The sequence below is a fragment of the Gordonia hydrophobica NBRC 16057 genome (assembly GCF_001592365.1).
Taxonomy (GTDB): Bacteria; Actinomycetota; Actinomycetes; order Mycobacteriales; family Mycobacteriaceae; genus Gordonia; species Gordonia hydrophobica.
This window is the reverse complement of the sequence record NZ_BCWU01000004.1, coordinates 171305-226953: the sequence shown is the minus strand read 5'-3', so window position 1 is coordinate 226953 and position 55649 is coordinate 171305. Positions and strand designations below refer to the sequence as shown.

Sequence of the window (55649 nt, the reverse complement as noted above, 5' to 3'; positions counted from 1 at the left end):
TGATCGCCGGTGGAGCGCCGCCGTCGCCCCTCACCGTGGCGACCGACCCCGGGATGAGCGTGCAGATCAGTAAGCTCTGAGCGATTATCAGACCCATCCCTTGAGTGCTGGCACTCTCGTGGGTAGAGTGCTAGTTGGCTCCGAATGCAGCGCCGCGGCACCCGCGACGACGTGGCAACGCGATCCGGTGCCGCGAACTTTCAATCAGTGACATGAAGGAAAAGGACTGACATCGTGGCGAGCGTGAACATCAAGCCGCTTGAGGACAAGATCCTCGTTCAGGCCGTCGAGGCTGAGACCACCACCGCTTCCGGCCTGGTCATCCCCGACACGGCCAAGGAGAAGCCGCAGGAGGGCAAGGTCATCGCCGTGGGCGAAGGCCGCGTCACCGATCAGGGCACCCGTATCCCGGTCGACGTCAAGGAAGGCGACGTCGTCATCTACAGCAAGTACGGTGGCACCGAGGTCAAGTACGCAGGCCAGGAATACCTGATCCTGTCGGCTCGCGACATCCTCGCAGTGGTCGGCTGAGACCAGCCCCAGACACGAATCAGCCCCGGTTGAGTCTCTCAACCGGGGCTGATTCATATGCTCGGGTCGGGCCGCGCTGTAAGTCAGCCGGCCAGTCGCCGCGGGTTGCGGCGGCGCATCAGGTTCCGCTCGGACTCGGTGAGTCCGCCCCAGATGCCGTACGGTTCGTCGACGCTCAGCGCATGTGAACGGCACTGCATCAGCACGGGGCAGTCGGCGCAGACCTGCTTGGCCTGACGCTCGCGCTGCATCCGTGCGCGGCCGCGTTCCCCCTCGGGGTGGAAGAAGACCGAAGATTCAAGGCCGCGGCATTTGCCTTGCATCTGCCAGTTCCAGAAATCGGAGTTCGGGCCGGGCAGTCGGTCGATTGTCGTGGTCAATCTAGCTCCTGGGTGTGAGGCGTTTGTACCTGACATCGCTCACGGTATGTGGGTCGAGAAAAGCGAGTCAAACCAGGATTTGAGCGCCTTTCGCGGTCATTCACACGGCGGACATGAACAACAGATTTCGTGATCAAGACCACCCGCTGCCTGCGGTAATGCATTCTGGTGGCACAGCCGGGCGGGTTGACCTGCGTGAATATGGCGGCGGTGAGAGTCGGCCACGGCCTCCCGCGGAGCCGGTGCGGACCGGGGGTGGTGAGCGGCACGCACACAAAGGTTACTGATGGGCTAACAACAGCTGTCGTGACGGGCAATTCGGCCTTGCATTGATCATCGTTTGTTAGTCGAAATGAAATGTTCACCGTGAGCACAGAAGACGAAAGAAAGTGGGATGACCGACAGATGAGCGTATGGCAGGCGGCATTCGGGGTGGAGCCGGCCGAACCAGCACCCGTCGGCGCCGACCGCTGGGCGCGCGCCGTGGACCTCGGTGCGCGCGGTCGGGCGGCGGCGGCGCGGGCGATCGTCGCCGATCTCCTGCGCGACCCGCGCGTGCCCGACGAGATCCGAGCGCTGGCGTGCGCGACGCGGGCGTCGTTGACCAGACAGGCGGGTGGGCACGCTCTCGCGCGCGCCGACGACGGTGCCGGTGTGCGCGCTGCGACGGGCCTGCACGGGCGCTGGGGCGTCGCCGCGCGGCTCGATGCGCTGATCGGCCTCGCCGCCGACGGTCTCGGCATCGGCGCCTTCTCCGCGTCCGCGACACTGCTGGACCGTGCGGCCGCCGAGATGGCGGACGCCCCCGCGGCCATCGCTCAGGACTGGCTCTGCGTCGGGCGCCCCCGTCTCCGCTTGGCGTGGGTGCGGACCGAACTCGCCCTGTATTCCGGTGCTCCCGGTGCCGATCGCTGTGCGGCCGAGGCGATGGAACTGGCCGCCGCGGCCCCGTCGTCGCGGCATCGCATCAAGACCGACCTGATCGCCGCTGCGGCGAGCGCCGCCGCCGGCGACGTCGCGCATGCGGCGACCGAGGCGGAACGCCTGAGCGATGCATGTCGGGCCGCAGGGCTGCTGCCGCTGGAATGGGCGGCGCACACCATGCTCGCGGGGCTGCGACCTGGTCCGACCGCGAGCTCGGTCGCAGATCGGCTGCGCGGGGACATGGTGACGCTCGGCATGGCCTTCGAGCCCCTGCCGGGAACGACCGCTACGGATCGGTACGCTTGATCAATGACTGAACCACGGGAGCCGAGCGTCGTTCCGCAGTCAGTTTTTTCTCGATTGAGTAACACTTGGGCACTGAAGCAGCGATGAAACTTACAGGTGATGCGTTGGGCCAGGCGGTCCGTGCGGCGTCCGATGGTGACCGCGCTGCGCTGAGCTCAGTTCTCGAAAGTGTCAGGGAGCCCGTCCTGCGCTACTGCCGAGGACGAATCGGTGCAGGAGAACGGCATCTGTTCTCCGCTGACGACGTGGCGCAGGAGGTGTTGATGGCGGTGATGACGGCTTTGCCCCGGTATGAGGACCAGGGTCGGCCCTTCATGGCTTTCGTCTACGGCATCGCTTCGCACAAGGTCGCCGACGCCATGCGTTCGGCCGCTCGGGTCAAATCCGACCCGGTGGACGACGTTCCCGACTCGGTGGACTTCGCGAATGGTCCCGAGCAGGCCGCGCTGGAATCTGACGCCTCGCGACAGATGCGCGATCTCCTCGCCATCCTGCCGGAGAAGCAGCGCGAGATCCTCGTGCTGCGGCTCGTGGTGGGCCTATCCGCAGAGGAGACGGCCGACATCGTCGGCAGCAGCCCGGGAGCAGTCCGCGTCGCGCAGCACCGCGCGCTGACCAAGCTTAAGAAGACAGTGAAAGCAGGAGGTGAACGTCGATGAGTGATGACGGTGTGACGTCCGGCCCCATCGACGTTGGCGCGGTACGCCGCGACGACGCATTTCTCGACGATCTCGCGGCCGGGCGTGCCGCGCAGGTCGCCGACAGCGCCGAGTACGAACTCGCAGGCATGATCGCGCAGTGGCGTGCGGACTCCATCTCGAGTCCGATTCCCACCACGCCGACGGTCGCCGACATCGAAGCGGCCATCACCCGAGCGAATCAGCGGGAACGCCGCGGGGGACTCTCGCGCCGACTACGCATCGTCTCGGGTGCGGCCGCGATTCTGGCCGTCGTGGGCGCGGGCCTGCTGGTGGTGAGCGAGGGCTCGCAGCCGGGCGACCCCCTGTGGAGCGTGAAGCAGGTGGTCTTCGCCGACCAAGCGAAGCAGACACAGGCGCGGGTGGACGTGGAGTCCAACATCGAAGCCGCCAAGGAGGCGCTGGCCACGGGCGATGTCGTCAAGGCGAACGATCTGATCAACCAGGCCGAGAAGGACATCGGCCCGATTCAAGACAAGGCCGAGGCCGCCGATCTGCGTGAGCTGATCGAAAGCATCCGCGAGCAGAACCCCGGCAAGCTGATTCCGACGCTGTCGTCGTTGCCCAGCATCCCGACGACCGTCCTGCCGACCGAGGAGACGCCGGATCCGACGGTCATGATGCAGTCGCCGACGCCGTCGACCAGCAAGCCCAGCAAGCCGTCGTCGTCGAGCCCGAGTTCCAGCGAGTCGAAGACGTCGTCAGAGACGCCGAAGCCGTCGAGCACCAGCCCGTCGCCGACCGCATCGGGATCATCGACCGCGGTGCCGCCGTCCACGTCTGCTGTGAACTGACCTGAATCGACGAGAGAGGCCGCGACCCATCGGGTCGCGGCCTCTCTCATGGCGTTCTGGAGGTGTCTGCGGCGGGATCGGCTCGCGGGTCAGTAGCGCTCGTGATACCGAAGTGACGCATCCGCGTAGCCGCGGCAGTAATCCCACGTCACGTAGTCGTCCGGTTGCGGATCGACCGCGGGCTCGTGCGGGCGGACCGTGCCGTCGACGAGCAGCTGGCGCAGATTCGACCTCAGCATGTCCCAGTCATGGAAGTGATCTTCGTGACAGTCCTCGCACATCACCACGAGGCCACGGACGCCGCGCGGTGAGAGGAGTCGTTCGTACACGTCGAGGTCGGCGAGATCTTCCTCCACGGCGGTCCGTTCTCCCTCGTCAAGAGGGATTCCCGGGTCGATCGCGTCCAGTGCTGACGCGGGGTCGTTCGGGTCGTCGGCGAACGGGTCCGGCGGGAGTCCTGCGAAAGGGTCATGCACGCCTTCCACCGTAGCCGATAACCCGCCTCGACGGCCCACTCGTTCCTCAGTCGATACGATGGATGGATGACGCAGGTTCGCACTGGTGGAGATGATCCAAACAAGGTCGCAATGCTCGGCCTCACCTTCGATGACGTTCTGTTGCTTCCCGCGGCTTCAGACGTCGTCCCGAATGCCGTGGACACCTCGTCCAAGTTGACTCGGGACATCACCCTGCGGGTTCCGCTCGTCAGTTCCGCGATGGACACGGTCACCGAGGCGCGCATGGCGATCGCCATGGCCCGCGCAGGCGGCATGGGCGTGCTTCATCGCAATCTGTCCATCGAGGCGCAGGCCTCGGCAGTCGAGACCGTCAAGCGGTCCGAGGCGGGCATGGTCACCAACCCGGTCACGTGTCTGCCGAGCAACACGCTCGCCGAGGTGGACGCGATGTGCGCGCGTTACCGGATCTCGGGTCTGCCCGTCGTCGACGAGAAGGGCGACCTCGTCGGCATCATCACCAATCGCGACATGCGGTTCGAGGCCGACGAGTCGCGGCCGGTCGCCGAAGTGATGACGCCTGCACCCCTGATCACCGCGTCGGAGGGCGTGTCCGCCGAGGCTGCGCTCGGCCTGCTGCGTCGCCACAAGATCGAGAAGCTGCCGATCGTCGACGGCAACGGCAAACTCACCGGACTCATCACGGTCAAGGACTTCGTTAAGACCGAACAGTTCCCGGACGCCACCAAGGACGCCGACGGCCGCCTGCTGGTGGGCGCCGCGGTCGGTGCGGGCGACGAAGCCTGGACCCGATCGATCACCCTCGCCGACGCGGGCGTCGACGTCCTCGTCGTCGACAGTGCGCACGGCCACTCCCGCGGCGTTCTGGAGATGATCGGCAAGCTGAAGGCCGAGATCGGCAGCCGAGTGCAGCTGATCGGCGGCAACGTCGCGACGCGCGAGGGCGCGCAGGCGCTCATCGACGCCGGCGTCGACGCGGTGAAGGTCGGCGTCGGTCCCGGGTCCATCTGCACCACGCGCGTCGTCGCGGGTGTCGGCGCACCCCAGATCACCGCCATCCTCGAGGCCGTCGCCGTCGCGAACGCGGCGGGTGTGCCGGTGGTCGCCGACGGCGGTCTGCAGTACTCGGGCGACGTCGCCAAGGCCCTGGCGGCCGGCGCATCGACCGCCATGCTCGGCTCGCTGCTGGCCGGTACCGCAGAATCGCCGGGCGAGCTGATCCTGGTGAACGGCAAGCAGTTCAAGAGCTACCGCGGCATGGGATCGCTCGGCGCCATGCAGGGCCGCGGACAGGGCAAGTCGTACTCCAAGGATCGCTACTTCCAGGACGACGTCCTGGCCGAGGACAAGCTGGTTCCGGAGGGCATTGAAGGCCGGGTGCCCTTCCGCGGTCCGCTGTCGCAGGTCATCCATCAGCTCACCGGCGGTCTCCGCGCGGCCATGGGCTACACCGGCTCGCGCAGCATCGCGGAACTGCAGAACGCACAGTTCGTTCAGATCACGGCTGCGGGCCTCAAGGAGTCGCACCCGCACGACATCACGCTCACCGCCGAGGCACCCAACTACTATGCTCGCTGAGCGGACCTGCGGCCACTGCGCCGTGCTCCCGACTCATCCGAGAGTTCACTAGAAAGGCGCAATGGTGCGTGACCACGTCGAGTTCGGCATGGGCAGGACAGCCCGTCGGACGTACGAGCTGGAAGACATCTCGATCATCCCGTCCCGTCGGACGCGGTCATCGAAGAATGTCTCGACCGCCTGGCAGATCGATGCCTACCGGTTCGAGTCGCCGATCCTGAACCACCCGACCGATGCGCTGGGATCTCCGGACTCGGTGATCGCGCTCGGCAAAGCGGGGGCACTGGGAGTGCTCAACGGCGAGGGCCTGTGGGCGCGCCACGAGCACGTGGAGGACAAACTCGCCGAGTTGGCGGAGATCGCCGAGAACAATCCGGACCCGTCGGCGGCCATCCGCCGCCTGCAGGAGCTGCACCGGGCGCCGATCAACATCGATCTGCTGGGGCAGGCCGTCGCGCACATCCGCGAGGCCGGAGTCACCACCGCCGTTCGAGTGAGCCCGCAGCACGCACCCGAGCTGACACCGGCGCTGATCAAGGCGGGCGCGGAACTCCTGGTGGTGCACGGCACCATCATCTCCGCCGAGCATGTGGTCCTGGTGGATCGCGGCGCCGACGACGGCTTGGCCGAGGAGCCGCTGAACCTGAAGACGTTCATCTCCGACCTCGACATCCCGGTGATCGCGGGCGGCGTCCACGACCACCGCACCGCGTTGCACCTGATGCGCACCGGCGCGGCAGGCGTCATCGTCGGCTACGGGTCCACCGCGGGCTCCACCACCACCGGTGAGGTGCTGGGCATCGGCGTCCCGATGGCGACCGCGATCGCCGACGCTGCGGCGGCGCGGCGCGAGTACCTGGACGAGACCGGTGGACGCTACGTGCACGTGATCGCCGACGGCGACATCCACACCTCGGGCGATCTCGCCAAGGCCATCGCCTGCGGCGCCGACGCCGCCGTCCTCGGCACCCCGCTGGCCGCCGCGGACACCGCGCCCGGCCACGGCTGGTTCTGGCCCTCGGCCGCGGCCCACCCGGACACCCCGCGCGGGGCACTGTTGCAGGTCGCCATCGACGAGGGACGCCCGTCGCTCGACACCGTTCTCAACGGCCCGTCCGACGACCCGGACGGTCTGCTGAACCTGGTCGGCGGTCTCCGTCGTTCCATGGCGAAGGCCGGCTACAGCGCACTCAAGGAGTTCCAGAAGGTGGGACTCTCGGTCCGCGCCTGACCGAGCGGCTTCCGCAGACCACGACAGCGGTGCGAGTCGAGCACTCTCGGCTCGCTCCGCTGTTTTCGTGCCTGCACCGTTGACAACATCGCAAAACTGTCTCATAGTCGGAACATGACTGAGACCATGTCTCCTGCCTTCACCCTTCGCTCCGGAGCGTCCTGGCGTGATCCCTTCGGGATGTACGCCCGGTTGCGCGACGGCGACCCGGTCCACCATGTGATCCCCGAGAGCCATCCGAACGCCGATTTCTACGTGTTGACCAGACACGCGGACGTGAAGGCTGCGGCCGACGACTGGGAGACGTTCTCCTCGGCGGCCGGACTGACCGTGACGTACGGAGAGCTGGAGGCGATCGGGCTCCAGGCCAATCCGCCGCTAGTGATGCAGGATCCGCCGGAGCACACCGACTTCCGTCGTCTGGTGGCGCGCGGATTCACGCCGCGGCAGGTGACGACGCTGGAACCGCTGGTACGCGCATTCGTCGTCGAGCGCGTCGAGCGGCTGCGTGCGTGCGGCGGCGGCGACATCGCTGCAGAGCTGTTCAAACCGTTGCCGAGCATGGTGGTCGCGCATTACCTCGGGGTGCCCGAGTCTGACCGCGGGCAGTTCGACGCCTGGACCGACGCGATCGTCGCCGCCAACCCGGGCGCAGACATGGCGTCGGCGGCGCGCTCGGCCTCGGATGCGGTCCTCGGTCTGATGGCCTACTTCACCGACCTCATCGAGCATCGACGCGTTCATCCCGGCGACGACACCGTCTCGCACCTCGTGGCTGCCGGGGTAGCCGACGATCCGCAGGCCGACCCCGCCGGACTGCTGTCGGTGCTGGCGTTCGCCTTCACCATGGTCGCGGGCGGCAACGATACGACCACCGGCATGCTCGGCGGCTCAGTGGCGCTGCTCACCGAGAACCGCGACCAGCGTCGGATCCTGCAGCGTGAGCCCGCGTTGCTGCCGACCGCAGTGAATGAGTTGCTCCGGCTCACCTCGCCCGTGCAGGGGCTCTGCCGGACCACCACGCGTGAGGTGGAGATCGAGGGCGTCCGCGTGCCCGCCGGACGGAAGGTGCTGCTCTGCTACGGCTCGGCCAATCGTGACGAGCGGCGGTACGGTCCCGACGCTGCGCACCTCGACGTTCGGCGCGATCCGCCGAACATCCTCACGTTCAGCCACGGATCGCATCACTGCCTGGGTGCGGCGGCGGCGCGGATGCAGGCGCGCGTGGCGTTGCAGGAATTGCTGACCCGGTGCCCGGACTTCTCGGTCGACGTCGACGGCATCGAATGGGCCGCGGGCAACTACGTGCGCCGACCGGTGTCGGTACCGTTCGCGGCATGAGCGAGTCGGCGACCGCGGGAGCGGACTGGATGCGGGGGACGCGCCGATCCGCGGTGCAGGACCGGATTCTCGAGATCGCTGGCGCCGTCTTCGGCGACCGCGGGCCCGACGCGTCGATGTCGCAGATCGCTGCGGCCGTCGGTTGTTCCCGTGCGACGCTCTACCGCTACTTCGACGGGCGCAGGCGATTGCAGGTGGCGTACGTCGATCGGGTCGCGCGTCGGATCAGTGCCGCGGTGGCCGCGGACGTCGTGGTCGAGGATCCGGGGGAGCGGTTCACCGAGTCGGTGCTGACCGCTCTCGAGCACGTTCGGGCCGAGCCCGCGCTGGCCGCGTGGTTCGTCCCGCGCGGGGCGGGAGTGGCGTCGGAACTCGCGTTGTCGTCGGAGCTGATCGAGCGCGCTGCGGTGGCCTTGCTCGGCGACGAGTCCTCGGCGCCGGCGGACGGCGACCGGTTGGACGCCGCGCGCTGGGTGGTTCGGGTGATCGTCTCGCTGCTCGCCGTGCCCGGCGGAACGCCCGCCCAGGAGCGTGCGACGATCGCGCGATTCGTCGCGCCGGTCGTGGTGGGACGACGCGGCCTCGCCGACACTCGCTAAGGGTCGACTTACTATCGGGATTGAGACAATGGTCATTAGTATGGTTCGTTATGGCGCAGTCTGATTTCGACGTTCTGATCATCGGCTCCGGCTTCGGCGGAAGCGTGAGTGCCCTTCGCCTCGTCGAGAAGGGATACCGGGTCGGAGTGATCGAGGCCGGTCGTCGCTTCGAGGACGACCAGTTCGCCAAGACCAGCTGGCGACTGCACAAGTTCGTGTGGGCGCCCAAGCTCGGGCTCATGGGCATCCAGCGCGTCCACATGCTCAAAGACGTGATGGTGCTGGCGGGCGCCGGTGTTGGCGGCGGGTCGCTCAACTACGCGAACACGCTGTACAAGCCGCCGACGCCGTTCTTCACCGATCCGCAGTGGAACCACATCACCGACTGGGAGGCGGAACTGACACCGCACTACGAGCAGGCGCGCCGCATGCTCGGAGTCGTCACCAACCCCACCGTCACCCACTCCGATCGCATCATGAAGGAGGTCGCCGACGAGATGGGTGCGGGCGACACCTTCACCGCCACGCCGGTCGGTGTCTTCTTCGGCGCCAAGACCGGCGGCGAGGGCGCGCCGGGCCAACGAGTGGCCGACCCGTACTTCGGCGGCGCCGGACCGGAGCGCACCGCCTGCACCGAGTGTGGCGCCTGCATGACCGGCTGCCGCGTCGGCGCCAAGAACACGCTGCTGAAGAACTACCTCGGTCTCGCCGAGCGCAACGGCGCCCAGATCATCGATCGCACCACCGTCGACCGGCTGGAGCAGCAGTCCGACGGATCATGGATCGTGTCGACGCACGGCTCGTCGTCGTGGGGACCGTTCGGCGCCCGACGACGGCAGTTCACCGCCGATCAGGTGATCGTGGCCGCGGGCACGTTCAACACGCAGAAGATCATGCACCGCGCCAAGGGCACCACATTGCCTGCGGTGTCGGACGCGATGGGCGTCCTGACCCGCACCAACTCCGAGTCGATTCTGGGAGCGCAGGCGCGGCGGTACGACGCGGATCGGGACTTCTCCGAAGGCGTGGCCATCACGTCGTCGTTCCATCCGACGCCGAACACGCACATCGAGCCCGTCCGGTACGGCAAGGGCAGCAATGCGATGGCGTACCTGCAGACCCTGCTCACCGACGGCGGCAGCGTCCCCAATCGCATCGGTCAGTTCCTGAAGCAGGTGGCACAGAACCCGCTGATGCTGGTGCGACTGCTGCTGGTGCGCAAGTGGAGTCAGCGGACGGTGATCGCGCTGGTGATGCAGAACAACAACAACTCGCTCACCACGTTCGTCCGCAAGCGGGGTCCGTTCCGATACGTCACCAGCAAGCAGGGCATCGGTGAGCCGAATCCGACGTGGATTCCCGAGGGCAACGAGGCGACGCGCCGGATCGCAGCGAAGCTGCCGAGCGGCATGTCGGGCGGCACCTGGGGCGACATCGCCAACATGCCGTTGACCGCCCACTACCTGGGTGGTTGCGTGATCTCCGATGATCCCGCGAACGGCGTCATCGATCCGTACCACCGGGTGTGGAACTACCCGACGCTGCACATCACTGACGGCGCCGCGATCACCGCGAACCTCGGCGTCAATCCGTCGCTGTCGATCTCTGCGCAGGCAGAGCGCGCCATCTCGCTGTGGCCCAACAAGGGCGAGGCCGACACCCGGCCCGCGCAGGGGGAGGCGTACGCGCGACTGAGTCCGGTGGCGCCGAACGCCCCCGTCGTGCCGGCCGACGCACCCGGCGCACTCCGCTTGTCGATCACACCGGTGAACTCGAGCACCGACGTGTCGTCGTAACGACGTCCGCACAGACTTCCGCCGTTGATCGGACCCCGGAGCGGGGCCCGATCAACGGCGGAGGCGTGTCGGCTCAGATGTACAGCGCCGGATCGGCGTAGGGATCGAACTCGGGGGCACGCGACGGGCGCGGTGCGGCGGCGGTGCCGACGGCCACGAAGCCTGCGGGGACGTCGTGCACCACCACCGCGTTGGCGCCGACCTTGGCGTCGTCGCCGAGCGTGATGGGGCCCAGGACTTTGGCACCTGCGCCGATCAGAACGCGGTCGCCGACGGTGGGATGGCGTTTGCCCTTGGACATGCTGACGCCGCCGAGCGTGGAACCGTGGAACATCACGACGTCTTCGCCGATCTCGGTGGTCTCGCCGATCACGACGCCCATGCCGTGGTCGATGAACATCCGTCGACCGATCACTGCTCCGGGGTGGATCTCGATGCCGGTGACGAAGCGCGCGAACTGTGACAGCAGCCGCGCGGGCAGTCGTGCCGCGCCGCCGATCTGCCACATCCGATGCGCGACGCGATGGAACCAGAGCGCGTGGACGCCGGGGTAGGCGAGGGCGACCTCGATCGCCGAGCGGGCGGCCGGATCGCGCCTCTGCGCCGTGCGCACGTCCTCACGCAAGGTGCGCAGCAGCGACTCCGACTCCGGCGCGGAGTTCGCCGCCCTCGCCACGGACATCAGTCCACCAGACCTTCGAAGAGCGGCGTCGAGAGGTAGCGCTCGCCGAAGTCGGGGAGCACGACGACGACGGTCTTGCCTGCGAACTCGGGGCGCTTGGCGATCGCGACGGCGGCAGCGAGCGCGGCGCCGGAGGAGATGCCGACCAGCAGGCCCTCCTCGGTCGCGGCACGACGGGCCCACGCGACGGCGGTCTCGGCGTTGATGTCCACGACCTCGTCGTACACCGTGGTGTCGAGGACCTCGGGAACGAAGTTGGCGCCCAGTCCCTGGATCTTGTGCGGGCCGGGTGCACCGCCGTTGAGGATGGCCGACTCCTCGGGCTCCACCGCGAAGATCTTGACCTCGGGCTTGCGCTCCTTCAGGACCTGGCCGATGCCGGTGATGGTGCCACCGGTACCGATGCCGGCGACCACTGCGTCGACGCCGCCGTCGGTGTCGGTCCAGATCTCTTCGGCCGTGGTGCGGCGGTGAATCTCGGCGTTCGCCTCGTTGGCGAACTGGCGGGCCAGGACGGCGCCGCGTCGTTCCGCAGCGATCTTCTCGGCGGCGTTGACCGCGCCCGACATCCCCTCGGCTGCCGGGGTCAGCACCAGCTCGGCGCCGAAGGCCCGGAGCAGGGCACGACGCTCCTTCGACATCGACTCGGGCATCGTCAGCACGACGTTGTAGCCGCGCGCTGCGCCGACCATCGCCAACGCGATGCCGGTGTTGCCGCTGGTGGCTTCGATGATGGTGCCGCCGGCGGGGAGGTCGCCCGAGGCTTCGGCGGCGTCGACGATGGCGACACCGATGCGGTCCTTCACCGAGTTGGTCGGGTTGTAGTACTCGAGTTTGGCGAGGACGGTGGCCTCGGCGCCGTCGGTGATCCGGTTCAGGCGGACCAGCGGAGTTCGGCCCATCAAGGCAGTGGCGTCGTCGAAAATGGTGGGCGACATGGGGTTCCTTCGGTATCAGATGCTCGGGGTCACGATCAGACCCGTTGCAGGGTTACGTGATGGTCGGACGTCGGGGAATCCCTGCCGGATTGCGGCAGCGACGACGTCCGTCGGGCTTACTGACAGTGATCGGTGAGGAAGTACACCGAGTGGGCGAAAAGGGCGCGCGACAGGTGCGGGAAGAGTTCCACGCAGCCTCCTTGAAGTCGTCTCAACGCCTGTCATGAAGGCTAACAGAACCGCGGTGACGAATATTCCTGAGCGGGCTCAGTCCATGCCGCGGGCGGCGAGGGTCTCGGCGAAGCCGTCCGCGGTCTGCAGTGCCGCGAGCACCGTCGGCGCCAACAGGACGCGGGGACCGGCTCGGAGACCCCGCGCGCGGCGGGCCTGATCGACCTGAGACAGGACCTCGGCGATCAGCGGGATGCTGCGGATGGTGAGCGCGAAGGTCATCGCGATGAGGTCGGTGCGGACGCCGAAGCGTTCCAGCGGACGCAGCGTGCCGATCATGGCGTCGAGCATGTCGGCGGTCCGGGTGGTGAGCGTGACGATCGCCGCCAATCCGACGGACGTCAGGAGGATCGCACTGACGACGAAGGCGCGGGCGGCGTCGGTGATGATCCATTGGAAGGCGAAGAGCACCACGAGCAGCCACACCACGCCGCGGACCTGCGCCCACGCGTTGCGCGGCGAAATCCAGGCGACGACGAAGGTCGCGACCGTGGCGCCGAGCGCGATCCCGGCGGCCATCGGGCTGCGGACGACCACCGCGACCGTCACGATCGAGACCATCAACGCGATGATCTTGAGGCCTGCGGGCAGCCGATGCAGGAGCGAGTTCCCCGGAACGTAGACGCCGATCATCGACCCATCAGGCTCCGATAGAAGGCGATCGCGGGGGCGGGCTCGTCGTCGGCGACCACCAGGCCGTCGTCGAGGACGATGACGCGGTCGAAGTCGTCGAGCATCGGTAGATCGTGCGTCAGCACCACTAGTTGCTCGGACAGGTCGGCGAAGGTGTGGCGGAGCATCAGGGAGTTCCGCAGGTCGAGCATCGTGGTCGGTTCGTCGGCGACGAGGATGCTCGGTCCGACGACCATCACCGCGGCCAGTGCGAGGAGCTGTTTCTGGCCGCCGGAGAGCTGGTGCGACGGTTGGTCGGCGTGACCGTCGAGGCCGAAGTCGGCCAGGACTTCGCGGGCGCGGGTCTTGCGCGCTGCCTTGTCGGAGATGATGCGCGACAGCGACAGTTCGATGTCTTCGGCGACGGTCGGCATGATGATCTGCCGGTCGGGGTCGGAGAAGATGAAGCCGACGTCGCGGCGCACCTTCCGCTTGTTCTTGCGGACGTCGAGCCCGTTGACGGTGACCGTGCCCCGCTGAGGCAGGACCAGTGCGTTGATCATCCGGGCGAGCGTCGACTTGCCGCTGCCGTTGGCTCCGATGATCCCGACTCGGTGCTCACGGATGTCGAGGCTCACGCCGCGCAGGACGACGCGGTCGCCGAAGGCGTGCTCGACGCCCTCGAAGACGATGGATCCGTCCGTGTCAGGCACTCGTCGACCGCAAAGGGGTGATGAGGCCTGGGCGGCCGCGGTGAACCGGTGCCGCCACCAGCGCTGCCACCACCGCCTTGATCGTGTCGCCGATCAGGAACGGGGCATTGGCTTTGATCAGGAACCACAGGCCGAGGTCGGTGCGGATCATCTGGTAGGCGATGCCGAAGATGTAGACGACCAGCGCACCGCCGATGAGGTTGATGATGATGCCCAGGATGATGTTGTACCGGGGCATCATCCACGCGGTCAGGAGACCGATGAGGAGAACTCCGGGGAGGAACCCGATGAAGTAGCCGCCCGTCGGGGAGTTGAGGGACACCCACCCGGTCCGTCCGCCGGCGAGAATCGGCAGGCCCGCGATCGCGAGCACCATGAAGATGCCGACGGCGAGCGTGCCCTTCTTGGGGCCGAGCACCGCGCCGGCCAGCATCACGGCCAGGCTCTGCAGAGTGATCGGCACACCGGCCGAGAGGTTGATGGTTCCGGGCAGACCGAGGACGGCGATCAGCGCGGCGAAGACCGCGGCCTGCGCGAGGTCGACCATGGACAGCGACCACCAGCGCGGAGCGCGTGCGGTGGCGGGGGAGGAGTTCGTCACGTGAACAGGATATTCAGCGGCTGTGTCACTGCGTCCGGCACCATCCGATTCGACGATGCGGCCCGTCGACACGGGTGCCCCTGCGGCCCGCGAACGCAGGTGTGGCCGAGAGGTCGCCCGCCGACCTATCGTCGAAGCGGGGTCTGTGGACCAGACCACTCGGCAGCAGGAGGCCAGGACCGATGAACATCGAACAGCGAGTCGACGCACTCGAGCAGATCGAGGCCATCAAGGCGATGAAATACCGGTACTGGCGCGCCTGCGATGCGAAGGATCCCCAGGGGTTCCGGGACTGTTTCATCACCTCCGGCGCGCGGATTGACTACGGCGCCCTCGGCTCGTTCGATGACGTGGAGCCGATGGCGCAGATCTTCGAGAAGGTCGCGCTCCACACCGTCGACGGCCGACACGTCGTCTTCGACATGCATCACGGCGTGCACCCGGAGATCACGATCACCGGAGCGGGCACCGCAGTCGGTCGCTGGACCCTCAGGTTCCGGCAGGTGAACCTGATCGCGAAGACGGAGACGTCGTCGACCGGTGAGTACGACGACGAATACGTTCTAGAGGACGGGCAGTGGAAGATGTCCCGATGCTCGTTCACCGAGACCTGGTCGATGACCCGGCCGCTCGATCCCGCGACGGTGGTGAAGGAGGGGTCGTTCGGTGAGGGGCCTTAGACCCAGAGTGCTTCGTCGGTGAGGGGCGCGTCGAAGTCGTCGGGCACGTGCAGGCCGGGGAGAGTCCCGAACTGACGGCCGTGCGGGTCTGCCGGAGCAATGACCGCCACCGGTCGACCGCCGCTGGTGATCATCACCGATTGTCGCGTCGACTGGACCTCGGTGAGCAGGGCATCGAAATGACGTAGCGCCTCGGCTCTGCTCAGTGTTCTCATTGAGCAATGATATTGGGAAATAATGCCGATCGGTAGGCGTGAAACCCGTGCCGGTCGCTCTACCTGGAGCGATTGCTGAGTTATGCCGCTCAGTGCGGCACAACTCAGCAATCCCTTTTGAAGATGCACGCTCGGACCTGTCCTACCGCGACCTCGCACCACGCCCTGTGGAGAACGCCGTCGGCGTGGCGCCGGGCAGGCCGTGATTGCCCGCGTGGGGCAGATACACTGCTCCCCGTGACGGAAACATCCCCCGACCACCCGCGCCCAGTCCTCGTCGTCGACTTCGGTGCCCAGTACGCGCAGCTCATCGCTCGCCGCGTCCGCGAGGCCCGGATCTATTCGGAAGTGATTGCGCACGACGCGACACTCGACGAGATCAAAGCCAAGAACCCGGCCGCACTGATTCTGTCGGGCGGACCGGCCTCGGTGTACGCCGACGATGCTCCGAGCATCGACGACGCACTCTTTGCGCTGGGGATTCCGGTCTTCGGCATCTGCTACGGCTTCCAGAAGATGACCGCTGCGCTGGGCGGCACCGTGGAGAACACCGGAACCAGTGAGTTCGGCCGCACCACGCTGACCGTCGGCGGCGACGGCGGTCGACTGCACCGCGATCTGCCCGAGACGCAGCCGGTCTGGATGAGCCACAACGATTCGGTGAAGGCGGCGCCCGAGGGCTTCACCGTCACCGCGTCGACCCCCGGTGCACCGGTCGCCGCATTCGAATGCGTCGCGAAGCAGATGGCAGGCGTCCAGTACCACCCCGAGGTGCTGCACAGCCCGCACGGTCAGGAAGTGCTGACTCGCTTCCTCTACGACGTCGCGGGTCTGAAGCCGACGTGGACAGCGGCGAACATCGCCGAGTCGCTCATCGCCGACATCCGCGCCCAGGTGGGCGAGGACGGTCTGGCGATCTGCGGACTGTCCGGTGGCGTCGACTCCGCCGTGGCGGGTGCGCTGGTGCAGCGCGCGATCGGCGACCGACTGACCTGCGTCTTCGTCGACCACGGTCTGCTCCGTGCCGGTGAGCGCGAGCAGGTGCAGACCGACTTCGTCGCCGCGACCGGCGCCCGGCTGGTGACGGTCGACGCCGAAGACATCTTCCTCGGCCACCTGGCGGGGGTCTCGGACCCGGAGGAGAAGCGCAAGATCATCGGTCGCGAGTTCATCCGGTCGTTCGAGGGCGCGGTCGGCGAGGTCGTCGCCGGCGGCGCTCAGGGCGGCAGTGATCAGTCCGCAGGCGCGCAGCAGGTCGACTTCCTGGTGCAGGGCACCCTGTACCCCGATGTCGTCGAGTCGGGCGGCGGCAGCGGCACCGCGAACATCAAGAGCCACCACAACGTCGGCGGCCTCCCCGAAGACCTCGAGTTCAAGCTCGTCGAACCGCTCCGACTCCTGTTCAAGGACGAGGTCCGCGCCGTCGGCCGTGAGCTCGGCCTGCCGGAGGAGATCGTCTCCCGCCAGCCGTTCCCGGGACCGGGCCTCGCCATCCGCATCGTCGGCGAAGTCACCAAGGACCGCCTGGAACTGCTGCGCAAGGCCGACCTGATCGCGCGCGAAGAGTTGACCTCAGCGGGTCTCGACGGCCAGATCTGGCAGTGCCCGGTGGTCCTGCTGGCTGATGTCCGCAGCGTCGGCGTCCAGGGCGACGGCCGCACGTACGGGCACCCGATCGTGCTGCGTCCGGTCTCCAGCGAGGACGCGATGACCGCGGACTGGACGCGTCTGCCGTACGAGGTCCTCGAGATCATCTCGACGCGCATCACCAACGAGGTCCCGGACGTGAACCGCGTCGTCCTGGATGTGACGAGCAAGCCGCCGGGCACCATCGAGTGGGAGTGATCCCACGACGCGACAGCGCGGCGCCGGTGAGAACCTGTCCTCACCGGCGCCGTGCTTTTCGCGGCCGGGCTACTTGCGTCGGAATCCGCTCGCGATGAGGCCGATGCCGACGACGATGCCGCCCGCGAGCAGCGCCCACGGCAGTCCGGCCCCGCTGAACAGGAACGGGCCGTCGGCCAGACACCACGCCGCGACGAGGAGGGTGAGCAACGCGGAGATCGCCATCATGACCGACCGGTGGCGTTCGGGCGCGGTCACTGCGGTCTGGTTCTGATCGGAGTAGTCGTCGGTCATTGCTTCATCTCCACGGTTCCGATGGACAGGGTGGCGTCGACGGTCAGGATCGGCGTCTTGGCGTCGGCGTTGAGGACGCCGTCTGGACATGTCTGGTCGCCGATAGTGGTGGTGCACGTCGTCTTGACCCGGACGTCGTTCGGAAGGATCACGGTGATGTCGCCGATGCCCTGCCGGACGGTGACGGTACGGTCCCGGTCGAGCGGTCCGACGTCGCTCAGATCCAACACGCTCGTGCCGATCGACAGCGCGTATTCGGAGCTCAGCTGCTCGACGCCCTGGGGGTGCCAGTTTCGCTCCCCGATCCCACCGCTCGGGAGCGCGGGACGGCCGGCGGCGAACAGGGTCGCAAGGACCGCCACCACACCGACGATCACGGCCAGGGGGACCAGACCGCTCGCGCGGGAATTGGGGCGGCGCCGCTGCAGCGAGTCGACGAGCATCCCGATGCCGAGGACCACCAGCGCCAGGGCGGCGATCCGGCCGACGGTGAACCACTCGACGCCCCCGACGACGCGGGCTGCCGTCGCGACGGAGGCGACGATGAGCGCGAGCCCGGCGAAGATGGACGTCAACGGCGACCGCTGCGGCTTCGGTGCGGGCGGCTTCGGCGGCGGCGTCGGTTCCGGCAGATCCCAGGCGAACGGGGCCGCACCCAGCGGGTCCCAGGCGGGCGGCGCGTCGTCGTCGCGGTGGGAGACGGGCGGCGTCGTGGGAGCACTCGGCGGTATCGGACCGAGCGGGGGTGTGGGACCGAGCGGTGTCGTCGGCGGCACCACGGTGGTCGGCGTCGGGACGGTGATCGGCGGATACTCGTTGACGGGCGCGGGCACGGCGGCCCCGAGGGCGACGCCGGGCGGGGTGCCTGCGGGCCGCAGCTGGTCGGCGCTGGTTCCGGCGGGCGCCTGCGGAGTACGCATGTACAGGAGCCACCAACCGCCGAGCATCAGCACCAGACCGAGGAGGCCGCTGCTGCCCCAGAACGGCGACGACGACCCCATGCTGCCCAGGACCACCACTGCGATGACCGTGAGAACGACCCAGTACCAGGGGATCTCGTGCAGACCCTTGAAGTGACGTTGAGTGTGCGGTTTCAGCTGCCGCGGAGCCGTCTCGTCCTCGGCGGGGAGGAGCACCAGGCAGGCGATGTAGAGGACGATGCCGCTGCCGCCGAAGAGCGCGGCGACGACGAACGCCACCTTCACGAGCGTCGGGTCGATGCGGTACCGCATGCCGATGCCGGTGCACACGCCGCCGACGGATTTACCGTGGCGACGGCGGACCGGCCTGGTGTTCCAGAGGTCGAGCAGCGTTGTCGTGTCCATGGCACCAATCTTGTCGTCCGACGGCCACGAGCAAATCGGGTACAACCCTGAGATGCTCCCTGATGTGCGGGACGCCGGGTTCGTGCCACTATCGAATCAATGACACACGCGACTGACACTCCACCTGTCGCCCGCATGCACCGACGCAGCGGCGGCAAGATCGTCGCCGGCGTGTGCGGCGGCATCGCCGACCACCTCGGCGTCGACGTGTTCCGCGTGCGCGTGGTGTTCGTCGTGTTGGCGGCGCTCGCCGGCGCGGGCGTCGCCATGTACGGCCTGCTGTGGTTCTTCTGCTCGACGGGCGACGACGTCGAACGCGCGACGCCGCGTGAACGCAGGCAGGCGCACGGACTCATCGTCCTCGGCGTGATCGTGCTGCTCGCCAACGGCATCGTCGCCTCCAGTGCGCCGGCGTCGACACTGCTGGCGCTGATCGTGATCCTCGGCGGCGCCGCACTGGTGTGGCGGGAGGTGGATCTCACCGGGGCACCGACCCGCAGCGGCGTGGTCACCTGGCTGCGGCTGGCCGCCGGAGCCTTTCTGGTGGTCGGTGGGCTGATCGTGCTGGTCGCTGCGCCGGACGCCGCCTTGGCGGGAATGAACCCGACCCTGCTGGCCGTGCTCGGCACGTTGGTCGGTGTGGTGCTCTTGACGATTCCGCTGTGGATGCGGATGTGGCGTTCACTGAACGCCGAACGCGCAGCACGGATCCGCAACCAGGAGCGCGAGGAGATCGCCTCGCATCTGCACGACTCCGTGCTGCAGACCCTCGCACTGATCCAGAAGCGGTCGGCGCAACCGGAGGTCGTGGCGCAGTTGGCGAGGCGGCAGGAACGCGAGTTGCGGCAGTGGCTGTTCGGCGATCAGGCGCGCCGCAGCCAGTCGCTCGCCGCGGCCGTCGCCGCCGTCTCCGCGGAAGTGGAGGACGCATACGGACTCGAGATCGAGACGGTGACCGTCGGCGACGTGACCCCCGACGAACTGCGCGATGAGAAGGTCGCGCACGGCCTGCAGTCGCTGGTCGCGTCGGCGCGCGAAGCCGTCGTCAACGCCGCCAAACACTCCGGGGCGGAGAAGGTCGACGTGTATTGCGAGGTGGATGAGGAACAGATCGAGGTCTTCGTCCGCGACCGTGGCGTCGGCTTCGATCCGGATGCGGTCGACGCCGACCGGCAGGGCATCGCGAAGTCCATTCGGGCGAGGATGGAGCGGGTCGGCGGGTCGGCCAGGATCACGTCGGCGCCCGGCCGCGGCACCAACGTCGCGCTGACCCTGCCACGCCCCCATCGGGACGGCTCATCGTCGATACTGGAGTCCGACCGGCAATCGAAATTGGAGCAGAAATGACCTACCGCGTGTTCCTCGTCGACGATCACGGAGTGTTCCGCTCCGGGGTCCGCGCCGAACTCGCAGGCGAAGACGGGCTCGACGTGGTCGGCGACGCGGGAACCGTAGCGGAGTCGATCGCGGGCATCGTCGAACTGCGTCCGGACGTGGTGCTGCTCGACGTGCACATGCCCGGGGGCGGCGGCGTCGCAGTGCTGCGCGGAGTCACCGATGCGCTCGGATCCGACGCGCCGGTGTTCCTGGCACTGTCGGTATCCGACGCGGCGACGGACGTCATCGCCACCATCCGTGCCGGCGCCCGCGGGTATGTCACCAAGACCATCGACGGCGCGGAACTGGCCGATGCGGTCCGCCGGGTCGCGGAGGGCGACGCCGTCTTCAGTCCGCGCTTGGCCGGCTTCGTTCTCGACTCGTTCACCGGACGGTCGCCGACCCCCGAACCGCAGCTGGACCCGGAGCTCGATTCGCTGACCCGCCGCGAGATGGAGGTCCTGCGGCTGCTGGCGCGCGGGTACACGTACCGCGAGATCGCCGAGGAGCTGTTCATCTCGGTGAAGACCGTCGAGACCCATGCCTCGAACGTGCTGCGTAAAACGCAGCAGTCCAACCGGAACGCGTTGACGAGGTGGGCGGTCAACCGACAGATCGGATGACGCTGCCGCGCTACATCGCGAGGACGATGATCCCCACGGCGACGGCGGTGAGCAGGACGAAGACGGCGAACACCGCAGCGGCCAGCGCGGCGTTGCCGCCGGACCGCTGCTGCTGTTGCATCTGGTAGGGGGTCGGCGGCGGGGTGTACTGCCCGGGCTGCGACGAGACGAACGACGGCCCGGACGGCGGGTAGTACGCGCCCGAGGCGACCTGCGTCGGCGGGTGCGACACCGGTCCCGGCGTCGACGGCAGGGAGGTGGCACCGGGTACGGTGCCGGGGCTGCTCTGCGGATACATGCCCGCCTGCGGCGGCAGCGTGTCCTTGGCTCGTTGTGCCGACAGGGGAGCGGTCGAGACCAACCCGGTCAGCACGGTGTCGGTGCTGCCGAGCGTGTTCGCCGCGAACTCGGCGAGCAGGTCGCGGGCATGGGCCATCGTCGGGCGATTCGCGGGATTCGGCTCCAACAGTTGCAGCAGGATTCCGGTGAGCGCGCCCGCCCGAGTGATCGGATTGATCTGTCCGTTCGCCGCACGATGCAGCGTCGCGATGTAGTTGTCCTCCTGGCCGAACGGCGGTGCGCCCTCGACCATCGTGTAGAGCGTCGAGCCCAGCGAGTAGACGTCGGACGCCTCACCGGGGTCCTCGCCGCGGGCCACCTCCGGCGAGAAGTACGCGGGTGTGCCGGTGACGACGCCGGTCTGGGTGATGGTGGCGTCGCCCTTGGCGCGGGAGATCCCGAAGTCGGTGATCTTGACCAGGCCGGCAGTGCGTCCGGTGTTGGCGATCAGGATGTTGGCGGGCTTGATGTCGCGGTGGATGATCCCCGCGGCGTGCGCCTCGGCGATCGCATCGGCCACCTGAGCGCAGATCTGGGCGGCCTCGACGGGACTGATGGTGCCGTTGTCGCGCAGGACATCGGCCACGCTGTTGCTCGGCAGATACTCCATCACCAGCCACGGTTCGTCGCGGTCGAGTGCGACGTCGTGCATCGAGATCGCATTGCGATGCGACAGTCGTGCGGCGAGTCGCCCTTCTCGCAGGGCACGGGCGCGGGAGGTCTCGGCGGCCGAATCGTCCATGCCGCTGGTGCTGAGGACCTGCTTGACCGCGACTTCCCGATCGAGCAGTTGATCGTGCGCCAACCAGACCGCGCCCATCCCGCCGTGACCGATCTTGCGGAGCAGTCGATAGCGTCCGGCGACCAGGTACGACGGTCCAGGCGCCGGGGAGGGTGAAGTCATGGCCCCGATGATATCGGTCGGCCAGGACAGTCCCGCGCCCCCTTGACGGAGCGATCGCACGTGTGTTCGGATAGTGTGCATGACGGCGTTACCCGAACTGGTGTGCGGCGACCTCGTGAGGTCGACGATCCTTCCGGAGGCGCCGGGTGTTCGGGTGCAGGAGATGCTGGCGCGAAGCATGCTCGAATCGGTGACCAGCGATCGAAAGCACCGACACTCCTTCGCGGTTTCTCCCGTCGAGCGGTCGGGCGAGGTGCTGCGGGTCAAGCTGAATGGGGCGGCGGTCCTGCGGCGCGAGGTGCGGCGACGGTCGTGGCGATGCGACACCGTGGCGCTGGGCGTCGACGACGACCCCTACCATCCCGTCGAGGAGCACTATCGGCTGATGCCGCAGGTGCTGTCGGTGCTGTCGGAGTCGCAGACGCCGATCGCGCTGTACACCGCGTCGCCCTTGGTCTTACGTGATCTCTCGCTGTTGCGGCTGATCGGGAGAACGGTGCCGGTGACGGTGTCGATTCCGTTGGCGACGTTGGACGCCGTTCTTGCGGCGCGCGTCGATCCGGCAGCGGCGTCGCCTGCCGTCAGACTCGGGATGGTCGAGGAACTGGCGGGCGCCGGGCTGGCGCCGCACATCCGGATCGCACCGTTGCCGCCGCTGCTCGCCGACGGCACAGCGCAGCTGGAGGAGTTGCTCGCGGCGCTGGCTGACGCCGGTGCGGCGCGGGTCTCGGTGTCGCCGTTGCAACTCGACGACGATGCCGGTGCCGATTTCCTCGAGTGGCTGGCCGATGAGCATCCGGCGTTGGTGCGGCGCTACCGGTCGCTGTACGGCCGCCGGGGCTTCGTGTCCGCCGACTACGCGATGTCCCTGCGTGGCCGGATGGCGCCGCTGGTGGAACGTCACGGATTGGGGAGCGCCACCGGTGTCGACGGTGTGGATCGCGAAGAACAGGCGGTGGTGCCGCCCGCCGTGCGGGCCGACGCGGCGGTGCCGGAGCTGACGTTGTTCTGAAGTGCTTTCATAAGGGGCATGTCGTCACTGCATGCACCGTTCAACACGCTCGCATGCATCATTCTTCTGGCCGCTCTGACGACCACGGTGCTGTGGGTCTACGGAGTGCCGCAGCGGTGGGCGCCGGTGTGGGCCGTTGCGCGAGGGCTGTTTCAACTGTCGGTCTTGAGCGTGGTGCTCAGCGGTGTGATCACGCATGGGTGGCTGGTATCGCTGGGTATCGGGGCGATGTTCGGTGTCGCGGTGGTCACGGCGGCCAGACGGTTGACGGCGAGCGGACGTCGGCTGCTGCCTGCGATCGGCACGGTCGCGCTCGGTATGGGCGCGGGTGTCGGTGCCGTACTGCTGATCGTGTTCGGCACCGGTGCACTGGAACTGACGGCGCGCTACGCGCTGGCGCTGGCTGGAATCGTGATCGGCAACGCGATGACGACGTCGGCGCTGACCGGCCGACGCCTCACCGAGGCCATCGTCGATCGATGGAGCGAGGTGGAGGGCTGGCTCGCGCTCGGCGCCACGCCGCGGCAGGCGACGGCGTCGATGGCGCGGCAGGCCGTTCACCATGCGATGATTCCGGCCACCGATCAGGCCAAGACGACCGGAGTGGTGACCTTGCCGGGCGCCTTCGTCGGTGCGATTTTCGGCGGACTCTCGCCACTGGAGGCCGGACGATTCCAGATCATCGTGCTCGGCGCGATCCTGGCGGCCGGCGCGGTCTGCTCCATCGTGATCGCGCATGTGATGTCGCCGGTCACGACCAAACCGCTGCCAGTCGATTAGTGCGTGCGCTCAGGTGGGTCGAGTGCTCACTTGGTTCGCGGCGACGAATTCGATCGGCGTGGGGTGCGCGACGCACTCGACCGGCCTTGGCTGGACGTCCGCAGCGGGAGGTTCTCGCTGCGCTCCACATACAGTCCGGCGCAGAGGCCCGCGAGGAGCAGCAGGATGACGATCAGCGTGCTGAGGATCAGTTTGCTGACCCCGATCGGGCTGTCGTCAGGGAGTTTGAGGTGGTCGTGGACGGTGCCGAAGTACCAGGACGGCCAGATCCAGATCGCGATGGGGACGAGGGCGGCGAGGCCCGCGCCGATCGCGGAGGCTCCGGCCATCATCCGCGCCAGGGGCTTGGCTGCGGGTGCGGGCATCAGGGCCACCAGTCCGGTGAGTCCGGCGAGGACGCAGGCGGCGACGATCAACCATCCGCGCCCGTGCGGAGCCAGGTCGAGGTAGGGATCGCTGGCGATGCCGAGACCGTTCCAGGAGATGTCGAGGCCGATCTTCTTCAGGTTGAACCAGGGGAGTGCGGTGACGGCGATCGCGGTGACCGCGGCCGCGATCACCGCGAAGGGAAGCGCACGGGAATGCATGGGCCGAATGGTAGTGCATGGGTCTCGGTCGACTGTGGTGAGGATGTGACTGCGGAGGCGCAGAAGCACCCCTGAGGTGGGGGTTTCCTGGTCCGTTGACTGTTGTCAGAGGGTGGTTCTACCATCGAACTCAAGTTCGATTGAGCGGCTTCTTCCCGGCCGTGGCGAGCGAGTCAGCAGGGCGTTGGACCACGAGTCCGACACGACGAGGGGAAGCGTCATGGGTGCAGCGGAGAAGTCCGGCGAACTCGAAGATCTACGCCGACGGCTGAGCCGACTGTCGGGTGAGACGGGTGCGCTCGCGGGCACGGCGTCGGGAGTGCTGTCGGCCGGAGTGGTGACGGTGCCGGAGGTGCTGGCGCCGCTGTTCTCGAAGCGGGGACTGCCGCGTGGCACGGTGACCGCTGTCGTGGGTGCGTCGGTGATCCCGATGTCGATCATCGCCGAAGCCAGCCGTGCAGGGGCGACGGTGGCGCTGGTGGGGTTGCCGCGGCTCAACCTGGCGGCTGCCGTGGAGATGGGGGCAGACCTGAGCCGGATCGCGGTGGTGACCGAACCGGGCGTCGATCGTCTGGAGGTGGCGGCGGTGCTGCTCGACGGTATCGACCTGGTGGTGTTGGGATTCGAAGACCGCCTGGGGCCGACAGGCGCGTCGGTGACACCGGCGCGGGCACGCGTGCTGGGTGGTCGTGCGCGGAAGCAGTCGTCGACGTTGATGGTGCTCGGTGATTGGCCGGGAACCGCCACGCGGGTGCGCGGCGAAGTCCGGGAGTACCGGCATCTGCCGTTGCGGCGCAGCGGGTACGGCCGGATCGGCGGATTCCGGGTCGACGTCCAGGTGTCGGCGCCGGGAGCGCGGCCGGTGAGTGAGGAGTTCGACCTCGTGGTGCCGGGGTTGGGTGAGGACGGAGTGATGCATTTGGTCCGGGCGGAAGAGGTCGGGGCCGGCGGCGTGGACACTGCCTCGGCCCGTCCCTCCTTGGCGGTGGCGAATTGACCGCGCCGATCGACGAGCGGCAGGGCGAGCGGCGACGGGTACTGGCGCTGTGGTGCCCGGACTGGCCGACGACGGCGGCGGCAACGGCGGCGGGACTGTCGCCGAGCGACCCGGTGGCAGTGCTGCGGGCGGGACGGATCCAGGCGTGCTCGCACTCGGCGCGGGCCGACGGTGTGCGGCGGGGGATGAAGAAGCGGCAGGCGCAGTCGCTGTGTCCGGGATTGTCAGTGCATGATGACGACCCGGTGCGCGACGGCAGGTTGTTCGAGCCGGTCGTCACCGCGGTGACCGGTGTGGTTCCGATGACCGAGGTGCTGCGCCCGGGACTGCTGGTGGTGGCAGCCGACCGCGCGGCGCGCTTCTTCGGCGGCGAAGGGCACCTGGCCGAACGCCTGACCGACGTCGTCGCCCAGGTGGGCGGGGTGACGGTGTGCGCAGGAGTGGCCGACGAGTTGTACACCGCCGTACTCGCGGCGCGGTCGGGGCAGACGGTGCCTGCGGGGTCGGACGCCGCGTATCTCGCGGGCCGTCCGGTGTCCGATCTGATCGTGGAATCGGCGTTGAGCGGCCCGGGACGGGAGGGGTTGGTGGATCTGCTGTGGCGATTGGGGATCCGGACTCTGGGAGATTTCGCCGCACTGGACCCCGCGGACGTCGCTTCACGGTTCTCCAGCGACGGCATCACTGCGCACCGACTGGCGCGGGGGTTGCCGGGGCGACGTCCGAGTCGAGCCCCGATCCCGACGGACCTGCACGTGGAACACGTCTGCGATCCACCGATCGAGAGGATCGACGCCGCCGCGTTCCTGGGGCGACGGATGGCGCAGGAACTGCACGAGCGACTGTCGTCGGCCGCGCTGGCCTGCACCCGGCTGACCGTCCACGCGTTCACCGAGCGCGGGCAGCGGCACTCGCGCACCTGGCGGTGCGCGGAACCGCTGACGCCGGAGGCGACGGCCGACCGCATCCGATGGCAACTGGAAGGGTGGCTGACCGGAAGCGCCGCCGGGGGCGAGGCACCGGACTCGCCGGTCGTGCGACTGATGCTGGAACCGGTGGAGGTGGTGAACCCCGGTGCGTTGCAGCATGTGCTCTCCGGTCCCGGACTGCCCGACGACGTCGCAGGCGGACTCGGAGACGGGGCGCGGCGTGCGCTGGTGCGAGTCCAGGGTCTGCTGGGCGGCGAGTCGGTGCGGGTGCCGGTGCGCAGCGGGGGTCGCGGGCCCGCCGAACAGGTGGCGCTGGTGGCGTTCGGCGATGCACCGCAGCCACCGCGCGATCCGGCGGCCGCCTGGCCGGACCGACTGGCGAGGCCGTCGCCGTCGTTGTTGACGCGGACCGAGGTCGAGGTGACCGATGCGGAGGGTGCGCCGGTCACGGTGAGTGTGCGGGGTGCGTTCAGTGCGCCGCCGGCCGCAGTGCGGGTGGGCGCGCGACGATACCGCGTGCAGTGGTGGGCAGGACCGTGGCTTTTCGGAGCGGAGGCGGCTCGCGCGCAGGTGCTGACCGAGGATGCGCGAGCCCTGTTGCTCTGCCTCCGGGAGGAGACGTGGATCGTTGAAGGGATCTACGAGTGAGACCGGGATGCTCGGTGGTCGTCAGGCGTTCGCACCGCGGGCGATCACCGGCCACGGTTCCGTATCGTCGCCCGGCGTGGTTCCCGCATACAGTTCGTCGACGAGATTCACCGCCGAGCACACGTGATTGGGGATCACGCGGACCACATCGCCCAACTCCGGGGTCCGGCTGCCGGCGAGAAAGTCGACGACCGCGTGATGCTCGGACAAGGAGACGATTCGCGCGTCGAGATGGTCGGCCAGTCGTCCGAAACCGGTGGTCCAGGCGGGACGATCGGCTCCAAGGATCTTGCTTCCCGCGTCGAGCACGATCCGTTCGCCGGAGACGCTGACGACGGTGGCGACGGCGGTCAGGGCGACGTCCTCGACGCTCGCGCTGCCGAGCTCCACCTGCTGTGCGTCGTAGAACGCATAAACGCCGGGACGGAGTTCGGTGACGACGCCGGGATCGGCGAGGCGGACCGTCGGCGTGGAACCGCCGCTGACGACCGGAGCGTCGAAACCGTGATCGCGCAGCGCCTTCGACGCCGCGGACAGTGCGGCGGCCTCCTGTGCGGCGGCGTCGCGAGCTGTTCCGGGGCCGTAGCCGTGACCGGGGAAGGTGAACACTCCCGCGACGTCGAGTCCGGCGTCGCGCGCGGCGATCGCGATCTCGGCGACGTGATCGGCGTCGACCCCGCTGCGGTGCATGCCCGAATCGACCTCCGCCAGGACCTGAACCGGTGCCCCGGCCAATCCTTCGGCGAGTCGTCGGGCACCGCCGATGGAGTCGACGCCCACGGACATCGTGACCCGATCGGCGAGGTCGCGAAGTCGGTGAGCCTTGCCCCCGGACAACCACAGTGGGTAGGCGATGAACAGATCGGTCACCCCGGCGTCGGCGAACGCCTCCGCCTCGCCGATCGTCGCCACGGTCAGTCCGACCGCTCCGACGGCGAGTTGTCGCTGCGCGATCTGCGCGCACTTGTGCGTCTTGGCGTGCGGACGGAGCACGACGTCGTGCTCAGCGGCCCACCGCGCCAGGGACTGCAGGTTCCGCTCGAGTCGGTCGACGTCGACGAACAGGTACGGAGTATCGGGCATGCGGTGATGGTGGCTAGTCGCCTCGACCGAGGGCGGCGTCCGATTCCGCGTGCATCAGGAAGTCCTGATGCAGCAGGCGGTTGGTGAGTCGAGGTGCGGCGTGATGCCCGAAGTCGATCAGATCGCCGAGCAGTGTGGTAACGCGCTGAGGCCGCTCGATCATCGCGTGCAGTACGCGAGTCGACGCCTTGTCGACGCTCCAGATGCCGCGGACGGTGTCGTAGGCGTTGGTCGGCACGATCATTCGGGTGCGCGTCAGCGGGATGCGCACATTGCTGAACGTGACATGGTCGGACAGGGTCTCGGCGCTGGTCGCATCGCTGAACGCCTCGAGCGCGGCCTTCGACGCGGCGTACGCGCCGAACCGCGGTGCACGGCTGAGGACCTCGATCGAGGAGACGTTGACGATGTGACCGGACTGTCGTGCCGTCATGTGGGGCAGCAGGGCGAGGGTCAGGTAGACGGCTCCGAAGTAGTTGACCGCCATGGTCCGGTGGTAGTCGTGCGAGCGGTCGACGGCGTTGGCGGTCGCGCGCCGGATCGACCGGCCGGCGTTGTTCACCAGGATGTCGACGTGATCGTGTTCGGAGAGCACCGATTTCACCAGCGTCTGGACGGCGGACTCGTCGCTGATATCTGCCGGGTAGGCATAGGCGCGTCCCAACGGAAGCCCGGGCTTGGGGACCTCGGCCTCGAGCTCGGCGGCAGTCTCGACGAGGCGGTCCGCGTCGCGCGCGACGAGGAAGACGGTGGCGCCGCGTCGGACGCACATGCGGGCCGTCGCACGGCCGATTCCGGACGATGCCCCGGTGATCAGGATGTGCTTGCCGACCAGGGGGCCGCGGGGATCATCGCGGCGGTGGCGCGCGGGATCGAGGTGCTCGAACCAGTAACGCCACAGCCGGGGCGCGTAGTCGTCGAGCTGCGGCAGTCGGATGCCGAGGGCGTCGAGCTGAGCGATGGTGTCTGTGCTGCGCACGATGACGGGAGTGGCGGCGGCATCGAGTGCGGCCGGCGGAATCCCCGCCTGTTCGGCGACGAGATCGCGCCCCGAGCGAAACGGGCTGCGTCCGCTGAGGACCAGCGCCGGGCGCACGAGAGTCGACGGGACGGCGGGGAAGCCGCGCGGGCCGTCGAAGGCGGGAGAGATCGCGTTGAAGAGGTCGATGCTGGTGCAGGCGTCGGGGTCGGCCAGATGGAAGACCAGTCCGCTCCGCCCGGGCTGCGACTCGGCGAGGGCGACGATGGCCTCCGCTGCGAAATCGACGGGCACCAGATTGAGCCGGCCGAAGTCGGGCATCGGCAACGGCAGGAACGACGGCAACTGACCCAACTGCGTGAGGTGCCCGAAGAACAAGTACGGGCCGTCCGCCTTCGACGTGGCTCCGGTGACCGAGTCGCCGACGACGGCGCCGGGCCGGTAGATGCGCCACCGCAGGCCCGCTGTCTCGCGGACGACGCGCTCGGCGTCGAACTTGGTCCGATGACAGCCCGTCGGGAAGCCCTGACCCAGGTCGAAATCGTTCTCGGTGAAGTCGCCGTCGTGATCGCCGGCAACGGCCAGTGACGACAGGTGATGCAGCATCGCGCCGTGGTCGACCGCGAATTCGGCGACGCGTCGAGTGCCCTCGACGTTCACCTCCCGCTGCTCGGCGTCGTCGGCGCTCACGTCATGAAGGGCGGCCAAGTGGATGACGTGGTCGATGGGGCCGAGTTCGCTGCCCCGCAGTCCGAGGCCGTCCTGGGTGATGTCGCCGACCACGGTGATGATGCGATCGTGACCGCTGACCTGCTCCATCAGACTCGCGAATCGCGGCAGCGTGCCGGGGCGCACGAGGACATGGACCCGCGAAGAATCGTCGCGGGCCAAGAGTCGCTCCACGACTCGACGGCCGATGAAGCCGCTTCCGCCGGTCACGAAGTAGCACGTCACCGAGTCAGAATCGCACAGATACAGACAGACCTGAATGATTTGGCGCCGGTTTCGGGTCTCTGATCGACGAAAGGTACGCGTTTTGTCCTGTTCGCGGCGTGATTCCGCCTCGACTCTCGCCGACCCTGTCATAGATCGAACGTATGTTCTATACTCGTCGAATGGGCTGGAACAACGGGCCTCCGACGTGGTCGGAGATGGAGCGGGTGCTGTCGGGGCGCGCGCCGGCCCGGGGCGACCGACCCGGTGAGACATTCCCGCCCACCTTCAACGGGGCGCAGGTCGGCGACGGGGGAGATTCTCCGGCGTGGTCGCGCAAACGGGGCGCGTACGAGGCCGCCGATATCGAGTTCGGGACCTCGACGATCCCGTACGCGGAACTGCATGCCCACAGCGCCTACAGCTTTCTCGACGGCGCGTCGATGCCCGAGGCCATGGTCGAGGAGGCGCAGCGGCTGGGGCTGCGCGGGCTGGCACTCACCGACCACGACGGCTTCTACGGGGTGGTGCGCTTCGCCGAGGCCGCACGCGAGTTCGGTCTGCCGACGGTGTTCGGCGCGGAACTGTCCCTGCAGCGCGACGCCGCCCGCGCAGGTGCGGTCGATCCGCCGGGGGAGCACCTGCTGGTCCTGGCCCGCCGCGACGAGGGGTACCGCAGGCTCTCCCGTGTCATCGCCGACGCCCACATGAGCGGCGGCGAGAAGGGGTTGCTGCAGTACGACGCCGAGGCCATCACCGAACACGCGTCCGCCGGACACTGGCTCATTCTCACCGGCTGCCGCAAGGGAGCGGTACGACGAGCCCTCGACCGCGGCGGCCGGCGGGCGGCCGACGCGGCGCTCGGGGAGATGATCGACCGATTCGGGGCGGGCAACGTCGCCGTCGAACTGAGTCCGGGCGCCGGATCGGACGACGACGAACGCAATGCCATCCTGGCCGGATTGGCGGCGTCGCACCGCATCCCGACGGTCGCCACCACCGGAGCGCACTTCGCCGCGCCTGAGAACGGACGGCTCGCAACCGCCATGGCCGCGGTGCGAGCCCGCACCGATGTGACGACCATCGACGGGTGGCTGCCCGGCGTCGGCGGAGCCCATCTGCGCACCGGCGACGAGATGCTGCGGTTGATGCCCGCGCATCGCGACGCCATCGACAATGCCGTCGCCTTCGCGCAGGAATGCGCGTTCTCACTGGGCCTGATCGCACCGAACCTACCGCCCTTCGACGTACCCGACGGCCACACCGAGGCCTCCTGGCTGCGGGAACTCACCGAACGAGGAGCGCGCGGCCGTTACGGCACCCGCGACCAGCGACCGGACGCGTACCGGCAGATCGACCACGAGCTGGCGATCATCGAGACGCTGACCTTCCCCGGTTACTTCCTCGTGGTCCACGACATCGTCACGTTCTGCAAGGACAACCGCATCCTGTGCCAGGGGCGAGGCAGTGCCGCGAACTCGGCGGTCTGTTATGCACTCGGGATCACCAACGTCGACCCCGTTGCCAACCACCTGCTCTTCGAGCGCTTCCTCTCGCCCGAACGCGACGGCCCGCCGGACATCGACGTCGACATCGAGTCCGACCGCAGAGAAGAGGCCATCCAGCACGTCTACGCCAAGCACGGCCGCACCCACAGTGCGCAGGTGGCCAACGTGATCACCTACCGCGGCCGCTCGGCGGTGCGCGACATGGCGCGCGCACTCGGCTACGCCCCGGGCCAACAGGACGCCTGGAGCAAGGTACCCGACTCCGCGCCCGATGACGTCCGCGAACTCGCCGCCGAGATCTCCTCCCTGCCACGACATCTGGGCATCCATTCGGGCGGCATGGTGATCTGCGACCGTCCCATCGCCGACGTCTGCCCGACGGAGTGGGCGCGGATGCCCGGCCGCAGCGTCCTGCAGTGGGACAAGGACGACTGCGCCGCCGTCGGCCTGGTGAAATTCGACCTCCTCGGCCTCGGAATGCTGTCGGCGCTGCATTACATGATCGACCTCGTCGCCGAGCACGACGACCTGCATGTGGACCTCGCGGCCCTCGACCTCACCGAGACCGCGGTGTACGACATGCTCTGCCGCGCCGACTCGGTCGGCGTCTTCCAGGTGGAGTCGCGCGCACAGATGGCGACGCTGCCACGACTGAAGCCGCGCAACTTCTACGACCTCGTCGTCGAAGTCGCGCTGATTCGACCCGGGCCGATCCAGGGCGGTTCGGTGCACCCGTACATCCGACGACGCAATGGACTCGAATCGCCTGCGTGCGAGCACCCGTCGATGGAGTCCGCGTTGGGGCGCACGCTGGGCATCCCGCTGTTCCAGGAGCAGTTGATGCATCTGGCGCGCGATGTCGCGGGGTTCGACGGCGGCGAGGCCGACCAGCTGCGTCGTGCGATGGGATCGAAGCGGTCGCCGGAGAAGATGGAGCGCCTCAAGAAGCGGTTCTACGACGGGATGCGCGAGACCAACGGCATCACCGGTCCGCTGGCCGACCGCATCTACGAGAAGATGGCCGCGTTCGCCAACTTCGGCTTCCCGGAGAGCCATTCGCAGAGCTTCGCGTCGTTGGTGTTCTACTCGGCCTGGTTCAAGCTGCATCATCCGGCCGCGTTCTGTGCCGGTCTGCTGCGGGCCCAGCCGATGGGGTTTTACTCGCCGCAGTCGCTCGTCGCCGACGCCCGCCGCCACGGGGTGCAGGTGCAGCGGCCCGACGTGAACCGCTCCCTCTCGTACGCGGGACTCGAACGCAACGACTCGGGACGCCTCGACGTGCGGATCGGGCTCGGCGCGGTCCGCGGACTCTCGTCGGACACCGCCGAGAAGATCGTGGCGGCGCGTGTGGCCGGTGGCCCCTTCACCTCGGTGGCCGACCTGTCGCGTCGCGTCGACGCGACCACCGCCCACCTCGAATCGCTCGCGACTGCCGGTGCGTTCGAGAGCCTTGGCCTGGATCGCCGAGCCGCCCTGTGGGAGACGGGGATCGCCGCGGGCCGCCGCGACGAGCACCTGGACATCACCTCGCCGCGCGCCGCGCCGACACTGCCGGGCATGTCCGATGTGGAGTTGACGATCGTCGACGCCCTGTCGACGGGGATCTCGCCGCGGTCGTACCCGACCGAGTACCTGCGACCTCGGCTGGACGCGATGGGGGTGGTCCCGGCGAACCGGCTGCTGTCGGTGGCCGACGGCAGCCGGGTGTTGGTCGGAGGCGCGGTGACGCACCGGCAACGACCGGCGACAGCCTCGGGTGTCACCTTCGTCAACCTCGAGGACGAGACCGGCATGGTGAACGTCGTCTGCTCGGTCGGGCTCTGGGCGCGGTACCGGAAGCTGGCGCAGACCGCGTCGGCGTTGCTCATCCGCGGCAAGGTGCAGAACGCGGAAGGCGCGGTCACCGTGGTCGCCGACCGACTGCAGAAGCTCGACCTGAAGGTCGGCACCCGATCACGAGACTGGTGCTGACACGTGACCGCTGCCGCCGGCGAGCGGTGCGCACGGAAGTTCGGCGAACGAGGCCGCCGCGGCCGCGCTAGCATCACGTCGACTCATCTCACGCAGCACCGGCACATCAGGAGGAGCCCGCCATGGAGGTCGTGATCGTTGATCACCCGGAGCAGGTGATGGCGGACATCATCGCGGACGCAGTGAGAGAAGGTGCGTCGACCCTGGGCCTGGCGACCGGCTCGTCGCCGCTCGCCACCTACACCGAACTGATTCGGCGGCACACCGAAGAGGGGCTCTCGTTCGCGGCGGTGAACGCGGTGCTCCTCGACGAGTACGTGGGCCTGCCGACTACGCACCCGGAGTCGTACGCACGCTTCATCCGCGACAACTTCACCGATCACATCGACATCGGCGACGTCCACTCCCCGGACGGGATGGCCGCCGACAGCAGGGTCGCAGCGCAGGCCTACGACCACCTCATCGGGCAGGTCGGCCCGGTGGACGTGCAGATCCTCGGCATCGGCAGCAACGGCCACATCGGCTTCAACGAGCCGTCGTCGTCGCTCACCTCACGCACCCGGATCAAGACCCTCACGCGGAAGACGCGTGAGGACAACGCCCGCTTCTTCGACGACGACCTCGACCAGGTGCCGATGCACGTCATCACGCAGGGGCTCGGCACCATCTGCGACGCTCGGCGGCTCGCACTGGTGGCGACCGGAGTCGGCAAGGCCGACGCGATCGCCGCGGCGGTGGAGGGCCCGCTGTCCGCGGCGTGCCCGGCGTCGATCCTGCAGTGGCATCCGAACGCGACGATCGTCGTCGACCCCGCGGCGGCGAGCAGGCTCAAGGACGCCGACTACTACCGATACGTCTACGCGAACAAACCCTGACGGAGTCCGTGCCGCAGCTCAGGCCCGGTGCGGCTCCGGACCCACGTAACGTGCGACCGGGCGGATGATCTTCCGCTCGGCGGCCTGTTCCAGGATGTTCGCGGTCCATCCGACGATGCGGGCGACGCCGAACGTCGGCGTGAACATCTCCGGTGGCAGGCCAACCTCGCTCATCAACACGCCGGCGTAGTACTCGACGTTCGCGTACAGCTTGCGGCCCGGCTTCAGTTCATTGATCGCCGCCTCGATCTCGGCTTCGACGGCGATCGCCTGCTGAACGAGCGGCGAACTGTACCGCTGTGTGACGACCTCCTTGAGCAGTTCGGCGCGCGGGTCGTGGGTGCGGTACACGGCGTGGCCGAAGCCCATGATGATCTCGCCGCCGGTGATCTTGCTGCGCACCCACTCGCGGGTGTTCGCCGGATCGCCGATCTCCTCGAGCGCGGCCAGGGCGCGGCCCGGTGCTCCGCCGTGCAGCGGACCGAGGAACGCGCCGAGCGCCCCGAGGATCGACGAGGTCATGTCCGAACCGGACGACGCCACCACGCGACCGGCGAAGGTCGACGCGTTGAAACCGTGATCGATGGTGGTGATCAGGTACGTCTGCAGCGCGTCGACTGCGGCCTGCTCGGTGACGCCGGTCGACATCCGCAGGTAGTCGGCTGTGTGGCCGGCACTCGGGTCGGCCTCGACCACATCGAGTCCGCGGGCGAGCCGATACGCCGCGGCGACGACCGTCGGTGCGATCGCGGTGTATTTCAGTGCGGCGGCGGTCCGTTCCTCCTCCGCGAGATCGAAAAGCGGCCGTTCCAGAATGCCTGCCGAGGCGAGTGCGAGTCGGAGGGCGGCGAGCGGCTCCACCTCGGGCGTGACGGTCTGGCGCAGGAGATCGACGGTCGTGCCGTCGAGCACGCGGAGTTCACCGATGCGCTTGGCGAATGCGGCCGACTCGGCGGCGTCGGGCAGATGTCCGCGATACATCAGATGCCAGACGTCTTCGAAGCTCGCGGTGCGCGCCAACGCGGTCGCGTCGTACTCGCGGTAGTGGTAGAAGCCCTCGTTGCCGCGGACGTCGCCGATCGTGGTGTCGGTGACGATCACGTTCTTGAGTCCACGCGGGACGGTGATCAAGCCGTTCACATCTGTCATGCCGCTGAGTCTGCGCCCGTTGATCGACATCTGCAATGTTGATTGAATCAATGCGTGGAGCAGTGGATCACGACGTCGGAGGCGGCTGCCCGACTCGGTGTGAAGCGCGGGACGCTGTACTCGTATGTGAGCCGGGGCGTGCTGTCGTCCAAGCGGATGCCCGGGCAGGCGGAATCCTTGTTCGACCGCACATCGATCGACTCGCTCGCCGCAGTCAAGAACGAGGGCCGACGCAGCGGTGATCGCCTTCTGAAGTTCCGCGCCGTCGCCAGTCGCGTCTCGACCATCGACGGCGATCGCCTCCTCCTGCGTGACCGTGACCTCGACGAACTGGTTGCTGAGGCCGACTTCCGGGAGACTGCGCGACTGGTGCTCGATGCCGGTGAGCCGGTTCCGCCGCCGGAGATCGATCTCGCTGTGGTCCGACAGGCGCCGCTGGAACGGCGCATCCCGCTGGCGGTGGCGCTCGTCGCGGCCGCGGACCCGCATCGGTCAGCTCTCGGCGACGTCGGCGGCCGCGTGCTCGGTCTGCTGCCGACGTTGGCCGCCGCGGTTCCGGAGATCGACTTCGCGCATCCCTGGGTGGACCTGCTGGCGACCGTTCTGATCGACAACGGCCTCGCTGCATGCACCACAGCGGCGCGAGTGGCCGCCTCCGCACGGGCCGGCGTCTTCGACGCACTGCTCGCCGGCTATGCCGCGCTCGCCGGTCCGCTGCACGGTGGTGCACCGGCGACGGCCCGCGCCCTGCTCGATGCGATCATCGACGGCGCCGACATGCCGCGAGCGATCGCCGCCGCGGTCAGTGACGGCACGGTGCCGGGATTCGGCCATCTGGTCTACCGCGGCGTCGACCCGCGGGCCGCGATCGTCCTCGACCGCGTCCGGGTGGACCTCCCGGAGTCGCGTGCGCTCGCGGCCGCGGAAGCCATGGCACAGAACGTCGCGATTCCGATCAATGTCGATCTCGCGACCGCGGTCGTCGCCTGGGAGCTGGATCTTCCGCCGCGCGCAGGCGAGGTGCTGTTTCAGTACGGCCGCACCGTCGGAATGGCCGCTCATGCGGTGGAGGAATACGGCGAGACGCCCCTGCGGTGGCGCGGAAGCCGCACCGGATAGCGGCGTCGCGACCGCGCGGACATCGTCTGGCCGGCCCGGGTGTCAGGGCACCAGCCGCAGGATCCGGTCGTCGTTCGGGCGGGGGTCGCCGCGACCGTCGGTGTTGTTGGTCAGCACCCACAGGGATCCGTCCGGGGCGAGGACCACGTCGCGGAGCCGACCGTACTGGCCGACCAGATGCCCGCGTGACGCGGTCAGGTCAGTCAGCGGAATCTCGCGGAGCCGCTCACCGCGGAGGTTCGCGATCCAGATCGACCCGGCGGCGATGGTCATTCCACTGGGACTGGCGTTGGAGGGCTCCCACTGTTGGACGGGGTCGGTGAAGCGGTCGTCGTGGGCGATGCCCTCGACGGTCGGCCAGCCGTAGTTGCGACCGGGCTCGATCACGTTGAGCTCGTCCCACGTGTTCTGGCCGAACTCGGAGGCGTACAGGGTGCCGTCATCGTCCCAGGCCAGGCCCTGCGGGTTGCGGTGCCCGACGCTGTAGACCGGCGAACCGTCGAACGGATTGTCGTTCGGCACGTCCCCGTCCGGGGTCAGCCGGAGGATCTTCCCGGACAACGATCTGTGATCTTGTGCGGCTGCGGGATCGCCCGCGTCGCCGACGGTGACGTACAGCATGCCATCGGGCCCGAAGGCGATCCGACCGCCGTTGTGATATCCGGCCGCGGCGATCCCGTCGAGGATCGTGGTCGGAGTTCCCAGCCCGAGCGAGCCGGGCCTGCCGGTCAATTCGAACCGTTCTACGCGGTTCTCGTCCCCGGCGGTGAAGTAGGCGTAGAGAAAACCCGCATCGGCGGCGATGCCGAGCAGGCCGCCCTCGCCGGTCGGCGTTGCGCGCTCGACCGTGCCGACCACGCGTCGCCTGCCGGTGGCGGAGAGTTCGAAGATCTGGGCGGAGTCCCGCTCGCTGATCAAGGCGGTGGTGCCCTCGAACGCGATCGACCACGGCGCGGACCACCGGGAGGCGACGGTCGTGACGTCGACGGTCGTGACATCGACGGTCGCGGAGCCGTCACCGGGCGCGGCGGACCCGTCAGATGGGCTCACCTGCCCGGGAGGTGACCCGTCGGGGTCGCTCGTGCAGCCGACCACCATCGTGGTCGCGAGGAGGAGCGCGAGCAGCCCGACGCTCACGGGCGGACGAGAGTCCCTTCGCGCGCCCCGCAGCAGTCGACGCGCGCGCCCGATGACAGAAAAGTGTCGTCGCATCGGTCGCCACGACCGATCCGACGACACTATTTCTCCGTGCACCACAATCCTCCGTCCCTCAGCGTCGTCGTGTCACCGCCATCCGGCCTCCTCGCGCCGGTGCGTACGCGACACCGCGCGAATGCCACCGCTCGTCGGCGGCGGTGGTCGTCGCCGGTGTGAAGGTCCGCAGCATCTCACGCAGCACCACGTCCATCTCCATGTGCGCGAACGCCGCGCCGATGCAGCGGCGCGTGCCCCCGCCGAACGGCAGCCACGCCTGCGGCGGCTTGACGTCGATGAACCGACCTGGGTCGAACCGTTCCGGATCCTTGAACTGGCGACTGTCGTCGTGCAGGAGTGAGATCGCCACGAGGACGTTGGTGCCCCGCGGGATGCGATAGTCGCCGAGGGCCAACGAGTCGGCGACCACGTGGCGGCCGAACAGATCGATGACCGGACGGCTGCGCTGCACCTCATGAATCGTCGCCGTGCGCAGTGCCTTCTCGTCGGTCTCCGCTTCCGCCGCCAGGTCCGCGAGGATCTGCGGATGGCGGGTCAGTCGTTCGACGGCCCAGGCGAGCGTGGTGGCGGTGGTCTCGTGACCTGCGGCGAGGAGGGTGAGCAACTCGTCGGAGATCTCGGCGTCGGTCATGGCCGCACCGTCGTCATAAGTGCTCTGCAGCATCAGCGCCAGGATGTCGCGGCGGTCGGCCAGTGCGGGATCGGCGCGCGCCTCGCGGATCAGCGAGGTGACGACGGTGTTGTACTCGGCACGTTGGGCGAGGAATCGAGTCTGCGGGTTCAACCGCCCGCCGACGGTCGGCAGGGCGGGCAGTGTCGAGAGCCTCGACCCGGCCGCGACCAGCGACGGCATCAGCCGCCGCAACTCGTCGAAGTGCGCGCCGTTCGCGCCGAAGACGGCGCGGAGGATGACGTTGAGCGTGATGCGCATCATCGGTTCCATGGTTGGGAACGGTCGACCGATCGGCCAGTTCGCCGCCTCCGATGCGAACTCCTCGGCGACGATGGCCTCGTATTCGGTGATCCGCTTGCCATGAAGCGGGGGAGTGAGGAGGCGCCGCTGACGGCGGTGGTCGTCGCCTTCGACGGCGAAGATCGAACCGGGGCCGAGGGTGCGCCCCAGATTCGGGCGCATGTTCACCACGACATCCGATTTCGCCAGGTACACCTGTTTCGCGAGCGCGGGATCGCTGACGAAGACGGTATCGCCGAACGTCGGCAGCGACATCGAGAAGACCGGACCGTAGCGGGCCGAGAGCTGATGGAGGACGCGACGGCGGTTCACCACGAACCCGGCGCCCTGCAGCGCGGTGGGAATCCGGGGACCTGGCGGCAGCTCGGGGTCTGCGTGCCGCATGCGTGCCGAGATGGTCGATGTTTGAGTCACCACCGTGTCCTTTCGTCGAAGCGGACGCGGGATCGAGTCCGCCAGCAGGCTGGTACCGCTCAGTACCAACGGTACGATGAAGTACCAGCCTTGCCAAGGGGTGGCGTCATTTTCTTGTCGGAAGACGGAAGGGAACACGCGTTGACGCTCGCTGAAGACCGTCAGACCGTGCGTGCACGGCTCCTCGATGCCATGGCGGAATGTCTGTCCGAACGCGGTTATCGGGCGACGACGATCGCCGACGTCGTTCGGGTGGCGCGGACGTCGAAAAGATCGTTCTACGACGAGTTCTCCGATAAGGAGCAGTGCTACCTGGAGCTGATGGCTGCGGTGAACGTCCGCATGCTCGCGGCGATCGAGCACGCCGTCGATCCGACTGTTCCGTGGCGGGATCAGGTGGAGCAGGCGGTGCGCGCCTACCTCGACGTGTGCGACACGAATCCGGGGACCACCTGCAGCTGGGTTCGCGAACTCCCGGCTCTCGGCGCGTCGGCGCGCGAGGTGCAGTCGGCCTCGCTGGAGGCGTTCATCGTGTTGATGGCCCGACTGACCAGCACCGAGCAGTTCCGCGACGCGGGGATCTCGCCGATGCCGCGCGAGGTGGCGGTCATCGTGTGGGGTGGAATACGGGAGTTGGCCGTGTCGTCGATAGAGAGCGGTCGCCCGCTGCGGTCGTTCGAGTCGGCGATGATCGCGGCGTGCAGTGCGTTGGCGGGCGCCTGAGTCGCGTCGGCCGTCAGACCGCGCCGTCGAATCCGTGCTGACGCCACGCTTCGTACAGCGCCACCGACGTCGCGTTGGCGAGGTTCATGGATCGACGGTCCGCCAGCATCGGTATCCGGAGTTGGTTGGTGATGTGCGGATCGTTCAGGACCTCGTCGGGCAGGCCTGTCGGTTCCGGGCCGAACAGGAGGACGTCGTCGGGCTGGTAGTCGACGTCGGTGTAGAAACGGGTGGCCTGCGCCGTGAAGGCGAACACGCGGGTGGGCTGGAGGCTCTCCCACGCCGACGGCAGGTCGGGGTGCACGCGCACGTGCGCCATCTCGTGATAGTCCAGACCGGCGCGCTTGACCTGCTTGTCGGTCATGGTGAATCCCAGCGGCTCGATCAAATGCAGTTCGCACCCGGTGTTCGCAGCAATGCGAATCGCGTTCCCGGTGTTCGGAGGGATTCGAGGGCTGAAATACATGATGCGGAACACGATCGCTCAGGATACGCCTTGACTGATGTCGAACGGTCGTGCGATGATGGTTTGTCCGCAGCAAATCGCGTTGATCCTCTCACGATCCGCCCACACCGCCTGCGTAACTCATGAGGACCTCAGGGTCTGGGCTCGCGCGCCGATCGGCGTCAGCGAGCCGCGAGAACCTCTTGCAGTACCCGTCCCCGGGCCGACAACGGCGCCCGAGACCCACGACATTCCGCAGCGGCTGCGTGCCGCTGCCACACAGACATGCCAAGGAGGCATCACATGCGAAACAACATCACCACCCCGAACATCAGTACCGCGGAGAGCGCCGTCACTGACCTGGACCCGAAGCAGACTGTCTGGTTCCAGATCGACGACGCCACCGGCTTCTACGTGACCGTCGAGGAGTTCCTCGCCGTCGCGCGCTCGCAGGTCGCAGCGGCAGCCGCCTGATCAGCAGGGATTCGGCTCGCCGATCTTGACCGCAGAGAGCACTGCGTCGCCCTCGCCGACCGGACTTCCCGGGGCGGGGGTCTGAGCGACGACGATCCAGTTTCGATCGAGGATCTGGTGTTCCGGTCGGTTTTCGAGTCCGACTGCAGGATGTTGGCGATTCAGTGGAAGAATGGAGACCCGTGACGGCGATTCGACTGGACGGCAAACTCACCCGCGACGAGATCTTCACCGATCTGCACGCCCGAGTGGCGCGGCTCAGGGAAGCGGGCATCACGCCCGGCCTGGGCACCGTGCTGGTCGGCGACGACCCCGGTTCGCAGTCGTACGTGAAGGGCAAGCACTCCGACTGCGCCAAGGTCGGGATCGCCTCGATCCGCAAGGACCTCCCGGCCGACGCGACCGCCGAGCAACTGAACACCGCGATCGACGACCTGAACGCCGATCCGGCGTGCACCGGGTACATCGTGCAGTTGCCGCTGCCGAAGCACCTCGACGAGAACGCGGCGCTCGAGCGCATCCTGCCCGAGAAGGACGCGGACGGTCTGCATCCGATCAACCTCGGCCGCCTGGTCCTCGGCAAGGACTCGACGCTCCCGTGCACTCCGCGCGGTGTCATCCACCTGTTGCGGCGCTACGACATCGAACTGAATGGCGCGCATGTCACCGTCGTCGGGCGTGGCGTCACGATCGGTCGGCCGATCGGGCTGCTGCTGACGCGTCGCAGCGAGAACGCCACGGTCACCCTGTGCCACACCGGAACTCGCGACCTCGCGGCCGAAGTGAAGCGCGCCGACATCGTCGTCGCCGCAGCAGGCGTCCCGCATCTGATCACTCCGGACATGGTGAAGCCCGGCGCCGCCGTCGTCGACGTGGGCGTCAGCCGCACGGACGCGGGCCTGACCGGCGACGTGCACCCCGACGTGTGGGAGGTCGCAGGCGCGGTGTCGCCGAACCCCGGCGGTGTGGGCCCGCTGACGCGCGCCTTCTTGCTCGCCAACGTCGTCGAGCGCGCCGAAGCGCAGTTGGCCGACCGCGAGGGCTGATGATGTCCGACGACGTCGACGGCCGTGTGGAGTCGGTCCGCCGCGCCCGCAAGATGCACGGCTTCATCGTCAGCATCCCGTACTACATCGTCCTGACCGTGATCGCGTTCGGCGCGGTGCTGGTGGTGATGGATCGCTGGCGTCGCGGCACCTTCGTCTTCGGGTCCGCGATGCTGCTCGGCGCGGTGTTCCGGGCCTTCCTCCCGGCTAATCGGGTGGGACTGCTGCAAGTGCGCAGCCGCCCCTTCGACATCGCAGCGATGGCGACGATGGGCGGCGTCATGCTGTGGCTGTCGACGTCGATCTACTCGCTGGGCACGGGGTAATCGACCACTCCGGTCCGCGGATGTGCCACGGTGGGGTGCATGAGCGAATCCACCGTGGACGCCCGAGAGCTGTATCGTCGCTGGATCGATGAGCTGTGGAACGGGCCGAACGACCTCGCGAAGCTCAAGGCCGTCGCCGAGAGTCTGGTCAGCGAGGACTTCCTCGGGCACTGGCCGAGCGTGGAGGTCGCGGGTCCGGGCAAGCTCGCAGCCTTGATCGACGCGACGAGATCGTCGTACCGGGACCTGGTCTTCGAGATCGAAGTCGGCCCCTTCGCCGACGAGGGCTTCGTCGCCGGCCGGTGGGCGGGCCAGGGCGCGACGTCCGATGGTCAGACCGTCTACTTCTCCGGCAACGACATCCTCACGGTCCGCGACGGACGATTCACCGAATACTGGGTGGCCTCGAGTGAGATGTGAGGCTCCGTCGTCACGTGGGCGTGCCGCCGCCTGAGGTGCGGGCGACCAAGTCGGCGAGGTCGGCGGCAGCGTCGATCACCCTGAGTAGACGGGCTTCGGCGACCTCGGCCGCCTCGCACCGATCGACCACATCAGGCACCACCGCGAACGGAATCACGGCGACCCCGTTGCGGTCGGCGACCACGTAGTCGCCGGGTGCCACAGGAACGCCGCCGACGCTGACGGGGCCGTTGAGCTCGGCGACGTCGAGCCGATAGCGCGCTGCCTCGGGACGCACGCCTCGACTCCAGACGGGAATCCCGGCCGCGACGATCGACGCGGTGTCGCGAATCGATCCGCTGACCACGCAACCGGCGATCTGCGCCTTGCCCGCCCACTTCGCCGAGAGCGCGCCCATGACGGCGCCCGGACTGTCGTCGGGGCAGTCGAACACTGCGATGTCGCCCGGTTCCCCGAGGCCGTACAGGTCACGGTCGCCGAAGACGTTCCCACGCCCGATGACGCGATTACTGGTCACGTCGCCGTCGAGCCGCCGGTAACGGAGAGTGACCGCAGGGCCGGCTATCGTCGCGGTCGGCACCAACGGTGACGCGACGGACGCGTCAACGCACCCGCCGACGCCGAGTTCGTCGAGTGCGTCGGCGACGGCGCACGATGCGTCGGCAAGGCGACGGAGTCGGCTCGCGTAGTCCGTGGCGTGCCGCGGAATCGACAGCGCGGAGATCAAGGTCTCGGGTAGCCGTCCGGTCAGCCTCCGGCGCGGATCTGACATCGCAGTCTCACCCCCGTTCACTGCCCGCCGTGGGCAGCGATCGGCGTCGGTCGCGCTCGTACGCCTCGATGTCGCTGAGGTATCGCAGGGTCAGATCGACGTCGTCGGCGCCGTCCAGCAGTCGCTGTCGTTGCGTAGGATCGATGTCGAATCCGAAGGTCAGGACGCCGACCCGAACGGTCTGCGCAACAAGGTCGATGCTGACCTCGATACCGGGGCAGGCGTCGATCTCCTTCCAGATCTGGTCGATGACCGACTGCTCCAACTCGACGAGAAGGAGTCCGTTCTTGACGGAGTTGCCCGCGAAGATGTCGCCGAAACGCGGTGCCAGAACTGCGCGGAACCCGTAGGCCTGCAGGGCCCAGACCGCCCATTCCCGCGACGACCCGCACCCGAAGTTCTCGCCGGCGACCAGGACGGTCGCTGCGGTGAACGAGTCCTGATTGAGCACGAAGTCCTGGCTTTCACGCCAGTCGCAGAACAGGGCCGCGTCCAGTCCCGACTTGTCGATGCCGGAACAGAATCGGACCGGGATGATCTGGTCGGTGTCCACGTCCGCGACTTTCATCGGGGCGGCCAGACCGGTGTACTCGGTGAAACTCTGCATGGTCCTAGTCCTCCAGAAGTGCGGGCGAGGCGAGTCGACCGGTGACGGCACAGGCGGCAGCGACCGCGGGTGAGACGAGGTGGGTCTTGATGCCTGGGCCCTGACGTCCCTCGAAGTTTCGGTTGTTGGTCGACGCGGTGCGGCGACGCGGCGCGTACTTGTCCTCGTTCAGACCGACGCACAGCGAGCAGCCCGAATGTCGCAGGCTCACACCGGCGGACTCGAACACGGCGTCGAGCCCCTCGTCGATGGCGGCCTGCCTCACCTGTTCCGAACCAGGAACCAGGACCACATCCACCCCCTCGGCCACCCGCCGCCCGGCGAACACTGCGGCGGCGGCCCGCAGGTCTTCGATGCGGCCGTTGGTGCACGACCCGATGAAGACGGTGTCGATCTCGATGTCCGTCATCGGAGTTCCAGGCGTCAGATCCATGTACGCCAAGGCGCGTTCGGCTGCGGCGCGTTCGGCGTCGTCGACGAAGTCCTCGGGATCAGGGACGACGCCGTCCACGGCCACGATCTGTGCGGGTGTGGTGCCCCATGAGACTCGCGGTGAGATCCCGGATGCGTCGATGCGGATCTCCTTGTCGAAGACTGCGTCGGCGTCGGAGTAGAAGGTCTTCCAGTACGCTACTTCGTCGTCGAACGCGGCGCCGGTCGGGACGTTCGGCCGCCCTCGAAGGTAGTCGATCGTCGTCTGATCAGGGGCCACGAGTCCGGCTCTCGCGCCCGCTTCGATCGTCATGTTGCAGATGGTCATCCGGCCTTCCATCGACAGGGCTCTGATGGCCTCGCCCTGGTACTCGATCACATGACCCTGGCCTCCCGCGGTGCCGATCCGGGAGATCACCTCGAGGATGAGGTCTTTGGCGCTGACACCCGGTGCAAGGGTGCCGTCGACGACGACGCGCATGTTGCGCATCTTCTGCATCCACAGAGTCTGCGTCGCCAGAACGTGCTCCACCTGGCTGGTGCCGATGCCGAAGGCCAGCACACCGAACGCGCCGTTGGTGCTGGTGTGCGAGTCGCAGCACACGAGTGTCATGCCCGGTTGTGCGAGTCCGAGCTCGGGTGCGATGACGTGGGCGATCCCGCGTCGGTCATCGCCGGGGGCGTACAACTCGATGCCGAAGTCGGCGCAGTTCTCCTTCATCCGTTCGATCTGGAGCGCGCCCGCCGCGCCGCGCGGCCTGCGGCGGTCGTCGTCCGTCGGATTCTGGTGATCGATCGTCGCCAAGGTGAGCTCTGGCCGTCGGGCCGTGCGTCCGGCGTCGCGAAGGTTCGAGAACGCGACGGGTGTGTTCACTTCGTGGATCAACTGCATGTCGATGTAGACGAGATCGGGACCGTCGTCGGCCGACGCGACGATGTGGTGACGCCAGATCTTGTCAGCGAGGGTGGCGCCCATGGCGGCCTCCTGTTCTTCGGTCGACGCCAGTGGTCGGCGTCGACAGTCATGATCGATCGATGTCTTCAAGAGTAGTTCCAGGAAGCCAGTAGTTATACTAATGGCGACAATATAGAACCAAGTGCTCAATGCGGCGACGGTGGACGAGTGCTGTCGGCACGTGGTGTGGATGAGCGGACAGAGGGAGTGAGCCAATGGCAGAACTGGATAAACTGGACGTCGATCTGCTTCGGCTGATCGCGGAGGAACCGCGAGCCGGGGTGCGAGAGTATGCGCGACGACTCAACATCGCCCGGAACACCGCGACGTCGCGTATCGCGAAACTCGAACAGCTCGGCGTGATCGTCGGCTGGCGGCCGCAGATGGATCTCGCGCCGCTCGGCTACGAGGTCACCTCCTTCGTGCACGTGTGGATCGCGCAGTCGCAACTGGAAGCGACCCTCGGCCGGTTGGCGCGCATCCCGGAACTGATCGAGGCGAACACGGTCTCGGGTGACGGAGACCTGCTTTGTCGGTTGGTGGCGCACAACAACTCTCACTTCGAAGAGGTGCTGCAGAAGGTGCAGCAGTTGGAAGGTGTTCAGCGGGTGCGGTCGGAGATCGTGTTGAACCGTCGGATCTGGCCGAGGGTGATTCCGCTGATCGAGAAGGTCCGGTCGGACATGTGAGGTCACGACACGAGGCTGAGTGCCATGATCAGGCCGAGGGCGATCACCGATGCCAACGACATCACCAGCGTGTGCGCTTTGAACGTGCCGCGGACCGACAGTCCCAAGAGGGACCGGAACATCCAGAAGACGTTGCTGCTGACGTGCGCGCAGAAGATGGAGCCCGCGCCGGCGGCCAGCGCGATGAGTACTGGGTCGACGTCGATCAGTCCCATCACCGGCGCCAGGATGCCCGCTGCCGTCAGGCCCGAGACGAGGACCGAGCCGATCGACAGGTGGAGGACCGCCGCGACGAACCAGGCGAGCATCAGTGCGACGAGCGGAGACACCACGCTGCTGCTGAACATGTGGCCGAGCGCATCCTTCATCCCGCTCTGGTTGATCACCTCCGCCAGTGAGCCGCCGATGCCGGTCAGGACCAGGATCTGGCCGGTCTGCTGCAGAGCGGACTTCGTCACGGAGGCGGTCTCGTCGCGGGAACTGCTCACTGATTTCAGGATCGAGGTCAGCACCAGCGCGATGAAGAGTGCGATCAGCGGGTTGCCGAGGAAAGCGAGACCTGCGATCTCAGCGTCGAAGGCGTCGGCGAGCGACGCTGCGAAGATGAGGGCGAGTGCGAGCAGGACGGGACTGACTGCGACGAGGACCGGCACCCGCTTGGCGGTGACCACCGCGACGGTGCCGCCCGCCGCAGTGCTCTCGGCGGGATGGCTCGCTGCCTCGTCGACGGGCGCATCACTCTCCTCGTCCTTCTCGGCGTTCCAGAATCCGGGAATCGCGAGGAGTCGGTTCATGGCGAAGAAGGTGAGCGCCACCGTCGGCACACCGATGAGATAGCCGTACAGGAACATGGTCGCGAGCGGAATCTGAAGCACACCCGCGAGCGCGAGAGCCCCGACGCCCGGCACCATCATGCCGACGCTGACGTACATGGCGGCCGTCAGTGCGGCGCTGACCATCGGCGTGCCGTTCCGTCCGATGGTCCGGCTCAGCGATCGGCCCAACGGGGCGACGATGACGAGCAGCACGTCGGGAACGATCGCGCTGAATCCGATGTTGAGTGTTGCCCCGAACGTGTACGCCGCGTGTTTGGGTCCGACGATGCGCAACAGTCCGTCCGCAAGGCGTTCGAGGACGCCCATCGTCGCCAGCAGACGTCCGATGAGGACGCCGAAAGCGATCAGCAGGCCGACCTCGCCGAGCACGTCGCCGAACCCGGTGGCGATGGCGTCGAGGGTGCCGGTGGTCCCGAGCCCGGTGACGAGGCCGAAGTACAGGCTGCCGACGAGGAGTGCGATCACCGCCTCGATGCGGAGGACGACGATCATGACGACGATGGCAGCGATGGCCACCGCCAAGTTTGTGAACAGCAGTGTGTCAGACATCTTCTCCCCTGATTTCTTCCATGAGGCGAGTACCGGTCGCCGCGAACTCGGGCTGCGAGTCGCGGCGGTCAACGTCGTCGGAGTTCGCGATGCGTTGACCAGTAGTCCAAGACACTAGGCGCTGGATGGGTGATCGAGGCAACACAACGGCTGAATCTTGAGCCAATTGCGCAAAAGGACTCGCACGATGCCGACAGCTCATGCCAGTGGCACAGCGATCGGGGGATCAGCGACGGATCAGACCCGACGTCCAACGCTCGGCGCGTGTGGTGTGGTCGGCGATGCCGCGGACTGTCAGCGACTCAGCGCCGTGCGGGCGAGTTGCATGGTCTCGGCGAGGAGTTCGCGGACCGGCTCGAATTCGGTGAGGAAGCCGTCGTGTCCCGAGTCGGAGTGCACCACGTGCAGACCGCCGATGGCGTTGCCGAGCTCGCGCGCGAGCTCTTCCTGCTGATACAGCGGGTACAGGCGGTCCGAGTCGATGCCGCCGACGATGGTCGGGACGGTGCATGCGCGCAGAGCGGCGGCGACACCGCCGCGGCCGCGTCCGACATCGTGGTTGTTGAGGACGTCGGACAGGACGACGTAGCTGCCCGGATCGAAGCGAGCCTTGAGCTTCTCCGCCTGATGCTCCAGGTAGCTGGCGACGGCGTAGCGGCCGTCGACGAGCGGATTCTCCTCGCCCTGCGGCCGGTTCTCGAAGCGGTCGTCGAGTTCGCGGTCGGAGCGGTACGACAGGTGAGCGATACGACGCGCGACGCCCATGCCGGCGGCGGGGGAGCGGCCGGTGCCGTAGTAGTCCCCGCCTTGCCAGGCGGGATCGGTTTTGATGGCTTCGATCTGGGTGGTCTGGGTGCCGATCTGATCGGCGCTCGCTCGCGCGCCGACGGCGAGAACCAGCGCGGCGCCGACCCGGTCGGGGTAGGTGGCGGCCCACTCGAGAGCGCGGGCGCCGCCCATGGATCCGCCTGCGACGGCCGCGAGCCGCCCGATGCCGAGGGCGTCGAAGGCGCCGGCTTCGGCGCGGACGAGGTCGCGCACGGTCAGTCGGGGGAACCGTGATCCCCATGGTTTGCCGTCGGGCGCCGTGGAACCCGGCCCCGTGGAACCGAAGCAGCCGCCGATCGCGTTCGGCGAGATGACGCACCACTCATCGGTGTCGACGGCCAGTCCGGGGCCGATCAGCCCGTCCCACCAGCCGGTCATCGGGAAGCGGTCATCACTCGGCCCGGTGACGTGTGAGTTGCCGGTGAGTGCGTGCAACGCGACGACCACGTTGTCTCCGGCGGCATTCGGGACGCCCCACTTCTGGAAGGTGACGGTGACGTCGGCGAGCCTGGCACCCGAATCGAGTGCCAGGTCGCCGATCGAGACCGCGGTCTGCGTCCCGTCCGGGCGGGTGGCCCAGTGCGGGTCACTCACCGTCGAGGCCGGGTCGATGTTCACCGACACCCGGCGACTCCCTTCCGTGGACGCATGATGGAGCTTCGCTTACTTGGCGCCTGCGGCCGCCGCGAAACCCTTGTTCAGGTCGGCGATGATGTCGTCGAGGCCCTCGATGCCGACGGCCAGGCGAACCAGGCCCGGGGTGACGCCGGCGGCGAGCTGGTCCTGTGCGGACAGCTGGCTGTGGGTGGTCGACGCCGGGTGGATCACCAGCGAACGGACGTCGCCGATGTTGGCGACGTGGCTGTGCAGCTCCAGACCGTTCACGAACGCCTTGCCCGCCTCGACACCGCCTTCGATCTCGAACGAGACGATCGCGCCTGCGCCCTTGGGCAGCAGCTTCTGTGCGCGCTCGTAGTACGGCGACGACGGCAGACCCGCGTACGAGACCGACGTGACCTGGTCGTGCGCCTCCAAGAACTCGGCGATCTTCTGCGCGTTCTGCACGTGGCGCTCCACGCGCAGGCTCAGGGTCTCGATGCCCTGAGCCAGCAGGAAGGAGTTGAACGGCGAGATGGCCGAACCGGTGTCGCGCAGCAGTTGGACGCGTGCCTTGAGCGCGTACGCCGGTGCGCCCAGGTCGGCGTAGACGACGCCGTTGTAGCTCGGGTCCGGGGTGGTGAAGCCGGGGAACAGGTCCTGACCGTCGCGCTGCACGCGCCAGTCGAACTTGCCGCTGTCGATGATGACGCCGCCGATCGCGGTGCCGTGGCCGCCGATGTATTTGGTGGCCGAGTGCACGACGACGTCGGCACCGTGCTCGATCGGGTTCAGCAGGTACGGGGTGGCGACCGTGTTGTCGACGATCAGCGGGAGGTTGTTGCTGTGCGCGACCTCGGCGACACCCGCGATGTCGAGAATCTGGTTGTGCGGGTTCGCGATGGTCTCGGCGAAGATCGCGCGGGTGTTCGGCTGAATGGCGGCGCGCCAGGAGTCGAGGTCGTCCGGGTCGTCGACGAAGGTCACGGTGATGCCGAACTTCGGCAGCGTGTACTGGAAGAGGTTGAACGTGCCGCCGTAGAGGCGCGGGCTCGCCACCACGTGGCCGCCGTGCTCGACGATGTTCTGGATCGAGTAGGTGGTCGCGGCCATGCCCGAGGCGACCAGCAGGGCCGCCACGCCGCCGCCGAGGGCGGCCAGACGCTGCTCCACCGCGTCTTCGGTCGGGTTCATGATGCGCGTGTAGATGTTGCCGGGCTCAGCCAACGCGAACAGGTTCGCAGCGTGGTCGGTGTCGTCGAAGACGAACGAGGTGGTCTGGTAGATCGGCAGGGCACGGGCCTTGGTCGTCTCGTCGACCACCTGGCCGGCATGGACCTGGATGGTCTCGAAGCTCCAATTTGCGGCATCAGACATGAACGTCAGTCACTTTCTTCGGTCGGCGGCCCTTGCGGACCTCGGTCAGGGTCCGACCATCGGACCCGCGCTTGCTGTGACGAGTATGTCCCAGCCAGGTCATCACCCGGAGCACCCCACCGCGGTGGAGGGTTGCCGGTCAGCAAGCCGGGGCTGTCACTGACACTCATGACCTGTTGCTGAGGATATATCAACACGAATCGGGGACCGAAATGGCTTTACTGACAGTGCGTTTAACTCTGTTTTATAGATCGGTTCTGTGGTAAAAGCATGTGGATCGGACGCTGATCAGCTGCCGCCCGCGCGGCGTGGCTGACGTCACCATTCGCGGTGGGAATGTTCCGGCGACGGCGGCCGTTGCGCCTCGGGTGAGTACCGATGTCGAAACCACCGCATCCGCCCGCCGATCGACGACCCGCGTCGGCTGGGTGATTCTGGCGCTCGCTCTCGGTGGTTTCGGGATCGGCACCACTGAGTTCGTCGCGATGGGCCTGCTGCCGAACATCGCCGCCGACCTGGGGATCACCGAGCCGGTCGCCGGGCACCTGATCTCCGCCTACGCCCTCGGCGTGGTCGTGGGAGCCCCGGTGATCGCCGTGCTGGCCGCACGCGTCTCGCGGCGCGCGCTGTTGATCGGCCTGATGGTGGCGTTCACCGTCGGCAACGCGTTGAGCATCGCCGCACAGAGCTACGGGACGCTGATGGCGGCACGGTTCGTCGCAGGGCTGCCGCACGGAGCCTACTTCGGCGTCGCGGCGCTGGTCGCCGCCCACCTCGCGGGACCGGGAAAGCGGGCGAGCGCCGTCGGCAAGGTGATGATGGGCCTGTCGGTCGCCAACGTCGCAGGCGTTCCGGCGGCCACCTGGCTGGGGCAGGCCCTGGGCTGGCGGTCGGCGCTGGCGCTGGTCGTGGTGATCGGCGTGCTGACCGTGGCATCGCTGTGGCGGGTCCTCCCGGACCTGCAGAGCATGCCGACGTCGTCGCCGGAGGCAGAACTCGGCGGTCTGCGCCGCGGCCAGATCTGGCTGACGCTGCTGGTCGGCACGGTGGGCTTCGGCGGGTTCTTCGCGTTCTACACCTACTTGAACACCGCGCTCACCTCACTCGGCGGATTGTCCGAGAGCGCCGTGCCGATCGCCTTGATGCTGTTCGGCGCGGGCATGGTGACCGGCAACTACGTCGGCGGACGGATGGCCGACTCGCTGGGTGATCGAGCGATCGGGATCGGCATGGCGGCCGCCGCAGCGACACTTCTGCTGTTCGCGCTGCTCGTCTCGACCGGCTGGCCCGCCGTGATCGTCACCTTCTTCGTCGGATGCTCCGGATCGACGGCGATCCCCGGACTGCAGACCCGCCTGATGGACGTCGCGCACGACGCACAGACCATCGCGGCGGCGCTGAATCACTCCGCGCTCAACGTGGCCAACGCACTCGGCGCCTGGCTCGGCGGCATCGTGATCGCGCAAGGCCTGGGATACCGGGCGCCGTCGATCGCCGGCGCCGGGCTCGCCGTGGGCGGTGTCGTGGTCCTGGTGATCGCCGTGCTCGCCGCGCGCAGGTCGGGCGTCGCGCCCGCCGAACGGGAGGAAGCGGTCGCTGTCGGAACCGACCGATACAGTGAGCTCTCGTGACCACCTCAGACTCCGCCACCGGCTCCTCCTTCGCTGTCACCTCCGTCAACGTCAACGGCATCCGTGCCGCGGTCAAGCACCGCTCCGAGGAGAACCTCGGCATGCTGCCGTGGTTGGAGGCGACGATGCCGGACGTCGTCCTGATGCAGGAGGTTCGAGCGACCGACGCCATCGCGCGGAAGGCACTGCAGCCTGCGCTCGACGCGGGCTGGCACCTGGCGCACGCCGAGTCCGACGTCAAGGGTCGGGCAGGCGTCGGCATCCTGTCGCGACGTGAGCCGAGTGCCGTCCGCGTGGGCTTCGGGAGCGCCGAGTTCGACGCCGCCGGGCGCTACATCGAGGCCGACTTCGAGAACGCGGGTGACCTGATCACGGTCGCCAGTCTGTACCTGCCGACCGGCGCCGCGCTCACCGAGAACGAGAAGGACGTGGAGAAGTATCACGAGAAGCTCCGGTTCCTCGAGGCCTTCCGTCCGTACCTGGACAAACTGCTCGCGAACGATGGGCTGGCGGTGGTCGCAGGCGACTGGAACATCGCCCCCGACGAGCGGGACATCAAGAACTGGAAGGGCAACCTCAAGAACGCCGGGTTCCTGCCGCACGAGCGCGAGTGGGTCGCCGAGCTGCTCAGCGCCGGCTGGGTCGACGTCGCACGCGAACACCACGGAGACGTCGCCGGTCCGTACGCCTGGTGGTCGTGGCGCGGCAAGGCGTTCGACAACGACGCCGGCTGGCGCATCGACTACCACCTCACGACCCCGTCGCTGGCTCGCCGCGTACAGCGGACCTGGGTCGACCGCGCTGACGCCTACAACCTGCGCTGGTCCGACCACGCGCCGGTGACGGCTCAGTTCGGCTGATCCGATCCGACGCCGTCGGCCCGCACTCGATCAGAGCGCGGGCCGACGGCGTCAGTGGATGATTCGCCTGGCTAGATCATCTCGCGGCCCTCGTCGCGCGACTGCTTCCATTCGCGGTAGAAGGCGCGCACGATCAGTCCGAGGGTGCCTGCGGTGATCACCGGCCAGATCAAGACGTACACGGTCAGCCAGAAGGTCGTCATCGGTTGTCCTCCTCGAGGTGGTTGGTCGTGGTGCGGCGCGACGTCGCAGAGACCGGTTCGTCGTCGTTCAGTGCGATGGGGATCTCTCTCGATGCGGGACCGGACAGGTCACGATCGTCGAAGTCGCCGGTCGTCTCGGCGACGCGCGCGAAGTCGAATCGCGGACCGCGGTTCAGCATCGTCAACGCGACGCACACGATGGTGCTGACCGCGTACGAGACCAGACTGCCCGACAGCACCGCGTACTCGTGCAGCATGCCGATGGTCCACGGCGCCGAGCCCACTGCGGTGACGACGCCGACGGTGAGAGCCGGGCGTTTGCCGAGGAATCCGAAGGTCATCAGACCGAAGACGACGCCGATGCCGATCGTCGAGAGGATGTCGAAGCCGATGGCGACGGCGCCGGACATGTCGATCCAGGAGAACCGCACGGGGATGAATACGGCCAGTGCCGACACGACCGCGACGCTGAACGCGACGTTGGTGACGCGGTCCCAGTAGAAGCTCGCGATGACCGGAAAGACGAGGGCGCCCCACAGTGCGCCGACGAACACCAGCATGTCGAGGATGTTGAGATCCGAGCCCGCGAAGTAGAGGGCGGCGGAGATCGCGATGATCATCGTGATGCGGCCGATCAGCACCATCTTCGCGGGATCGGCCTTGCGTCGACCCACTTGCTGGCCGTACACGTCGGCCATCATGATCGACGCCAGGGCCGTCAGGTCGGCGTCGGCCGTCGACGACAGCGAGCCGATGATCATGATGAAGAACAGCGCCAACAGCGCCGGACTCAGATAGCTCGCCGCCATCTGCGGAATCAGATTATTGACGTCGCCGTCCAGCGGGGAGATGCCCGCATACAGCGCGATCACGCCCAGCATGCCGATCCCGATGATCGTCGAACCGTAGCCGACGGTCGCGGTGACGAATGTCTTCTTGATCAAGTCTTCGCGAACTGCGAAAAGTCGTTGCGCGATGGTCTGATTACCGATCGCATAGGCGAGTACGGCCGCGATGTACGGCGCGCCCTGATTGAAGAAGGCGTCGGACGAGAAGAAGTTCTTCTGTTCGCCGGTAAGATTATCGGCGCCCGCGGTGAACAACTCGGGACCGCCTGCGGCGAAGAACACCACCGGAATGATGATGACGACCGCGCCCAGCATGAACACCACCTGGACGAAGTCGGTCAGCACGGAGGCGCGGAATCCCGACCACAGGGTGTACAGCAGGATGCCGCCGGCGATGGCGATGATGCCCTGGGTGAAGCTGAACGGGGACAGCATGTCGATCAGCGCGCCGCCCGCGATCAGGTTGGCGGTGAGGCTGATGACGCTGCCGAGGATGTTCGAGCCCGCGAGCAGCAGTTGGCTGGAGCGGCCGTGTCGAGCGAACATCACTTCGGCGATCGTGTGCGCGCGGGGCGCGACCTTGCGGATGCGCCGCCCGAACGGATAGATCAGGAGGATCATCAGGGCGCCCCACAGGCCGTAGTGGATGGGGCCGGACAGACCGTAGGTGAAGCCTGACGTCGCCGAGGCGTACATCGACGCCGCCCAGATCCACGTCGCGGTCATCGAAGCGGACGATATTCCGAAACCGATCTTCCCGCCTGCGGTCATGTAGCTGTCGGCGTTCTCGGTCTTCTTGCTGATTCGCAGCGCGATGAAGAGGCTGGTGCCGAAGAAGGCGAGGAAGAGAAGAACGACTATCGGACTCGATAGTTGTTGAAGTTCCATTGCGGTGAATTCACTTTCCTAGAAGTGGACATCGGTCGACGTCCGCTGTTGAGGTCAGAGAAATTCAGCTAGTTGTCGGGTGGCTCCACGTCGGCGAGAACGGTGACGCGTTCCCCCGTTGTCAGTTGGAACAGCCCAGCACAACTGGCGGCCTTCAACGCATCGCTCCTTCACTTTCAGTGATTAATACCTTAGTTCTTGTACCTTTTTAATCGGCATATAGCCAATTGGTTCCGGCGCGGGCACGGGTTTGCCGGACCGACGCGAGGGGCGGGTGTGGCGAAACCCGGTTGCCGTCGTCTGAAACAATTACGGGTATGACCAGCCCTGAACCGCGCCGCCGCGTCCTGTCCGGAATCCAGCCGACCAGCGACTCCTTTCATCTCGGGAACTATCTCGGCGCGGTCCGCCAGTGGGTGCAGCTGCAGGACGAGTTCGATGCCTTCTACTTCATTCCGGACATGCACGCGATCACTGTTCCGCAAGATCCGACGGTGCTGCGCGAGCGCACGCGCCGCAGCGTCGCACAACTGCTCGCCGTCGGCGTCGACCCGGAGCGCGCGACCATCTACGTCCAGTCGCACGTGCCTGAGATCGCACAACTCACCTGGGTGCTGACGTGCGTGACCGGCTTCGGCGAAGCCAGCCGGATGACCCAGTTCAAGGACAAGTCGGCGAAGGCCGGGACCGACGCGGCAGGCGTCGGACTGTTCACGTACCCGATCCTGATGGCCGCCGACATCCTGGCGTTCCAGGTGGATCAGGTGCCGGTCGGCGAAGATCAGCGTCAGCACCTGGAACTGACCCGCGACCTCGCGCAGCGCTTCAACAAGCGCTACGGAAAGGCGTTGACCGTCCCGAAGGCGTACATCGTCGAGGAGTTCGCCAAGATCTACGACCTCCAGAATCCGACGGCCAAGATGAGCAAGTCGGCCGAC

Annotated in this window: 56 protein-coding genes and 1 riboswitch (2 of these 57 running past the window's edge); of the genes, 30 read left to right on the top strand and 26 right to left on the bottom strand. The window is 67.7% G+C overall.

The window, feature by feature from the left end; all coding sequences use genetic code 11:
- Positions 1-80, top strand: the end of a protein-coding gene (gene tsaD, locus GH2_RS08850; RefSeq protein ID WP_066166061.1) for a tRNA (adenosine(37)-N6)-threonylcarbamoyltransferase complex transferase subunit TsaD. The gene continues 949 nt to the left of window position 1, outside the view; 80 of the gene's 1029 nt are visible here — the last part of the coding sequence; its start codon lies off the left edge, out of view; the stop codon is at positions 78-80.
- A 154-nt stretch (positions 81-234) separates the two neighbouring features.
- Positions 235-531, top strand: a complete 297-nt coding sequence (gene groES / locus GH2_RS08845) for a co-chaperone GroES (protein ID WP_066166059.1) — start codon at positions 235-237, stop codon at positions 529-531.
- Positions 532-614: 83 nt separating this feature from the next.
- Here the strand turns inward: groES and GH2_RS08840 are convergent, their stop codons facing one another.
- Positions 615-947 (bottom strand): WhiB family transcriptional regulator, encoded by a 333-nt coding sequence (locus tag GH2_RS08840; protein ID WP_066166056.1) that lies wholly within the window; start codon positions 945-947, stop codon positions 615-617.
- 369 nt (positions 948-1316) lie between these two features.
- On the opposite strand from GH2_RS08840, the gene GH2_RS08835 reads away from it, so the two are divergent.
- The 3 genes from GH2_RS08835 to GH2_RS08825 all read left to right on the top strand — a co-directional run bounded on the left by GH2_RS08835 (position 1317) and on the right by GH2_RS08825 (position 3633).
- On the top strand, positions 1317-2141 hold the full coding sequence (locus tag GH2_RS08835; protein WP_066166052.1) for a hypothetical protein: 825 nt from the start codon (positions 1317-1319) through the stop codon (positions 2139-2141).
- Positions 2142-2224: 83 nt separating this feature from the next.
- On the top strand, positions 2225-2800 hold the full coding sequence (locus GH2_RS08830) for a sigma-70 family RNA polymerase sigma factor (protein ID WP_066166051.1): 576 nt from the start codon (positions 2225-2227) through the stop codon (positions 2798-2800).
- A complete protein-coding gene (locus tag GH2_RS08825; RefSeq protein WP_066166048.1) occupies positions 2797-3633 on the top strand; it encodes an anti-sigma-D factor RsdA in 837 nt (278 codons plus the stop codon). The genes GH2_RS08830 and GH2_RS08825 overlap by 4 nt, the downstream gene beginning before the upstream one ends.
- 89 nt (positions 3634-3722) lie before the next feature.
- Here GH2_RS08825 and GH2_RS08820 read toward each other — a convergent pair whose 3' ends face one another.
- Positions 3723-4109, bottom strand: a complete 387-nt coding sequence (locus tag GH2_RS08820) for a DUF5319 domain-containing protein (protein WP_066166573.1) — start codon at positions 4107-4109, stop codon at positions 3723-3725.
- Between the two features lie 66 nt (positions 4110-4175).
- On the opposite strand from GH2_RS08820, the gene guaB reads away from it, so the two are divergent.
- The 5 genes from guaB to GH2_RS08795 all read left to right on the top strand — a co-directional run bounded on the left by guaB (position 4176) and on the right by GH2_RS08795 (position 10654).
- Positions 4176-5687: an IMP dehydrogenase gene (guaB, locus tag GH2_RS08815; RefSeq protein WP_066166046.1), complete on the top strand. Its 1512-nt coding sequence runs from the start codon at positions 4176-4178 to the stop codon at positions 5685-5687.
- Positions 5688-5751: 64 nt separating this feature from the next.
- Complete coding sequence (locus tag GH2_RS08810) at positions 5752-6918, top strand: GuaB3 family IMP dehydrogenase-related protein (protein WP_066166570.1); 1167 nt, start codon at positions 5752-5754, stop codon at positions 6916-6918.
- Between the two features lie 126 nt (positions 6919-7044).
- Positions 7045-8259 (top strand): cytochrome P450, encoded by a 1215-nt coding sequence (locus GH2_RS08805; RefSeq protein ID WP_275583814.1) that lies wholly within the window; start codon positions 7045-7047, stop codon positions 8257-8259.
- Entirely contained in the window at positions 8256-8858 is a 603-nt protein-coding gene (locus tag GH2_RS08800; RefSeq protein ID WP_084247411.1) for a TetR/AcrR family transcriptional regulator, read from the top strand. The genes GH2_RS08805 and GH2_RS08800 overlap by 4 nt, the downstream gene beginning before the upstream one ends.
- Positions 8859-8908: 50 nt before the next feature.
- Complete coding sequence (locus tag GH2_RS08795) at positions 8909-10654, top strand: GMC family oxidoreductase N-terminal domain-containing protein (RefSeq protein ID WP_066166040.1); 1746 nt, start codon at positions 8909-8911, stop codon at positions 10652-10654.
- 73 nt (positions 10655-10727) lie between these two features.
- Here GH2_RS08795 and epsC read toward each other — a convergent pair whose 3' ends face one another.
- The 5 genes from epsC to GH2_RS08770 form a co-directional block, all read right to left on the bottom strand.
- On the bottom strand, positions 10728-11336 hold the full coding sequence (gene epsC / locus GH2_RS08790) for a serine O-acetyltransferase EpsC (RefSeq protein WP_066166037.1): 609 nt from the start codon (positions 11334-11336) through the stop codon (positions 10728-10730).
- Positions 11336-12274 (bottom strand): cysteine synthase A, encoded by a 939-nt coding sequence (gene cysK, locus GH2_RS08785; RefSeq protein ID WP_066166033.1) that lies wholly within the window; start codon positions 12272-12274, stop codon positions 11336-11338. The genes epsC and cysK overlap by 1 nt, the downstream gene beginning before the upstream one ends.
- Positions 12275-12541: 267 nt before the next feature.
- Entirely contained in the window at positions 12542-13138 is a 597-nt protein-coding gene (locus tag GH2_RS08780) for an energy-coupling factor transporter transmembrane component T family protein (RefSeq protein ID WP_066166028.1), read from the bottom strand.
- Positions 13135-13830 carry an energy-coupling factor ABC transporter ATP-binding protein gene (locus GH2_RS08775; protein WP_066166024.1) on the bottom strand — a complete coding sequence of 232 codons (696 nt, stop codon included), beginning with the start codon at positions 13828-13830 and terminating at the stop codon, positions 13135-13137. Before GH2_RS08775 ends, GH2_RS08780 begins: the two co-directional genes overlap by 4 nt.
- Positions 13823-14377 (bottom strand): biotin transporter BioY, encoded by a 555-nt coding sequence (locus GH2_RS08770; RefSeq protein WP_066166565.1) that lies wholly within the window; start codon positions 14375-14377, stop codon positions 13823-13825. Before GH2_RS08770 ends, GH2_RS08775 begins: the two co-directional genes overlap by 8 nt.
- Before the next feature lie 236 nt (positions 14378-14613).
- Between GH2_RS08770 and GH2_RS08765 the strand changes: the two genes are divergently transcribed.
- Positions 14614-15111 (top strand): nuclear transport factor 2 family protein, encoded by a 498-nt coding sequence (locus GH2_RS08765; protein ID WP_066166021.1) that lies wholly within the window; start codon positions 14614-14616, stop codon positions 15109-15111.
- Here the strand turns inward: GH2_RS08765 and GH2_RS08760 are convergent.
- On the bottom strand, positions 15108-15326 hold the full coding sequence (locus GH2_RS08760) for a type II toxin-antitoxin system Phd/YefM family antitoxin (RefSeq protein ID WP_066166016.1): 219 nt from the start codon (positions 15324-15326) through the stop codon (positions 15108-15110). The two genes, GH2_RS08765 and GH2_RS08760, sit on opposite strands and share 4 nt — an antisense overlap.
- Positions 15327-15563: 237 nt before the next feature.
- On the opposite strand from GH2_RS08760, the gene guaA reads away from it, so the two are divergent.
- On the top strand, positions 15564-17171 hold the full coding sequence (gene guaA, locus GH2_RS08755; protein WP_066166013.1) for a glutamine-hydrolyzing GMP synthase: 1608 nt from the start codon (positions 15564-15566) through the stop codon (positions 17169-17171).
- A 69-nt stretch (positions 17172-17240) separates the two neighbouring features.
- Here guaA and GH2_RS08750 read toward each other — a convergent pair whose 3' ends face one another.
- Complete coding sequence (locus tag GH2_RS08750) at positions 17241-17465, bottom strand: hypothetical protein (RefSeq protein WP_066166008.1); 225 nt, start codon at positions 17463-17465, stop codon at positions 17241-17243.
- Positions 17462-18790 carry a PspC domain-containing protein gene (locus tag GH2_RS08745; RefSeq protein ID WP_066166005.1) on the bottom strand — a complete coding sequence of 443 codons (1329 nt, stop codon included), beginning with the start codon at positions 18788-18790 and terminating at the stop codon, positions 17462-17464. Before GH2_RS08745 ends, GH2_RS08750 begins: the two co-directional genes overlap by 4 nt.
- 99 nt (positions 18791-18889) lie before the next feature.
- Between GH2_RS08745 and GH2_RS08740 the strand changes: the two genes are divergently transcribed.
- On the top strand, positions 18890-20137 hold the full coding sequence (locus GH2_RS08740) for an ATP-binding protein (protein ID WP_066166002.1): 1248 nt from the start codon (positions 18890-18892) through the stop codon (positions 20135-20137).
- Complete coding sequence (locus GH2_RS08735) at positions 20134-20790, top strand: LuxR C-terminal-related transcriptional regulator (protein ID WP_157086040.1); 657 nt, start codon at positions 20134-20136, stop codon at positions 20788-20790. Before GH2_RS08740 ends, GH2_RS08735 begins: the two co-directional genes overlap by 4 nt.
- A gap of 10 nt (positions 20791-20800) precedes the next feature.
- On the opposite strand, the gene GH2_RS08730 is transcribed toward GH2_RS08735, so the two are convergent.
- Positions 20801-22033 carry a serine/threonine-protein kinase gene (locus GH2_RS08730; RefSeq protein ID WP_066165994.1) on the bottom strand — a complete coding sequence of 411 codons (1233 nt, stop codon included), beginning with the start codon at positions 22031-22033 and terminating at the stop codon, positions 20801-20803.
- Positions 22034-22112: 79 nt separating this feature from the next.
- Here GH2_RS08730 and GH2_RS08725 point away from each other — a divergent pair, with 79 nt between their 5' ends.
- The gene (locus GH2_RS08725) at positions 22113-23045 is read left to right on the top strand and encodes a radical SAM family protein (protein WP_066165992.1); all 933 of its coding nucleotides are present in this window, start codon (positions 22113-22115) and stop codon (positions 23043-23045) included.
- Between the two features lie 18 nt (positions 23046-23063).
- Positions 23064-23825, top strand: coding sequence for an ABC transporter permease (locus GH2_RS08720; protein WP_066165989.1), 762 nt, complete (start codon positions 23064-23066; stop codon positions 23823-23825).
- 26 nt (positions 23826-23851) lie between these two features.
- On the opposite strand, the gene GH2_RS08715 is transcribed toward GH2_RS08720, so the two are convergent.
- Positions 23852-24412, bottom strand: a complete 561-nt coding sequence (locus GH2_RS08715; protein WP_174545332.1) for a hypothetical protein — start codon at positions 24410-24412, stop codon at positions 23852-23854.
- 220 nt (positions 24413-24632) lie between these two features.
- Between GH2_RS08715 and imuA' the strand changes: the two genes are divergently transcribed.
- Together imuA' and GH2_RS08705 are read left to right on the top strand one after the other, a co-directional pair.
- A complete protein-coding gene (gene imuA', locus GH2_RS08710) occupies positions 24633-25409 on the top strand; it encodes a DnaE2-dependent mutagenesis accessory factor ImuA' (protein ID WP_066165985.1) in 777 nt (258 codons plus the stop codon).
- A complete protein-coding gene (locus GH2_RS08705; RefSeq protein WP_239588586.1) occupies positions 25406-26986 on the top strand; it encodes a DNA polymerase Y family protein in 1581 nt (526 codons plus the stop codon). The genes imuA' and GH2_RS08705 overlap by 4 nt, the downstream gene beginning before the upstream one ends.
- A gap of 21 nt (positions 26987-27007) precedes the next feature.
- Here GH2_RS08705 and GH2_RS08700 read toward each other — a convergent pair whose 3' ends face one another.
- Together GH2_RS08700 and GH2_RS08695 are read right to left on the bottom strand one after the other, a co-directional pair.
- Entirely contained in the window at positions 27008-28069 is a 1062-nt protein-coding gene (locus GH2_RS08700) for an alanine racemase (RefSeq protein WP_066165982.1), read from the bottom strand.
- 13 nt (positions 28070-28082) lie between these two features.
- Complete coding sequence (locus GH2_RS08695; protein ID WP_066165979.1) at positions 28083-30002, bottom strand: SDR family oxidoreductase; 1920 nt, start codon at positions 30000-30002, stop codon at positions 28083-28085.
- Between the two features lie 161 nt (positions 30003-30163).
- On the opposite strand from GH2_RS08695, the gene GH2_RS08690 reads away from it, so the two are divergent.
- Together GH2_RS08690 and nagB are read left to right on the top strand one after the other, a co-directional pair.
- Positions 30164-33460, top strand: coding sequence for an error-prone DNA polymerase (locus GH2_RS08690; protein WP_066165976.1), 3297 nt, complete (start codon positions 30164-30166; stop codon positions 33458-33460).
- 122 nt (positions 33461-33582) lie between these two features.
- On the top strand, positions 33583-34335 hold the full coding sequence (nagB, locus tag GH2_RS08685; RefSeq protein ID WP_066165973.1) for a glucosamine-6-phosphate deaminase: 753 nt from the start codon (positions 33583-33585) through the stop codon (positions 34333-34335).
- Positions 34336-34353: 18 nt separating this feature from the next.
- On the opposite strand, the gene GH2_RS08680 is transcribed toward nagB, so the two are convergent.
- Positions 34354-35484 carry a citrate/2-methylcitrate synthase gene (locus GH2_RS08680; RefSeq protein WP_066166559.1) on the bottom strand — a complete coding sequence of 377 codons (1131 nt, stop codon included), beginning with the start codon at positions 35482-35484 and terminating at the stop codon, positions 34354-34356.
- A gap of 54 nt (positions 35485-35538) precedes the next feature.
- Here GH2_RS08680 and GH2_RS08675 point away from each other — a divergent pair, with 54 nt between their 5' ends.
- Positions 35539-36603, top strand: coding sequence for a citrate synthase (locus tag GH2_RS08675; RefSeq protein WP_066165969.1), 1065 nt, complete (start codon positions 35539-35541; stop codon positions 36601-36603).
- Between the two features lie 42 nt (positions 36604-36645).
- Here the strand turns inward: GH2_RS08675 and GH2_RS08670 are convergent, their stop codons facing one another.
- Both GH2_RS08670 and GH2_RS08665 read right to left on the bottom strand, forming a co-directional pair.
- On the bottom strand, positions 36646-37701 hold the full coding sequence (locus tag GH2_RS08670; RefSeq protein WP_066166556.1) for a PQQ-dependent sugar dehydrogenase: 1056 nt from the start codon (positions 37699-37701) through the stop codon (positions 36646-36648).
- Positions 37702-37873: 172 nt separating this feature from the next.
- Positions 37874-39175, bottom strand: coding sequence for a cytochrome P450 (locus GH2_RS08665; RefSeq protein WP_157086048.1), 1302 nt, complete (start codon positions 39173-39175; stop codon positions 37874-37876).
- Positions 39176-39373: 198 nt separating this feature from the next.
- Here GH2_RS08665 and GH2_RS08660 point away from each other — a divergent pair, with 198 nt between their 5' ends.
- Positions 39374-39928: a TetR/AcrR family transcriptional regulator gene (locus tag GH2_RS08660; protein ID WP_244885344.1), complete on the top strand. Its 555-nt coding sequence runs from the start codon at positions 39374-39376 to the stop codon at positions 39926-39928.
- 13 nt (positions 39929-39941) lie between these two features.
- Here the strand turns inward: GH2_RS08660 and GH2_RS08655 are convergent, their stop codons facing one another.
- Positions 39942-40406: a tRNA (cytidine(34)-2'-O)-methyltransferase gene (locus GH2_RS08655; RefSeq protein ID WP_066165967.1), complete on the bottom strand. Its 465-nt coding sequence runs from the start codon at positions 40404-40406 to the stop codon at positions 39942-39944.
- A gap of 270 nt (positions 40407-40676) precedes the next feature.
- On the opposite strand from GH2_RS08655, the gene GH2_RS21740 reads away from it, so the two are divergent.
- The 4 genes from GH2_RS21740 (at position 40677) to GH2_RS08640 (ending at position 42639) form a co-directional block, all read left to right on the top strand.
- On the top strand, positions 40677-40847 hold the full coding sequence (locus GH2_RS21740; RefSeq protein WP_169802431.1) for a hypothetical protein: 171 nt from the start codon (positions 40677-40679) through the stop codon (positions 40845-40847).
- 182 nt (positions 40848-41029) lie between these two features.
- A complete protein-coding gene (locus tag GH2_RS08650) occupies positions 41030-41893 on the top strand; it encodes a bifunctional methylenetetrahydrofolate dehydrogenase/methenyltetrahydrofolate cyclohydrolase (RefSeq protein WP_066165964.1) in 864 nt (287 codons plus the stop codon).
- A 2-nt stretch (positions 41894-41895) separates the two neighbouring features.
- On the top strand, positions 41896-42219 hold the full coding sequence (locus GH2_RS08645) for a DUF3017 domain-containing protein (protein WP_066166547.1): 324 nt from the start codon (positions 41896-41898) through the stop codon (positions 42217-42219).
- 39 nt (positions 42220-42258) lie between these two features.
- The gene (locus GH2_RS08640) at positions 42259-42639 is read left to right on the top strand and encodes an ester cyclase (RefSeq protein WP_066165959.1); all 381 of its coding nucleotides are present in this window, start codon (positions 42259-42261) and stop codon (positions 42637-42639) included.
- A gap of 10 nt (positions 42640-42649) precedes the next feature.
- Here GH2_RS08640 and GH2_RS08635 read toward each other — a convergent pair whose 3' ends face one another.
- The 3 genes from GH2_RS08635 to leuC are packed head-to-tail and all read right to left on the bottom strand — an operon-like array spanning position 42650 to position 45426.
- Positions 42650-43411 carry an RraA family protein gene (locus tag GH2_RS08635; RefSeq protein WP_066166544.1) on the bottom strand — a complete coding sequence of 254 codons (762 nt, stop codon included), beginning with the start codon at positions 43409-43411 and terminating at the stop codon, positions 42650-42652.
- Positions 43412-43418: 7 nt separating this feature from the next.
- Complete coding sequence (gene leuD, locus GH2_RS08630) at positions 43419-44018, bottom strand: 3-isopropylmalate dehydratase small subunit (RefSeq protein ID WP_066165957.1); 600 nt, start codon at positions 44016-44018, stop codon at positions 43419-43421.
- Between the two features lie 4 nt (positions 44019-44022).
- Positions 44023-45426 (bottom strand): 3-isopropylmalate dehydratase large subunit, encoded by a 1404-nt coding sequence (leuC, locus tag GH2_RS08625; RefSeq protein WP_066166541.1) that lies wholly within the window; start codon positions 45424-45426, stop codon positions 44023-44025.
- Positions 45427-45620: 194 nt separating this feature from the next.
- On the opposite strand from leuC, the gene GH2_RS08620 reads away from it, so the two are divergent.
- Positions 45621-46094, top strand: a complete 474-nt coding sequence (locus tag GH2_RS08620) for an Lrp/AsnC family transcriptional regulator (protein ID WP_066165952.1) — start codon at positions 45621-45623, stop codon at positions 46092-46094.
- Positions 46095-46096: 2 nt separating this feature from the next.
- On the opposite strand, the gene GH2_RS08615 is transcribed toward GH2_RS08620, so the two are convergent.
- The 3 genes from GH2_RS08615 to GH2_RS08605 all read right to left on the bottom strand — a co-directional run bounded on the left by GH2_RS08615 (position 46097) and on the right by GH2_RS08605 (position 50281).
- Positions 46097-47479 carry a GntP family permease gene (locus GH2_RS08615; RefSeq protein WP_066165949.1) on the bottom strand — a complete coding sequence of 461 codons (1383 nt, stop codon included), beginning with the start codon at positions 47477-47479 and terminating at the stop codon, positions 46097-46099.
- 294 nt (positions 47480-47773) lie between these two features.
- Complete coding sequence (gene metX, locus GH2_RS08610; RefSeq protein ID WP_066165946.1) at positions 47774-48931, bottom strand: homoserine O-acetyltransferase MetX; 1158 nt, start codon at positions 48929-48931, stop codon at positions 47774-47776.
- Between the two features lie 39 nt (positions 48932-48970).
- Positions 48971-50281, bottom strand: coding sequence for a bifunctional o-acetylhomoserine/o-acetylserine sulfhydrylase (locus GH2_RS08605; RefSeq protein WP_066165943.1), 1311 nt, complete (start codon positions 50279-50281; stop codon positions 48971-48973).
- 62 nt (positions 50282-50343) lie between these two features.
- A riboswitch (SAM riboswitch) is annotated at positions 50344-50455 on the bottom strand.
- 194 nt (positions 50456-50649) lie between these two features.
- Here GH2_RS08605 and GH2_RS08600 point away from each other — a divergent pair.
- Together GH2_RS08600 and GH2_RS08595 are read left to right on the top strand one after the other, a co-directional pair.
- Positions 50650-51912: an MFS transporter gene (locus tag GH2_RS08600; protein WP_066165940.1), complete on the top strand. Its 1263-nt coding sequence runs from the start codon at positions 50650-50652 to the stop codon at positions 51910-51912.
- Positions 51909-52772 (top strand): exodeoxyribonuclease III, encoded by an 864-nt coding sequence (locus tag GH2_RS08595; RefSeq protein WP_066165937.1) that lies wholly within the window; start codon positions 51909-51911, stop codon positions 52770-52772. The genes GH2_RS08600 and GH2_RS08595 overlap by 4 nt, the downstream gene beginning before the upstream one ends.
- Positions 52773-52843: 71 nt before the next feature.
- Here the strand turns inward: GH2_RS08595 and GH2_RS21880 are convergent, their stop codons facing one another.
- Positions 52844-52975, bottom strand: coding sequence for a putative transporter small subunit (locus GH2_RS21880; RefSeq protein ID WP_218016445.1), 132 nt, complete (start codon positions 52973-52975; stop codon positions 52844-52846).
- Positions 52972-54711, bottom strand: coding sequence for a sodium:solute symporter family protein (locus tag GH2_RS08590; RefSeq protein WP_066165933.1), 1740 nt, complete (start codon positions 54709-54711; stop codon positions 52972-52974). The genes GH2_RS21880 and GH2_RS08590 overlap by 4 nt, the downstream gene beginning before the upstream one ends.
- A 317-nt stretch (positions 54712-55028) precedes the next feature.
- On the opposite strand from GH2_RS08590, the gene trpS reads away from it, so the two are divergent.
- Positions 55029-55649, top strand: partial view of a tryptophan--tRNA ligase gene (gene trpS / locus GH2_RS08585; protein ID WP_066165930.1) — the 5' portion only. The gene runs 399 nt beyond the window's last position; the window shows 621 of its 1020 coding nt (coding positions 1-621); it begins with the start codon at positions 55029-55031; its stop codon lies off the right edge, out of view.

What these genes read in the sequence shown, in the direction of transcription:
- GH2_RS08840 (WP_066166056.1), bottom strand. Translation starts at nt 947, where the DNA reads ATGTCAGGTACAAACGCCTCACACCCAGGAGCTAGATTGACCACGACA.
- GH2_RS21880 (WP_218016445.1), bottom strand. Translation starts at nt 52,975, where the DNA reads ATGACGACCTTCTGGCTGACCGTGTACGTCTTGATCTGGCCGGTGATC.
- cysK (WP_066166033.1), bottom strand. Translation starts at nt 12,274, where the DNA reads ATGTCGCCCACCATTTTCGACGACGCCACTGCCTTGATGGGCCGAACT.
- GH2_RS08725 (WP_066165992.1), top strand. Translation starts at nt 22,113, where the DNA reads ATGACGGCGTTACCCGAACTGGTGTGCGGCGACCTCGTGAGGTCGACG.
- GH2_RS08590 (WP_066165933.1), bottom strand. Translation starts at nt 54,711, where the DNA reads ATGGAACTTCAACAACTATCGAGTCCGATAGTCGTTCTTCTCTTCCTC.
- GH2_RS08800 (WP_084247411.1), top strand. Translation starts at nt 8,256, where the DNA reads ATGAGCGAGTCGGCGACCGCGGGAGCGGACTGGATGCGGGGGACGCGC.
- GH2_RS08735 (WP_157086040.1), top strand. Translation starts at nt 20,134, where the DNA reads ATGACCTACCGCGTGTTCCTCGTCGACGATCACGGAGTGTTCCGCTCC.
- GH2_RS08825 (WP_066166048.1), top strand. Translation starts at nt 2,797, where the DNA reads ATGAGTGATGACGGTGTGACGTCCGGCCCCATCGACGTTGGCGCGGTA.
- GH2_RS08805 (WP_275583814.1), top strand. Translation starts at nt 7,045, where the DNA reads ATGTCTCCTGCCTTCACCCTTCGCTCCGGAGCGTCCTGGCGTGATCCC.
- GH2_RS21740 (WP_169802431.1), top strand. Translation starts at nt 40,677, where the DNA reads ATGCGAAACAACATCACCACCCCGAACATCAGTACCGCGGAGAGCGCC.
- GH2_RS08745 (WP_066166005.1), bottom strand. Translation starts at nt 18,790, where the DNA reads ATGGACACGACAACGCTGCTCGACCTCTGGAACACCAGGCCGGTCCGC.
- imuA' (WP_066165985.1), top strand. Translation starts at nt 24,633, where the DNA reads ATGGGTGCAGCGGAGAAGTCCGGCGAACTCGAAGATCTACGCCGACGG.
- GH2_RS08720 (WP_066165989.1), top strand. Translation starts at nt 23,064, where the DNA reads ATGTCGTCACTGCATGCACCGTTCAACACGCTCGCATGCATCATTCTT.
- nagB (WP_066165973.1), top strand. Translation starts at nt 33,583, where the DNA reads ATGGAGGTCGTGATCGTTGATCACCCGGAGCAGGTGATGGCGGACATC.
- GH2_RS08715 (WP_174545332.1), bottom strand. Translation starts at nt 24,412, where the DNA reads ATGCATTCCCGTGCGCTTCCCTTCGCGGTGATCGCGGCCGCGGTCACC.
- GH2_RS08615 (WP_066165949.1), bottom strand. Translation starts at nt 47,479, where the DNA reads ATGTCTGACACACTGCTGTTCACAAACTTGGCGGTGGCCATCGCTGCC.
- epsC (WP_066166037.1), bottom strand. Translation starts at nt 11,336, where the DNA reads ATGTCCGTGGCGAGGGCGGCGAACTCCGCGCCGGAGTCGGAGTCGCTG.
- guaB (WP_066166046.1), top strand. Translation starts at nt 4,176, where the DNA reads ATGACGCAGGTTCGCACTGGTGGAGATGATCCAAACAAGGTCGCAATG.
- GH2_RS08620 (WP_066165952.1), top strand. Translation starts at nt 45,621, where the DNA reads ATGGCAGAACTGGATAAACTGGACGTCGATCTGCTTCGGCTGATCGCG.
- GH2_RS08780 (WP_066166028.1), bottom strand. Translation starts at nt 13,138, where the DNA reads ATGATCGGCGTCTACGTTCCGGGGAACTCGCTCCTGCATCGGCTGCCC.
- GH2_RS08740 (WP_066166002.1), top strand. Translation starts at nt 18,890, where the DNA reads ATGACACACGCGACTGACACTCCACCTGTCGCCCGCATGCACCGACGC.
- GH2_RS08605 (WP_066165943.1), bottom strand. Translation starts at nt 50,281, where the DNA reads ATGTCTGATGCCGCAAATTGGAGCTTCGAGACCATCCAGGTCCATGCC.
- GH2_RS08665 (WP_157086048.1), bottom strand. Translation starts at nt 39,175, where the DNA reads ATGCGGCACGCAGACCCCGAGCTGCCGCCAGGTCCCCGGATTCCCACC.
- GH2_RS08835 (WP_066166052.1), top strand. Translation starts at nt 1,317, where the DNA reads ATGAGCGTATGGCAGGCGGCATTCGGGGTGGAGCCGGCCGAACCAGCA.
- GH2_RS08690 (WP_066165976.1), top strand. Translation starts at nt 30,164, where the DNA reads ATGGGCTGGAACAACGGGCCTCCGACGTGGTCGGAGATGGAGCGGGTG.
- GH2_RS08770 (WP_066166565.1), bottom strand. Translation starts at nt 14,377, where the DNA reads ATGGTCGACCTCGCGCAGGCCGCGGTCTTCGCCGCGCTGATCGCCGTC.
- GH2_RS08760 (WP_066166016.1), bottom strand. Translation starts at nt 15,326, where the DNA reads ATGAGAACACTGAGCAGAGCCGAGGCGCTACGTCATTTCGATGCCCTG.
- leuC (WP_066166541.1), bottom strand. Translation starts at nt 45,426, where the DNA reads ATGGGCGCCACCCTCGCTGACAAGATCTGGCGTCACCACATCGTCGCG.
- GH2_RS08750 (WP_066166008.1), bottom strand. Translation starts at nt 17,465, where the DNA reads ATGACCGACGACTACTCCGATCAGAACCAGACCGCAGTGACCGCGCCC.
- leuD (WP_066165957.1), bottom strand. Translation starts at nt 44,018, where the DNA reads ATGCAGAGTTTCACCGAGTACACCGGTCTGGCCGCCCCGATGAAAGTC.
- GH2_RS08645 (WP_066166547.1), top strand. Translation starts at nt 41,896, where the DNA reads ATGTCCGACGACGTCGACGGCCGTGTGGAGTCGGTCCGCCGCGCCCGC.
- GH2_RS08640 (WP_066165959.1), top strand. Translation starts at nt 42,259, where the DNA reads ATGAGCGAATCCACCGTGGACGCCCGAGAGCTGTATCGTCGCTGGATC.
- GH2_RS08635 (WP_066166544.1), bottom strand. Translation starts at nt 43,411, where the DNA reads ATGTCAGATCCGCGCCGGAGGCTGACCGGACGGCTACCCGAGACCTTG.
- GH2_RS08680 (WP_066166559.1), bottom strand. Translation starts at nt 35,484, where the DNA reads ATGACAGATGTGAACGGCTTGATCACCGTCCCGCGTGGACTCAAGAAC.
- GH2_RS08700 (WP_066165982.1), bottom strand. Translation starts at nt 28,069, where the DNA reads ATGCCCGATACTCCGTACCTGTTCGTCGACGTCGACCGACTCGAGCGG.
- GH2_RS08830 (WP_066166051.1), top strand. Translation starts at nt 2,225, where the DNA reads ATGAAACTTACAGGTGATGCGTTGGGCCAGGCGGTCCGTGCGGCGTCC.
- GH2_RS08670 (WP_066166556.1), bottom strand. Translation starts at nt 37,701, where the DNA reads ATGGTGGTCGGCTGCACGAGCGACCCCGACGGGTCACCTCCCGGGCAG.
- GH2_RS08795 (WP_066166040.1), top strand. Translation starts at nt 8,909, where the DNA reads ATGGCGCAGTCTGATTTCGACGTTCTGATCATCGGCTCCGGCTTCGGC.
- GH2_RS08765 (WP_066166021.1), top strand. Translation starts at nt 14,614, where the DNA reads ATGAACATCGAACAGCGAGTCGACGCACTCGAGCAGATCGAGGCCATC.
- GH2_RS08730 (WP_066165994.1), bottom strand. Translation starts at nt 22,033, where the DNA reads ATGACTTCACCCTCCCCGGCGCCTGGACCGTCGTACCTGGTCGCCGGA.